The organism is Idiomarina sp. UBA3176 (assembly GCF_002364295.1).
GTDB lineage: Bacteria > Pseudomonadota > Gammaproteobacteria > Enterobacterales > Alteromonadaceae > Idiomarina > Idiomarina loihiensis.
Genome location: NZ_DEXU01000020.1, coordinates 57,672 through 111,813, shown reverse-complemented (window position 1 = coordinate 111,813; position 54,142 = coordinate 57,672). Strand labels below are relative to the sequence as shown.

The following is a 54,142-nucleotide window of genomic DNA, read 5'->3' as shown; positions in this document are numbered from 1 at the left end:
CGCCCACCGGCTCGGCAGCAATTTGCTGGCCGTCGTCATTAATTTCTACCAGACCTTGCTGTTTTAAACTGGCAATGAGCGTCGACATGACTTTCTTATCGTAAAATTCCGGCGCATCGATGCCGTGAATGGAACTTAAACGTTCGGCCAGGGTAATAGACTGCTTTTCGAGATCCGCGCGCATGATGGGCTGCGCCTGTTGCAGCAACTCAAGTACAATACAATAACGCTGCAAGGTTTCACTGGCACTGTTGGCCAATAACCGCAACCGATACCACTGCGCACTTTCCCGTTGCGCAATGGTGCAAATGCCATCTTCCAATGTAATTAACTGCTGGCGTGCCAACTCTTCGGCAAGAGCCTCTGTCCAGAGCGGTAGGTCTTCAACATTATGACTCAAATAAAGTTCAGCTTTTAACGACGGATAAATTGCCTGTGTCCGCGCCGCAATTTCAGCCACGCTCACTTTTTTCTTCGCCATGATAATTGACGCAACAATGCCGGGAACCACCATCAAGTGAAGAATATTATTCCGATAGTAAGTCATGGCTATGGCTGTCATGTGCTCCAGCGAGACGACTTCACCCATAGTATCGCTATTGACCGTAAATTTGTCAGTACGCAAAGCTTGCTGCCAAAGCTCTTCCGGTGTCTCGTCCGGCACGCTCATCATATTGCTGTAAGGTACTTCGCGCAGCACACCCAAATAAACGTCCAGCTGAGCAAGCAGTTCTTCTTTCATCAACGCATGGTGCTCTGAACTTAGCAAAGCTAATGCGGTAAGGTTAACGCTGTTAGCCGCCGCTGAATCGTTAATGCCCTGCATAACTTGCTCGGCTAAGCCACTCACCACCGGGTTCAACCAGCCTGGACGTTCCGGTTCCTGTGCCCCACGGGTGACCGACTCATGCCAGTTCGGCGCCACTTTGTCCAAATGGTGTTTTAAATTAATAGGCTGACCGAAAGTCACAAAACCCTGACCAAAGTTGCGCAGCTTGGCAACGGTTTTCAGAATTTGAAAAACCGACTCTTTTTCTTTGTCCTTACCTTTAAGCTCTTTCAGGTAAGTCGCTACTTCCATAATATGCTCGTAACCAAGGTAAACAGGTACCAGTGACACTGGCCGTTGCTGGTCACGCAACATGCCCTGCACGGTCATTGCCAGCATACCGGTTTTAGGCGGCAATAAGCGGCCGGTTCTGGAGCGGCCGCCTTCACTGAAGTATTCCACCGGGTAGCCTTTTTGGAACAACCAGCACAAATATTCACGAAAAACCGCTGAATACAGTTTATTGCCACGAAAACTGCGGCGAATAAAGAACGCACCACCACGGCGGAAAATACCGCCAACCGGGAAAAAGTTAAGATTCACGCCAGCCGCGATATGCGGCGGTACAAGGCCTTCTTTATAAATAACGTAGCTGAGCAGCAAGTAGTCCATATGGCTGCGGTGACAAGGCACATAGATAACTTCGTGCCCTTGTTGCGCCAGTCGTCTAATTGTATCCCCGCCTTTTACATGAATGCCGTTATAAATCCGGTTCCACATCCAGGTCATAAAACGATCTAACACCCGGATAAGTGTTGAATTATAGTTAGCGGCTATTTCATCGATATAAGATAAAGCGCGCTTGCGGGCGGCTTCTTCACTAATCTTTTTGCCTCTGACTTCATCCGATACGGCCTTTTTTAACGCCGGCGTATTAATGAGTGCTGACATCAGCTCTTTGCGCTGACTCAGTTTAGGGCCGGCAACGGCATGGCGCATACGTACGAAATGAACACGCGCTACCCGCGCTAATTTGTGCGCAATACGCATATCAGTGCCGTGGTCACGCGCCATAGTGCCCAGACTCACCGAACGAGAGAAACGCAGCAACACTTGTCGACCAGAAAAAATTACCAGCCAGAATTTACGCCAATGGCCCGGGTTATCTAAGTCACCGGTCATGGTGTTACCGGCATGCGCCTCTTCTCCGGCCTGGCGGCCCCAGAATACGCCCGCAGGTATCAGTTGCACATCCAGCTCCGGCTGGTCTTTATGCAGGGTTAATAACTGGTGAAATTCGGATACCGTTTGATCCGAGACCTCATTCGCCAATTCTTCCAGATACATGATTCGGTTATAGGTTTTACCATTAACCACAAGAGGGTCGACAGGGTCTGGCAAGCCACGCTTGTGCGCCGCCCGTTGTAAAATGGATAGATCCGCTTTAGAGGTTGAACGCATTACATAAACAATTGGCTTACCAACAGTTGCTGAATGCTCTTCTTCAGTGCCATCCCAAATTTCCTGAAAGCGCGTTAACCAGCGTAACGGGTATTTAAAAATTGGGAAAAAGCGGCTTATTCCTTTCATATAGAGACCTCTGTTTTAAACAGAAATACAGGATACCAACTTCGTGTAAAAATGTCGTTCAAGAAATTACTTGCGAAATCAATTTACCTGTATATACTCACAGTATCACTGTACAAATAAACAGGTACATTATGCGCCCGTTAACACCAAGACAATCTGAAATTCTTGAGCTTATTAAGGATAATCTGCACGCAACCGGTATGCCGCCGACCCGTGCCGAAATTGCCCATAAGCTGGGTTTTCGCTCTGCCAACTCTGCAGAGGAGCACCTGAAAGCTCTGGCTCGTAAAGGCGTGATCGAAATACTCCCCGGCATGTCGCGTGGTATTCGCCTCGTCGGCGATGACTACGATATCGCCGATGGCCTACCGTTAATCGGTCAGGTTGCAGCCGGTGAACCTTTATTGGCTGAACAACACGTTGAAGGCCATTACAAAATTGACGAGTCACTGTTTCATCCTGCCGCTAGTTTCTTACTAAAAGTAAACGGTATGAGCATGAGAGACATTGGCATTTTAGACGGTGACTTACTGGCTGTACATAAAACCGAACAAGCACGTAACGGACAAATAGTCGTTGCACGAGTTGAAGACGAAGTCACTGTAAAGCGTTTTGAACAGCGCGGAAAAACTATTTTGCTTCATCCTGAAAATGAAGATTTCTCTACCATTACTGTCAACCTTGCCGAGCAAGTTTTTGCCATTGAAGGGCTTGCGGTGGGTGTGATCAGAAACGGAGCGACCTTATGAAAACTCAATATCAGCAAAAACTACATCATCCGGGTCTGTGGACTGCTGAAACGTCAGTATCACCCTTCCCTATGGATGCGAAAAGTAATCCGGATTCATTTGATGTTGATACCCTTTCTCCAGTTATACAGCGGGCTTTACAGCAAAAACCCAGCCAGTGGATAACGGTTATTGGCGGCGACAAAAACGTCATTCAACAGCTTATCGCTTGTGGCGTTGCTGAGTCTCAAATTCGCTGGTTACGCAGCCACTCAGTTGAGCGCTGTGAATGGGCGCTGGAGCAAGCTCTACTCGCTGGTACCAGCAGTATGGTTATCGGTTATCTTGATTCTGTTTCCAGTCGCACCTGGCAGCGTGCGAAAATGGCCAGTAAATTAAGCGAAACACAGTATTTTCTGTTTGATAAAAACACACTGACATCCCACCTGCACTAACCCCACCTTTGTTAGTGTGTTTTCTTCCCCAAGGCTGCTTTTGCAGCCTTTTTTTAACAGATCCGCTTATTTTTTGTTCGTTCGTGTGATTTGATCTGGATCTTTCGTTGTAAATTCGTTAATAAATGCAGTACCCGAATATAAAAATAATATAACAACGATAACTACAACAAAGAGTCAGTAGAGAAAGCGATTTCTGGGGAGAAGCTGTACCTTTTTCTGCTTACCTCTTTGTTCTTCTAATTCAGGCTAGCAAAACTTGCTTTGCTGTCTCATTGAAGAATAAGAGGAGAAGCCACGTGAAAATGAAGCCTTTGTGGGCACTATTGGCGCTAACGAGTCTACCGGCTGCTGCTCAGTCGCGTCTCAATATGACCCAAGGTGTCACTGAAGTGAGTAACCGGGTTTACGATCTCCACATGACGATCTTCTACATCTGCTGTGTGATTGGCGTGATTGTATTTGGTCTCATGTTTATTTCGATGATCCGACACCGGAAGTCGAAGAACCCAACCCCCTCCAATTTCCATGAAAACGTCAAAGTAGAAATAGCCTGGACTATAGTGCCGCTGCTGATACTTGCAGGTATGGCAGTGCCGGCGACCACGACACTAATTGCCATGGAAGACACTTCAGATGCAGATGTAACGGTGCAAGTCACCGGATCGCAATGGAAATGGCACTACAAATACTTTGAAAATGAGGTCGAATACTTCAGCCGTTTAGCCACTCAGCAAGAACAAATTGATAATCAGTTTGAGAAAGGCGAAAACTACCTGCTGGAAGTGGACCGTCCGTTAGTTATTCCAACCAATAAGAAAGTGCGTTTTCTGGTTACCTCAGATGATGTTATTCACAGCTGGTGGGTTCCTGACTTCGCCATTAAAAAAGACGCGAACCCCGGTTTTATTAATGAAACCTGGACTAGGGTAGATGAGCCCGGAATTTATCGTGGTCAATGTGCCGAGTTGTGTGGCAAAGACCATGGCTTCATGCCCATCGTTGTTATAGCGAAGGAGCCCGCCGAGTACGAAAAATGGATTACCGAGAAAGAAGAAGAGCAACGTAAAGCACGCGAACGTGAACAAGAGTTGCTTGCTATGGAAATGTCAGAAGACGAACTCATGGACCTCGGTGAGAAAGTATACAACAGTACTTGTGCAGCTTGTCACCAGGCTAACGGTCAAGGCGTAAACGGCGTGTTCCCGGCACTTGCTGGTTCAGGCGTTGCGGTAGATCCTGAAGCCATAGACAAACACATCGACACCGTTGTTAACGGCGTTACCGGCACGGCTATGCAAGCCTTTGGAAGTCAGCTTTCCATGCGCGAGTTAGCCGCAGTTATCACCTACGAGCGTAATGCCTGGGGTAACGATACCGGAGACCTGATTCAGGCCGCCGATATTAACGAAGTCATGAATCAATAAGGAGACGGTGATGAGCACTGTAGTGGAAGAGACACATCACGATACACACCACGATCATAAGCCGTCTGGTATTGGTCGCTGGCTATTTACAACGAACCATAAAGATATTGGTTCGATGTATTTATGGTTTAGCTTCACCATGTTCCTAGTGGGCGGCGCTATGGCAATGATCATTCGCGCGGAACTGTTCCAACCCGGATTGCAACTTGTTGAACCCCAGTTTTTTAACCAAATGACCACAGTGCATGGTCTGGTTATGATTTTTGGTGCCGTTATGCCTGCTTTTACGGGCTTGGCTAACTGGATGATCCCCATGATGATTGGCGCACCAGATATGGCGCTGCCCCGGATGAATAACTGGAGCTTCTGGATTTTACCTTTTGCTTTCATGATTTTGCTGGGTTCTTTGTTTATGGAAGGTGGCGGCCCGGCATTTGGCTGGACAGCTTACGCACCGCTTTCCACAACTTACAGCTCGGATTCAACGGCATTGTTCGTATTTTCAGTACACATTATGGGTATTTCATCCATTATGGGCGCTATCAATGTGATAGTGACCATTATGAACATGCGCGCACCGGGCATGAATTACATGAAGATGCCATTGTTCGTCTGGACCTGGTTTATTACGGCTTTTCTACTTATTGCCGTAATGCCGGTATTGGCGGGTGCGGTAACCATGTTGCTTACCGACAAATACTTCGGCACGAGTTTCTTTGACGCCGCTGGCGGTGGTGACCCAGTCATGTACCAGCATATATTCTGGTTCTTTGGGCATCCGGAAGTTTACATCATGATTTTACCGTCCTTCGGTATCATTTCAGCAATTATCCCGGCCTTTGCCCGCAAACGATTGTTCGGCTACTCCTCCATGGTATATGCCACGGCGGCCATTGCCTTACTGTCCTTCCTGGTCTGGGCTCACCATATGTTCACCACCGGTATGCCAGTGTTTGCTGAGCTGTTCTTTATGTACTGCACCATGCTCATTGCGGTTCCCACCGGGGTGAAGATCTTTAACTGGGTAGCCACTATGTGGCGCGGCTCCATGACCTTTGAAACACCCATGCTGTTTGCGCTGGCGTTTGTGATCCTGTTTACCATAGGTGGTTTCTCCGGCTTAATGCTGGCTATAACTCCCGCTGACTTCCAGTATCACGACACGTACTTCGTCGTCGCCCACTTCCACTATGTTTTGGTCACAGGTGCCATTTTCTCTATTATGGCAGCGGCTTATTACTGGCTACCTAAGTGGACCGGGCATATGTACGACAGTACGCTGGCGAAAACTCACTTCTGGACATCGCTTATTTCCGTAAACGTGCTGTTCTTCCCTATGCACTTTGCAGGACTTGCCGGTATGCCAAGACGTATTCCGGATTACGCCACGCAGTTTGCTGATATTAACCAGATAGCAAGTATCGGCGGTTTTGCCTTTGGGTTATCACAACTTATCTTCCTTTGGGTGGCTATCAAGTGCGTTAAAGGTGGGGAAAAAGCCGCAGCTAAACCATGGGAAGGCGCAGAAGGACTCGAGTGGACAGTCCCGTCACCAGCGCCTTATCACACCTTTGAAAAACCGCCCAAAGTGGAGTGATAAATCATGTCTGAACAGCGTCCCGACAACAGCATTCTGGTTAAGCGACTGTTACTGACAGTCGCTGGAATGTTCGCATTCGGCTTCGCGCTGGTACCACTTTACGACGTATTTTGTGAAGTGACCGGCTTTAACGGTCGTACCAGTAACGAGGCAGCGGTTTATCAACAGGTTGAAGTGGATGAATCACGCACGGTCACGGTGCAATTCCTGACACGCAATGCCAAAGGTATTCCGTGGAAGTTTGAGCCATCGATCAAGCAAGTCAAGATTCATCCGGGTGAAGTTAAAGTAGTTAATTTTTTAGCAGGAAACCCGACTTCCTCAAACATGATCGCTCAGGCTATTCCATCTGTAGCGCCTGCGGAAGCCTCTCTTTACCTGAACAAAGTAGAATGCTTTTGCTTTAACCAGCAACCGCTGGCCGCTGGCGCTGAAACAGAAATGCCAATGCAGTTTTATCTGGACCCGGACATTCCCGATCATATTACGACCTTTACCCTGTCATACACGCTGTACGATATGACAGCCAATACGTCGGCTGAAGCAATTGCTCAGCTGTTAAAAACAGAATAAGGAAACGACGTTATGGCAGAACAACAAAGTTATTATGTTCCTGCTTCCAGTCCCTGGCCAATTGTTGGTGCAGTTGGGCTAGGCTTAATTGCCTGGGGCGCTGGACACACTGTTATTGATATGAGCAAAGAGCAGGATGGTTATGGCAGTACTGTATTGACCATTGGCTTAGTCGTTATAGCCGTCATGCTCTTTGGTTGGTTTCGTGACCAAATCAACGAATCCATGAGCGGTAAATACAGTAACCAACTCGGCGACTCCTACAAACAAGGTATGAGCTGGTTTATTTTCTCCGAAGTCATGTTCTTTGCTGCTTTTTTTGGTGCCCTTTTCTACGCTCGCGTTATTGCCGTTCAGTGGCTGGGAGGAGACAGTAACAATGCTATGACCAATGAGGTTCTGTGGCCAGAGTTTGTTGCGCAATGGCCGTTGGTAAAAACACCAGGCGGCACTGAAACCCAGGCTATGGGTTGGTATGGTCTGCCGGCTATCAACACGCTTATTTTGTTGGCCAGTTCAGTGACCTGTCACTTTGCTCACACAGGCCTGGAACAAAATAAACGTAAACAGCTAACCGCAATGCTGGGCGTTACCATTATTCTGGGTTGCATTTTCCTCTATCTGCAAGGCGCTGAGTATGTGCATGCCTACCAAGATTTAAATCTAACGCTTGATTCCGGTGTTTATGGCAACACCTTTTATATGCTCACCGGGTTCCACGGTATGCACGTAACCTTAGGAACCGTGATGCTTATCATCATGTTCCTGAGGGTTTTGAAGGGGCATTTTACACCAGATAACCACTTCGCTTTTCAGGCGACCAGCTGGTACTGGCACTTTGTTGATGTCGTTTGGTTATGCCTGTTCGTCGTGGTTTACATACTCTAAAAAAACGCCCCGTCTAATAGGGGCGCGGGTTTAAAGGTAAAAAGCCACTAACCGTCGCCGCTATCAGTATCACAAGGATAACGGCGGCCACTCCCACCCGTTTCCCCAGATAATGGGACATGGGTGGTTTATTCGGGTCGTTGCGCAGCATACTGAATAATGCGCGGAACAGATTCACCACCATATAACCAAGCAGCAGTACAATAATGATTTTAAAAAAGACCAACATACGTTTTCCTCTTATCGCTACGTTAGTTACTCTGCTGGCAATTGCGGTGTTGGTCAAGCTAGGTTTTTGGCAACTAGAGCGCGCAGAAGAAAAACGTAAGCTATTTTCCGATTACGAACAGCAACAATCGAAAGGGGATGCAACGGCACTGTCTCAGCTAGGAACAATATCTTCTGAGTCTGATCGCTTTCTTTTTGCCAAAATGGAAGGCGAATTTGTTAAACAACCGGTCTTTTTTCTCGATAATAAAATGACCGATGGCATTGTCGGCTATCAGGTTATTGCCTTGTTTCGCCCTGACGCCAAACCCAATAATTACATTCCTGTTAATATGGGCTGGGTACCTGCTCCTGCATCCCGGCAAGAACTGCCCGAAATAAATGTTCCCGAGAGTAGACAGAATCTTACGGGCTACCTGTACTTTCCCTCGAACAACAAATTTGTCAGTAATACTTATGAAACCGAGTTAGCTGATGACCGAATACGAGTACAAGAGTTTCAGCCTAACGCCATTAGTAAAGAACTCGACATTCCATTAACCGACTACACCTTTTTATTGAAATCACCAGACACCCTGGGTTGGCAACGTAACTGGAAACCCCAGGTAATGTCGCCGCAAAAACATCAGGGTTACGCTGTTCAGTGGTTTTCGCTGGCCATTGCGTGCTTGGTGATTTTTGTATTTGCTGTTATAAAACTGAATAAACAACCAAAAAAAGAGGAGACCCGATGAGCTCCCTGAATCGCTCTCGCCGTTCCATGATTATTGTTTTCCTTGCTTTTATAGTCCCCGTTTTGGCCGCGTGGCTTTTTTTGTCTCAAAACTGGTATGAGGCGGGAACCAATAAAGGCATTTTATTGCAACCCACCATTACCTTAGAACAACAAGCCGAACAGCTACCAGAAGGTTGGCAAGTGGGATATATCGCCCCGCAGAACTGTGCAATCACCTGCGAAAATGCTTTATACGTTATGAACCAAATCGATGTCGCTATTGGCAAAGACACCGATAGGCTAACCCCTGTAGTGTTGCACCAAAGCGAAAGCCTTCAGGCTGGCTTTAATCATAGTGCCCCGCATATTACCCAGCTGGTAACGCCTGAACTGATCGAACAACTTTCAGCTCTGCCCGAAAACACCTTGTTTATTATCGACCCGATGCATAACGTCATGCTGTATTACCCCACCCATGAGGACAAAGAGCAAATGATAACGGAAGGTAAAAACGTGTTGGCGGATCTTCGTAAACTGCTTAAATTGTCCAGAATTGGGTAGGGAAATGACATGCGTTTACTGGTAAAAATTAGTGTTTTTTTTGCTTTTATCGTTATTGTTCTTGGCGCCTTTACCCGGCTCACTGAAGCAGGCCTGGGTTGTCCTGACTGGCCCGGCTGCTACGGTTTTTTGAAGGTACCGTCGCAGGAGGAGCACATTCAGCAGGCGGAACTTAGGTTCCCGGATGCACCTGTGGAGCACGCCAAAGCCTGGAACGAAATGGTGCACCGCTACTTTGCTGGCACCCTGGGGTTATTAATATTGACCATTGCCATTATTTCCTGGGTTAAAAGCCGTCGCTACAGTCATTACCCGACTCCGGTTAAATTGCCCACTTTGCTTCTCGGGCTAGTAATATTTCAGGCGGCTCTGGGTATGTGGACAGTTACCATGAACCTGCAACCGCTCATAGTCATGGGGCATTTGCTGGGCGGCTTTTCGGTTATATCGCTGCTATATCTGCTCTCGCTGCGGCTGTCGTCATTTCGGCTGGCCGGTGGTGACCCGGAACTCAGGCGCTATCGAGGGCTGGCATTTTTTACGCTACTGGTGGTTATTGGTCAAATAGCCTTAGGTGGTTGGGTTGCTGCAAACTATGCCGCCGTAGCCTGCACTGAGCTACCTTTTTGCGAAGGTAACTGGACGGCGCAGCTGGACTTTGCCGGAGCCTTCAGCATACCCGAGGCTGACACCTATCAATACGGTGCTCATGACTACAACGACCGTATGACTATGCACGTAATGCACAGAGTGGGCGCTATTATTACTTTTTTAGTGATTTGTACTCTACTCTTTAAATGCTGGCGAAAAGCGAAGTCGCACTTTTTCCGGCGCTCATTAATTGTTATTGGCTTGTTATTATCTTTGCAAATTCTGCTGGGTATTAGTAACGTAGTCTTTCAATTACCGCTTTGGAATGCAGTGGCACATAATGCCGTAGGGGCTTTATTGTTGCTGTCGCTGGTCGCGTTGAACTACAACTTGTCCAGAAAAGCGTAGAGGAGTTGAAACTATGCAATCCGTTGCCACAAATAATATAACAAAAACGCGCAACGCTCATTGGCGGGACTACCTTGAACTGACCAAGCCCCGTGTCGTCGCCTTGCTGTTACTCACCGCCGTGGTTGGTATGTGTCTGGCCACTGAAGAACTGGTGTCGCTGAAAGTGCTAGTGCCGGCGCTGACTGGTATTGGGCTCATGTCTGCCGCTGCGGCCGCCATTAATCACCTGGTTGACCGCCATATTGACGCAAAAATGGCGCGCACACTTCGGCGTCCGCTGCCTCAGGGAAATTTGTCACCTGCAAAAGTCACCACGTTCGCTGCATCTATAGGTGTCATTGGTTTTGTGACCCTGTATGCCTGGGTTAATCCATTAACTGCCTGGTTAACCTTTGCCAGTATGGTGGGTTACGCTGTGGTTTATACCATGTTCTTAAAACGCGCAACGCCGCAGAACATTGTTATTGGTGGTTTAGCCGGTGCGGCACCACCGTTACTGGGCTGGACCTCGGTGACCAACGAAATTAACGCGCCGGCGGTGCTGCTGGTTATGATCATATTCACCTGGACTCCGCCCCACTTCTGGGCACTTGCGGTACACCGCGCTAAAGATTATGCCCGTGCCAAGGTGCCAATGCTGCCGGTAACCCACGGTATTGAATTCACCAAAACCTGTATTTTTCTGTATACCGTTTTGTTGACCGTGGTTTGCCTTATGCCGTTTTTAATAGGCATGACAGGCATGATTTATCTGGTCGGCGTCAGTGTACTTAACGCTATTTTTCTGGCTTATGCCTGGAAGTTGAAATACGCGCCCAGCAAGAAAACAGCCTTTAACATGTTTGCCTTCTCTATCTGGCACCTCATGCTGCTGTTTGTGATTTTACTGGTCGATCACTACGTATAACTGGAGTAAGAAATGAGTCGTATCGTTACGCTGCTGGCGGCGCTTATCGCCCTTGCAGCCGGGTTCGCAGTTTACAACTTTTGGCCCGAAGAAAAGCCGGAAGCTTTAATATACGAGCCCCCTCGTGCCTTAAAATCGTTTAAGTTAAACAGCACAGCCGACGGCGCTATTGAAAACGATGCACTGAAAGGGCAGTGGACCTTGCTCTTTACCGGTTATACCTTCTGTCCTGATATCTGTCCAACCACCATGTCAGACTTAAAAGGAGTGCTACCTTCATTACAGGAAGAAGTGTCTAAACCGGTGAAAGTCTGGATGATTTCAGTTGACCCTCAGCGTGATGACACTGAACGTTTAACTCAATACGTTAACTATTTTGGTGACGACTTTGTTGGTGTGCGAGCCGAGCACAAAGAGCTGTTCCCTTTCGTACGTGATTTAGGCTTAATGTATTCCATTCCCGATGAAGGCGAGGAAAATTACTTGGTTAACCACAGCGCCGCTATTATTCTGGTTAACCCCAACGGTCACCGTAAAGCCATTTTTAATGCCGACCACCAGCGCGGAGAAGTACCGGTAGTCGACATGGAACAACTGGCAAAAGATTTTGCCATTATCGCCGATTAGTCAGGCCAACTGCCTGACTCGTCCGGACGAATAAGGGCTACTGAGTACCAATAATAGCGCGACTCTGAGGCACTGGGCGCAGTACAGTTAATACGTGAACGCCCAATGTTAACGTCCTTTTCAAGCGTCACACTAAACTGAGTATCGCTTTCCCACTCAGGTTTTAAAACCGAACTACCGGCAAAGCATTGCAGTGCATCGGTACGCATATCATCTAGTGTATCGCCCGCTTCCAATGTCACACTAATAGTTGGGCGCTTATTTTCATGTGCGACTAAAGGCTCTTCCGGTTGATAACCACTTACCGGCATGGCTTTAGAATTCAACTTGGCTTTCAGCGTATTTAAGTTCGCATAGATACCCGAGGCCGGAAAGCGAGTAATAACCGTATCTTCGCTCCATTTGGACCATGGGCCTGAATGCTGAGCAAAAGCCAGAAAGCCCCATTCATCCAGTAAAGCCCGCAATTCGTTGTTATACTCACCGTAAGGGTAGGCAAAGTACTTCTGCTGTGCGCCTAAGTTCTCATCAATGGCTTCTTGTGCCGTAATAACGTCGTAACGCATACGCTCCTGCCACTCTTCATCGCTTTCGCCTTCCTGCTTGCGAATAAGGTGTGCGTGAGTCTGTCCATGATTAGCAATGGTAGCGCCGTTCTGCTGAATTTCTTTAAGCTCTTCCCAGCCCATGTAATGGCCGCTGTGCTTACGCATGAGTTCAGGGTTAACGAACACCGTATAAGGCATCTCAAACTCTTCCAGAACCTCTACAGCGTTCTCATAGACGTTTTGGTAGCCGTCGTCGAAGGTAATAACAACGGCTTTTTCAGGAAGTTCTTCGCCTTTTTCAATGGCATCGCGCGCGACGGTAATATCAATAACATTAAAGTTGTTATCCTGCAGGTATTGGAGATGCTCGCGAAACGTCTCCGGGTCAATTGACGTTACGGCTGGAGTTGAGTCACTGACGTGGTGGTACTGCAGCACCACCACGCTATCGGCGCTGCCGGCCTGAGCCAATGGTGAGCACCCCAGCAATAAGCCCGATGCGGCACTCAACGTCATTTTGTTCAACATCTTCATACTGACTCCTGATAAAGTATAAAAGCCGTTATTAACCGAGTTTACTTAAGGATAGTTATGCACAAGCTGTTTGGATTTTCATTGTCTGATCACAGCCGCGTTTTTGCGATTGCCCTGCCAATGATCATTTCCAATATTGCTGCGCCGCTTCTCGGTCTGGTCGATACTGCCATCATAGGTCATTTACCCGATGCTATCTACTTATCCGCCGTTGCCGTTGGTGCCATGGTGGTCAGTTTTATCTATCTGCTGGCGGTGTTCCTGCGCATGGCCACAACAGGTTACATAGCTCAATCGTACGGAGCCGATGACATACATGCTCAGCGCCAGCACTTTAATAACGGCATAATTATTGCGCTGGGTTTAGGTGTTTTAATAGCGGTTGCTAGTCCCTTAATTAACGATTTAGCCATGTGGGTTATCGCCCCTTCTGCCGAGCTCGAAGGCTACGCCCGCGATTACATTGAAATTCGCTTATGGTCGGCACCCGCTTCGTTGATTACGCTCGTCGCTCTGGGGGTATTATTAGGCCGACAAAATAGCCGCAAAGCCATGCTTCTGGTGATAATTACCAACGCCGTTAATGTGGTTATGGACGTCATACTGATACTGGGCTTTGGACTGAATGTAAAAGGCGCCGCCTGGGCGTCGCTTAGTGCTGAGTGGGTGACCGCTATTGTCGGCTTCTACTGGACCGCCCGCGCGCTGGGCTGGCACTTACGCCACTGGCAGCTGAAGTTTCAGCAGCTGCGTCAGTTTTTAGGCGTTAACGGTAATATTTTTATACGCAGTCTGATACTGCAGCTCTGTATGGCAACCATGACCGGCTACGCCACTCGCTACGGCAGTACCATGGTGGCGGTTAACGCCGTACTAATGCAATTTCTTATGTTGATATCGCTGGGCTTAGACGGCATTGCTTATTCTGTGGAAGCTTTAGCTGGCGAAGCTAAAGGTCAGAAGCGCTACGATAAAATCCGTTACTGGTGCAAAATTACTTTGCTCTGGTCATCACTCTTTGCTGTGGTTTATACGTTGGTTTTTGCCCTGGTCGGCAGTGCAATTATTCGCCTTATTACCGATATTCCTGAAATCATCCGGGTTGCCGAAAACTACCTGCCATGGATAGTGGTGTTGCCACTCATTGCTCACTGGAGCTATTGGTTTGACGGTGTTTTCATTGGTTTATCGTTCAGCCGTGGTATGCGTAATACGATGATATTAAGCGCTTTAATTGGCTTTCTGCCTTTATGGTGGGCGGGATTGCCGCTGGAGAACCACGGGTTGTGGTTAGCTCTCAGCGGCTTTTTATTCATGCGTGGTATTACCCAGGCAATTTGGCTTAAATACTTTAGTTCGCCAGGTCATCCATCAGGATAAGCTGCGGAGGTAAGCCGCCACTGGTTGCATCAACGGCAACTGCCGTGTAGATACCACCGCCTTCTAATGTCAGTAAAGGCGTCTGAATAGCAATGTCCTGCGTACCTGTTGCGGTTACAGTAACCACGTAGTCACCTGGTGTTAAAGCAACATTACCTGTGCTCACCAGACCTTCTGCGTCAAACGGAACATCGGTAAAGGCAGCGTCTGCGCCACTAATGTCGTCTGTTGCCGTTACGTAGATATCAACATTACCGGCACTGGGTGCAGCATGAACCAACTGTATTTTAGCTTCAGTCGCCACGCTGCGACGTTCTTCAGTCAACACTTGCAGACCAATAGTACTCAGTTCACCGACAGCATAAACTGAATAACTCATTGCGTTTTCTACTTCCAGAGGCAGGTCCTCAAGCACTACGGGAGAACCTCCGGCGGCAGCAACATCAACACTGTATTCAGCGGCTTCCAGGTTTAAGTAATCTGTCGCACTTAAAAATGCCAGATCTGCAATTTGAGGATCGGCGGCATCGTTTAATGTCACATCAACATTCGGTGCATCAGCTACGGCGTGCACGACGCGAACATCCGCACCAGCGTCTGCATCATTGATTAAGGTGGTTGTTTCACCGTCGCTCACTTGCAGAGTAACGGGTGAATTCGCAGAATTAGCAGCAACATTATTGGTTGCGGCAATAATATAATCACCACCGTCAGCCAGGCTCACGGTTCCTGAGTCGTAAATTACTGCATCGTCACCCGCACCGGTTAAACGAATGCGGTAGTCACCGGTTTCCACATCAACCTGACCACTGTCTTCGCCGTAAGCAAGCGTTAAAGTAGCTGAGGCACTGCTTAACTCAGCGTCCGGAGTTGTCAAATACACATCGACAGTCGGCGCACCATACGCAACATGTACCACCTGAATACGGCTTTCACCTGCCGCAACATCCGATACAGGGTTAGAAAGAACCAATGGCTCTAAAGACTCGTCACCCAGCTGACCGGCAGCAAAAACTTCGTAGCGAGTATCAGCAGCAAAAGTTAAGGACGCCGGACCAATAGCATCAACAGTACTTTCATCGGGTAAAATACCCTGAACCGTAATGTCATAGTCACCGGCATCAACTTCCAGAACGCCGGAAGATGTATGGTAAGGCACATTTTCTAATAATGCGGTTTCACCTGCTAAAACATTAACGTTGGGTGAATCGGCAGAGGTGTGGTGTACCCGTACAAAGCTTGATTCAGCTTCAGGAGGTGGTGTGTTAGTATCGTCATTGTCACTGTCGAACCAGTCACAACCTGTGATGAGAAAAAGCGATGTCGCTATGACACCCAGTTTTTTGATCCCTTGCATAATTTAAATCCTCGTATTGATTAGGCAAATATCGTTACGAGCATTATTTGTGCAAGGGATCACATTTTTATAACATTAAAAAATCGAAAGATACTAAGTTGTATAATCGAAAGGTCTAGTAGTAGGAGTGTTCTCCGGGCTCATGATCAGTGATATCACGCACGCCTTTCACTTCTTCCGGGAAACGCTCAAGCAACTCTTTTTCAATGCCGTTTTTCAGCGTTACGTCAATCATACTGCAACCATTACAGCCACCGCCGAATTGCAGAATAGCAACGCCGTCATCAGTAATTTCCGAAATCATTACCTGACCGCCATGGCTAGCCAATTGCGGGTTAATTTCAGCTTGTATAACGTACTCTACCCGCTCAATTAATGGGGCGTCATCGGCAACTTTACGCGCTTTGGCGTTAGGTGCTTTAAGGGTTAACTGAGAGCCCATTTCCTGCTCTTCAAAATCAATAGCGGCGTCTTCTAAAAAAGGCGCACTGCCTGAATCCACTACGGCATCAAAACCATTAAACGGCAGACGCTCGTCGTCCGGCTCGACAGAATCTGGCGGGCAATAAGAAACACCACACTCTGCGTTTGCCATACCGGGGTTAACCACAAATACACGAATACACGTGCCATCGGGCTGATCGGCTAATAGCTTCTGAAAGTGGGACTGCGCTGCTTCTGAAATACGAATCATAAATACTGACCTCACGGCTTATACCTGAGTAAATTACTAGGGTATAGTGTAACCGAAACGCCCTGCAGTTTCTAGTCGTGCTGGTTATAGACAACCGCCCACGCATCCACCGCTCTAGCGCCTTTTTTGTAGAGCGCATCGGCTGCTGCCATCATAGTGGCGCCGGTACTCAGCACGTCGTCCACAACCGCTACCGTACAGCCACTAAAATCCTGTAAAGCGAGTTGGCTGCCCCGACTGTTCTCCCAGCGTAATGCCTTTGATGCCATATGCTGCATGGGCACGGCCCGTATTTTACGTAACCCGCCCGCAATGTAAGGTAACTCAAGAGCCACTGACACATGCCGCGCCAGTAACGCAGTCTGGTGGAAGCCTCTTTTACGCCAGGCTTGTTGCGTCATAGGCACCGCAACAACGCAGTCTGGCAGTGGCTGTTCGCGATAGCAAAGGCGTAAATGAGCCGCTAACTGGTTTGCCAGTAAAGGCGCCAGCTCGGCTTTATAGCGAAATTTAAACTGTGTAATAAGCTGTTGTACCTGCGGCTCCCAGCGCAATGCACCGTACCAGTAGCGGCACGGCTTCTGCTCCGCCACTAAATGCTGTTCAATATCGGACAAATGCTGACAACAACGCGGATACCAACGCGGCAGTGCTTCTTCGCAATAAGGGCAAAGGCTTGCAGCGGCCACCTTAGAATAACCGCAACTCCAGCATGTGCCCAACTCAAAAGCATTGGCGAAACGCTGTAAAAACGCTAGCATACCACCCCTTAATTAATAACTCGGACAGGTAGTATAGTGAGCCTTTCGGTAACGTGCTGTGGTACAGGAACCCCTATTGTTGTACTCCATGGCTGGGGAATGAATTCGAACATCTGGCAACCCGTGGTACCGGCATTAAGCGAGCACTTTCAGTTGTATTGCGTCGACCTGCCCGGTTTTGGCGACTCTGTCTGGTCATCAGAGAATGAGGTGTCACTGGAAAGTTTTATTGAACAAATTATGCCAGCCCTGCCGCCACGCTTTCACTTGCTGGGGTGGTCTTTAGGCGGGTTAATTGCGACACAAATTGCGCTGACGCATTCTGACCGGGTTATGTCCCTAACCACCGTTGCATCGTCACCGCACTTTGTGGAAAGCAACGACTGGGCTGGAATCAAACCTGACATTCTTGAGCAGTTTCAACAGCAACTGGACAGCAACTTTAAAAAGACCATTGAGCGTTTTTTAGCGATTCAGGCCATGGGCAGCGAGGACGCACGCGAACAGGTTAAGCAGGTAAAACAGCTGATATTTACCAAGCCTATGCCAGACCAGGGTGTGCTGAAACAGTCCTTAACCATTTTGCAAACCGCAGATTTACGCCAGCAACTACCCGGCATTGAAGTTCCCTTTCACCGTTTTTACGGACGCCTGGACAGCCTGGTTCCGGAGCGCGCTATCAACGATATTTCCGCACTGGCGCCGGAGTCAAAAGCTGTGGTATTCACCAAAAGCGCACACGCCCCATTTATTTCGGAACCGGAGCGCTTTGTCAGTGAATTGCTGAAGGTTGTTGAGAACTAAGAGTTAAAAACCAAACTAGCGCTGGCACTGGGTGCAGTACACGGTGCTGCGCTGACCCAGACGAATTTCTTTCAACCGGTTACTGCACACCATGCAAAGCTTACCGCCACGCCCGTAAACCTGAAGTTTTTGAGCGAAATAGCCCGGGTTACCGTCCACTTGAGTGAAATCTTTTAAGGTAGTGCCGCCCAGCTCTATAGCGCTTGCCAGGGTTTCTTTTATTATCGGCACCAGTTTCTGGTAGCGCACTTTACTGATTTTCCCGGCCGCTCGCTTTGGGTTTATACCCGCCTTAAACAAAGCTTCGTTCGCGTAAATATTACCGACACCCACCACAACTTTGTTATCCATAATAAAGGTTTTCACCGACTGCGAACGCCCGCGTGAGCGCTCAAATAAATAGTCGATATTAAACGCGTCGGTTAACGGTTCCGGACCAAGCTGGCTTAGCAGTTCATGCCCGCTTGCATCACTCTCACTATATAGCAAAGCACCAAAACGCCGCGGATCGTTCAAACGCAGGGTTTGCCCGTTATCGAACTCAATATCAATATGGTCATGTTTGTAGTGAGTTGTTTCAGCCGGAACCACACGCAGCTTACCCGACATACCCAAATGCAATATCAGGCAGCCATTATCTGTCTGTAAGAGCAAATATTTTGAGCGGCGGCTGACCGAACGCAAAACATGTCCTTCGACCTGATGCACAGTTTCAGGGACCGGCCAGCGCAGGCGCTTATCGTGAACCTTAACCGACTTAATTGTGCGGCCTTCAATGTGTGGAGAAATGCCTAAACGGCTGACTTCAACTTCGGGTAACTCTGGCATAAATCGATAACTTCCTTAATGACCCAGTAACTGACTGGCAGTAAATTCTATTACGCGATAATTCTGCTGCTGATTCGGCAAGCGGATCATCAACTCGGGGTCTGCGTATAACTCAACACGTGCTTCTTCGCCCCCGACAAAACCAAAATAAACTTCCGTTATCAAATTTTCAGCTGACTGTTCGGTTGGCGTCATGGTTAATGCCAACCAATTTTCAGCGACGCTGGCGGACGCTTTTTCCGATAAACGACATGGAGACTGACATTGCCATTGTCCATCATTTAACGCTAACTTCAGTTGGTCAATTTGTATTGCTCTCAAGTTTCCATCATTCGGTATTAAGCCAATGACTTCGCCCGATTCAGCCTCTTGCCCGATGCTGTCAGCCGCCTCTTCTTTAACCGGCGGAGCGACATACCAGAACACCACCATGATAATTAATATCACGTAAACCAGAACGTTGTTCCATGCTCTTCGGGTCATGGTCAGTCCAAATATTTTTCGCTTCTCATTCACTTTCATCGGCTTGCGCTCTTTGTGCTAAGGTTCGAATAATTCTCTTGTTGCCGTACTCCTTGTTACTAGAGACAGAATACCCTATATTCTCGCGCGACAACAAAATACGGAGCTTTATTGCGTTATGGTGCTATCTGATATTATCGACAAAGTTGCCGACCACGGCTACTGCATTATCGATAATTTCCTGCAGCCGCAGCGTTCGCAGGCTCTGTATCAATACGCTCAGCAATTACCAGCGCAATACTGGAACCTGGCCGGTATTGGCCGCCAGCAAAACCAGACCATTAATACCATGGTTCGTAACGACCGTATTTACTGGTTAACTCCGGAAGAGCCGCGTCATAAAGACTACCTAAGCATTATGGATGAGTTACGCCACGAATTTAACCGCGAGCTCTTTCTTGGCCTGTTCGATTACGAATGCCACCTGGCGCATTACCCTAAAGGCGCGTTTTATAAAAAACATCTGGATGCGTTTAAAGGCAGAAGCAACCGAGTGCTCACAACGGTGTTTTACCTGAACCCTGAATGGCAGGAGACCGACGGTGGGCAATTGGTTATTTATGGCGACAAGGGACAGGTGCTGGAAACCGTATTGCCTAAACAAGGGCGTTTAGTGGTGTTTTTAAGTGACCGCTTCGTGCATGAAGTACAACGTTCCGAGCGTGACCGCTTCAGTATTACCGGCTGGTTCCGTATTAATGCCAGCATCTCGGGCATTATTGACCCGCCACGATAAATAGAAACTTTGAGTTTCTAGTGATTCCTGAGGTTCCAGACTTAAACGAAATTAGTCATGAGGCAAGACCTCGGACAGCCGAAGAACATAAATTAACCAATTTACTACAGTTAACAAATAATCTGCCGATAATCATAGAGCACAGTTACAAGAAAAGGAAATGATATGAAAGTCAGCGGCCATGAAGCGGGTGTCCTGCCTCAAGTAGTATCGAATTCAACTGTAAAAGTCAGTCCATCGGACAACGGCAAAGAGCCATTGCAAAGTGCGACTCGTCAGCTAGCTCAGGATGTTTATAGTAAAGAAGAACAGCCAGATGAAAACCCAGTTTATAGTCGCCCTCTGGTGTTAGGTGTATCACAAGAATACGCCGACAAAATGAGGGACTCTCTTATCATGACAGGCGAAGCAATTGGTCAGCTATACTTGGGTGGTGATATGTATCATTCGGCTGACAAAATGGCATCTGAATATGACCTGTTCATGTCGACACTCAAAGAAGAAGCACCTCATCTAGCAGAAAAGGATTGGGGATTCTCCGTGGATGCAGACGGAGAACTTAAAGTTTCGGGTGAGTTAAGCCAGAACGAGATTATTAGCCTAGAGGACCGGCTAAATAAAAACGAAGAACTCGTTTCACTAGCGCAAAGCGTTAAAGAGCAGTTTTTGAAGTATACCGAGCTTGAGCGTAATGATAATGGTGGAGCCAGTAAACTCTGGGGTAAGTACGATGTTAATACTCAAAATTTCAGTGAAATTATAGATATCAGAGCCCTAATGGAAGGGAAAAGAGAATCGGAAGAAACAACGGAACGGTTTGATAGAAGATTAGATCTATCTGGCTTTGTGAGCAACATAGAAAACCAGCTCAACTCTAACGCCGAGATAGCGTATTCATTTTAAGAGTAAAAACACCAAACACCACCCAATAAAAAACCCAGCCGAAGCTGTAATGCCAGTCAGTTAAGCTGACTGGCATTTTTTTTATAAGGATATTTTTGCGGCTTTTTTCGGACCGCACGAGGATAACGCCTATCGGGCACCTTATCAGGTAAAGCATACAACCTGAGTGTCTCAAGAAGTTTTTGGTAGAACTGAGGGAGCTTGCTGCCACTATGGAGGGGCGTGAACATAAAAAATGCAACAACTTCCCGCATGCACAAGCTAAAACTTAATCGAGTTGGTGATAGTTTGTCTTCATCATTGGTCGCCTCTATCATCGCGATACGCACCAAGTTGTAAGCGAGTAATAACCCCCATAATTCCTGGCACACCATATCCGGCTTTTTACTGCGTAATGTCGTTTTTGATTGATGCAGTCCCTGCTTCATTTCCCGGAAGCCTAACTCGATTTCCCAACGCTGAGCATACACTTCGGTCAGCTCATCATAAGGATAACGCATCACATCCGTTAACGAGCTTAATACCCGGTACTGTTTCCCATTGACCCTGTAGCTCGTCAGGCGGGCCGTTATCTTTGGCGGTAATTCATTAAACTTTTTTCGGGCCTGAGGGCTGGTCGCGAGTGAAACTATGGCGTCTTTATCACCCAGTTTTTGAAGGGTATCAAACTGCAAATCTTTTTTCGCCGGCATCATCCAGTGCGTGTTTTTACCGGACTGTTGCCAGCTATGTAACAAGCCCAGTGAATAATACCCACGGTCAAACAAGGTTAAGGAGTTATCGGGAACAGAGTTTATAAGGCGCTGAGCAAGCGTCATCTCACCAACTGCCCGGCCTTCAAAAGCGCTGTCCAGCAATAAATGGCTGGACACTTCCATTAAGCAACACATACGAACTTGTGGATAGCTGCTTGCACCCTGAGCATTGCGCTCATTACCAAAGGCTTCCCGGTTCGCTGCATTATCATCAGTACGGTGTACAACACCATCAACAGCCAGCAGATTTAATTCACACCAAGTCTCAAGCGGTTGTGCGGAAAAAGCCCGTTGCGCTAATAATTTAAAGGTTTGCTGAACTGCTTCATAGCCCAGGCGCTGCCTGGCCTGAACCAATGCGCTGGGCGCTACGAGTCTATTTTTACCCGGTAAGGTGATATCCAGTCGACTAGCGATTTCCCATACGGTTTCATCACGAAATAAGCTCATCCCAATCACCGACCACATAACGGCATCTAAAGGCAGACGACGCCGTCTGACAGTGGCCACGCCTGCATGCTCAAAGGCCTGCGTTAAAATATCAGGGTCAATAATACGCTTTAATTTATCCAGCGAGTTGGCATTGTCTAAAAGTTCTGTTGTGCTGTTGAATGCTTGGATGAGGCTCATAAAAAATCCGATACTAGTTTCCTAGTATCGGATTCTGAACCCATTTAAGGATCGGTCAACCGATCGCTAAATTTTTTCTTAACTGATCGGCATTACAGCCGAAGCTGGGTTTTTTGTAAGCTTTGAAACCAATTACTTGATTTTAGCTTCTTTGAAGATCACATGCTTACGAACCACTGGATCGAATTTTTTGATCTCCATTTTTTCTGGCATGGTGCGTTTGTTTTTGTCTGTGGTATAGAAGTAACCTGTACCAGCAGATGACACTAAACGAATCTTATCGCGCATAATTTAGTTCCTTAAACCTTAACACCACGGCCGCGGAGATCCGCTAATACCGTATCGATACCGTTTTTATCAATGATACGCATACCTTTAGTAGAAATGCGTAACTTAACCCAACGCTTCTCGCTTTCTACCCAAAAGCGGTGCGATTGAAGGTTCGGCAGGAAGCGACGTCTAGTCGCATTGCGTGCGTGCGAGCGGTTGTTACCGACTACCGGACGCTTACCTGTAACTTGGCATACTTGTGACATGTCTTTACTCCAAAATTGCTGCAAGCTCGCCTGTCGCCCAACGTGACCTTGCCTATAAATCCGAGGGCGCATTTTATACAGCAAACTGCCCTTCTAATCAAGCTTATACGACGGAAATTTGATCGTCATCGATCGTTCGGTGCGGATTTTACGTGATTTTTAACCAAACCGCCAGTACAAAACTACAACAATCCGCGCTCTGCAAAAGAAATTGGATCGCCGGCACCCACCACGAAATGATCCAACAGCGCCACGTCAATTAAAGTCAGGGCTTTTTTGACCCGCTCCGTGACTCTCTGGTCAGCCTGGCTGGGTTCTGCAACGCCCGATGGATGATTATGTGCCAGAATAACCGCCGCCGCATTATACTGCATAACCAGCTTTATTACCTCACGTGGATACACTGGCGCGGCATTAATGGTGCCCTGAAACAGCTCTTCGTAACGTAACAGCCGGTGCTGGCTGTCCAGCAGTAAAATAGCAAAGACTTCGCGGCCCTGATGACGCAACTGTGAGGTTAAATAGTCTTTGACCATGGTAGGTTCGGTAAAGCCGTCTGAACGCTCCAGCTGCCATTTCAGGTAGCGTCGTGACAATTCCAGCACAACCCGCAACTGATTCACACGGGCCGGGCCTATGCCGTTGCAAGCCAATAGCTGCTCAGGAGTGGCTGTTAACAAAGCGCCTACACCGCCGAAGTCACTTAGTAAACGACGCGCAAAACTGACAACGTCCTGCCCGCCACTGCCGCTACCAAGTAAAATAGCTAATAATTCTGCGTCACTCAGGTATTCTGCCCCCTGGGTCTGCAGTTTTTCTCTCGGTCGTTCCGAAACGGGCCATTCCTTGACGCTCATTCTTTTCTCCTTAATTCTTACCTTAATTCTTAAGAGAGAAGTATAACGACCATCTACCCAGTTACGGGGTCTCATGTTATCTTTACACGACTTAACACTAAGGGGTTCGCATGGCACAGCTGCAGAACAAACACATACTTTTAGGTATTACCGGTGGCATTGCCGCCTATAAGGCACCTGACCTGGTGCGCCGTTTGCGTGAGCAGGGCGCAGAAGTTCGTGTGGTGCTGACTGCCGGTGCCAAAGCCTTCGTAACCCCACTTAGCTTACAAGCTGTGTCCGGCTTTACGGTCAGCGACGACCTGCTGGATCCCACAGCAGAAGCCGCTATGGGCCATATTGAACTGGCTCGCTGGGCTGACCAAATTGTTATTGCTCCGGCAACGGCTAACACCATTGCCCGCATTGCTCACGGCTTTGCCGATGACCTGTTGAGTACCCTGGTTTTAGCCAGTAAAGCGCCGCTCGCCATTGCTCCGGCAATGAATCAACAAATGTGGGCGGCTACTGCGGTGCAGGGAAACATTGAAACGCTACTTAGCCGTGGTGTGCAAATGATAGGCCCGGAAAGTGGCGAACAGGCCTGTGGCGATGTCGGTTACGGCCGCATGAGTGACCCTACAGAGATTGTGCAGGCGTTAATAAAAAAAGCCCCTGAAGCCAAGCAAGACTGGCAGGGTAAAACCTTTGTGATTACCGCAGGCCCGACCCGTGAAGCCATCGACCCAGTGCGCTACATCAGTAATCACAGTTCCGGAAAAATGGGGTATGCCCTGGCTGAAGCTGCTGCACATGCAGGGGCTGAAGTCATTTTAGTATCCGGGCCAACGCAACTGCCCACGCCCGCCGGCGTTCAACGCGTTGACGTAGAAACCACAGAACAAATGCTAAACGCGGTACAGCAGCAACTGCCAAACTGCGATGTGTTTATTGGTTGTGCCGCTGTGTCAGACTATCGGGTTGCTGAGGTTGCCTCGCAGAAAATAAAAAAAGAACAGAACAACCAGCCGCCACAACTAAAGCTGGTGCAAAACCCGGACATTCTGCAGCAGGTCGCCAGCTCTGAAAAACCACCTTTTACCGTTGGGTTTGCGGCCGAAACTGAAAACCTAAAAGCCAACGCGCTGCGCAAGCTGGAGCGAAAGCAGCTACAGATGATTGTCGCTAACGACGTCAGTCAGGTTGGACTGGGTTTTAACAGCGACAGCAATAACGCCATTATTTTGAGTAAGGATAGTGAGCAGTCACTTCCAACAATGAGCAAGCATGATATGGCTATTGCAATTATCGACGCGATAGCCAAACGCTATTTTGATACCACTGCCAATTAATAAGAAAGTGAGAACTCCATGACGCAAGTCGAAGTAAAGATTTTAGATGACCGCATTGGCCAGTCTATTCCGCTTCCTGAATACGCCACACAGGGCTCCGCCGGAATGGATCTGCGCGCCTGCCTGGACCAGCCATTAACCATTGAGCCAGGACAAACTCAGTTAATAGGCACCGGTATTGCCATGTACATTGGCGACCCGAATTATGCGGCCACTATTTTACCGCGTTCAGGGCTGGGCCATAAGCACGGTCTGGTGCTGGGTAACCTGGTCGGCCTTATCGACTCGGACTACCAGGGCGAGCTTAAAGTGTCCTGCTGGAACCGCAGTAGCCAGGCTTACACCATTGAACCCGGCGACCGTATTGCGCAACTAGTGATTTTGCCGGTTGTGCAAGCGCAAATGTCGATTGTTAAAGAGTTCCACGAGACGGATCGTGGTGAAGGTGGTTTTGGTCATTCTGGTCGTTCGTAGTTACAGCAACTAATCATTCTGGCCTCTCAAATAAGGAAAGTTACTGTCATGGCAGAACAAAAACGTAACCGTCGTGAAGAAATTTTACAGGCTTTAGCGGCAATGCTGGAAACCAGTCCGGGTCAGCGCATTACTACAGCAAAACTGGCGGCTAATTTAGGCGTTTCAGAGGCGGCTTTATATCGTCACTTTCCGTCGAAAGCGCGGATGTTTGAAGGGCTTATCGAGTTTGTTGAAGACACCCTGCTAACCCGTATTAACATGATTATGGACGAGGAGAAAAACACCCTCTCCCGCTGTCACGCAATATTGCAGCTATTGCTGACGTTTGCCGAGCGCAACCCCGGTATTACCCGTGTTATGACAGGTGATGCATTAATGGGTGAACATGACCGTTTGCGTGGTCGTATGGAAGATTTGTTCAACCGTATAGAGAGTTCAATTAAGCAAATACTGCGCGAGAAAGCGATGCGCGAACAGCAGCGCTTTATTGTGGACGAAGCGGTATTAGCGAACTTATTACTGAGCTATGCCGATGGCAAAATCAGTCAGTTTGTACGGTCTAACTTTAAGCGTTTACCGACCGAGCATTTCTCGGCTCAGTGGCAGGTAATGGAGCAACAGCTAATCAGTGCGTGAATAAAGGCGTAAAACAGATCACTCCGTTTTACGCTCACGGCTTAATAAATCGATAGCGGCCTGTTGCGGTTCTTTGCCTTCGTAAAGGACCGCATATATCTGCTCACAGATGGGCATTTCCACTTCGTTGCGCGCTGCTAAAGCAACCACTTCACGGGTATTACGGTAGCCTTCAACCGACTGCCCGATACTCTTCAGCGCTTCATCAACTCCTTTACCCTGACCTAAAGCCATGCCAAAACGGCGATTACGCGACTGATTGTCGGTACAGGTAAGAATTAAATCGCCCAAACCTGCCATACCAGTAAAGGTTTCGCTTTTTGCGCCTAACTTCAGACCTAACCGGGTAAGTTCAGCCAAACCGCGGGTAATAAGCGCCGTGCGGGCGTTAGCACCAAAGCCAATACCGTCGGCCATACCAGCACCAATAGCTATGACATTTTTAACCACGCCACCTAGCTGCACACCAATAAAGTCGTTATTGGTGTAAACCCGGAAAGAACGGTCACAATGCAGAAGCCCGGAAAGCTCTTCGACAAAGGCCTGATCGGTTGACGACATAGAAATGGCAGTAGGTAAGCCTTTAGCCATTTCAATAGCGAAAGTAGGACCGGATAACACAGCTAGCGGATGCTCGTCGCCCAGAGTTTCTTCTGCGACTTCGTACAAAAGACGCCCACTGTCCGGCTCTAATCCTTTAGTTGCCCAGGCAACGCGGGCATGTTCCGCTAACAAAGGTTTTGCCTGCTTCAGCATAGACGAAAACGAATGACTGGGAACCACAACCACTACGTTTTTCACGTCTTTAAGGGCTTCGCCTAAGTCGGCAGTAACCTTTAATGATTCGGGAAACGGGCACGCCGGCAGGTACTCTTCGTTTTCATGAGCCGTTTGCATAACGGCAACTTTATCGGCATCCCGCCCCCATAAGGTAGTAGGAATACCTTTACGGGCAAAACAAATAGCAAGGGCGGTCCCGTAAGAGCCCGCCCCTAATACTGTCACCTGAGGTGTCTGCATTATTGTATCTGCTTACGCGTCTGCAGTTTGCTGACCCTGAGCCTGTTCAGCTTGCTGCTGCATGTGACGCTGGAAAATCGCATCAAAGTTAACAGGAGCCAGGTTCAACTGTGGGAAAGTCGCACGGTTAACAAGGTTTGAAACGCACTCACGAGCGTAAGGGAACAAAATGTTCGGGCAGAAAGAACCCAGCATGTGTGCCAGCTGGCCGTCCTGAACTTCTTCACCAATAGTGAAAATACCCGCCTGATGTACTTCACAAAGGAAAGCAACGTCGTCTTCAACTTTGTTAGTTGCCGTCAGAGTCAGTACTACTTCGTAAACACCGTCTTCAATTTTTTCGTGTTTAACGTTCAGGTCTAATTTAAGGTCAGGCTTCCATTCTTTACGGAAAATAGCCGGAGAGCTTGGAGTTTCAAAAGAGATGTCTTTAGCGTAGATACGCTGAATAGCGAATTGTACTTGCTGCTGTTGGTTTTCAGCTGCTGCGCCGTTTGCTTGCTGTTCTTCAGCCATGATTTTACTTCCTATTCTTTTTTAAGTATTAGACGAATTTTATTATTTTTTCTGCGAAACCGGCAATTTGGCGCTGCGCCATGTGTTCATACCACCTTGCAGCACAGCAACTTGAGTAAAGCCTTCAGCCGTTAGCTGGCTAACTGCCGATTTTGCCGTCATTCCTGTTGCACAGACTATCACAATGGGGGCTTCTTTGAACTTTTCAATAGAGGAAAGTTCTTTTTGTTTAATTTTTTCCATCGGTAATGACACCGATCCGTGAATGTGTCCTTTCTTAAATTCATCCGGACTACGAATATCAACAAAAACGCCATCACCGCGGTTTACCCATACCGTGGCCTCTTGCGGTTCTAAATTTTTTGTCGGTGACATAGCCGAGCGAATCGTGGTCACAATCAGTGCGACTAGCAGCACAACCCAGATACCACTCATCATCGGGTTGCTTTTGACAAATTCCATAATTTCTTGCATAAGACCTACCAGTATTCGTCGGTAACAGAAAAGAGTTGCGGGTCAAGAGTATACCTGTACAAATCGCAGTTTCCAGAAAAATCTTGGGTGGATGCGTAAGCTCTGGAAATCGAGTAGAATGTTGGCTAATTTCATCTGTGAAAACACCGAGCAATGAGGCCCATTATGACTCCTACGATAAAACCTTTGGTATTGTTGATTCTGGACGGCTGGGGTTACCGTGAAGATGCACCTGATAATGCGATAGCCAAAGCGAATACTCCGGTTATGGATCGTTTATGGGAAAAATACCCGCATTGCCTGGTCGATGGCTCCGGTGGCGCAGTTGGTTTACCTGACGGCCAAATGGGTAATTCCGAAGTGGGTCACGTTAATTTAGGCGCTGGCCGCATTGTTTATCAGGACTTTACCCGCATTAGCAAAGCCATTTCTGACCGCAGTTTTTTCAGTAACACGATACTTTGCGACGCCCTGAAAAAAGCCAAAGCTGCTAAGGGTGCAGTCCATATTATGGGGTTACTCTCCGCCGGCGGTGTTCACAGCCACGAAGACCACCTGGTCGCAATGATAGAAATGGCGGTTGAGCAAGGCGCAGAAGACGTTTACCTGCATGCTTTCTTAGATGGTCGTGATACACCACCGAAATCGGCACTGCCTTCCATTGAACGTTTTGAAGCCTTATTCGCACGTTTAGGCAAAGGTCGTTTCGCCACCTTAAGTGGCCGCTTCTTCGCCATGGACAGAGACAAGCGCTGGGAGCGCATTGAACAGTCTTACAAAGCGGTTTATCACGGTCTTTCAGGGGTAACATCTGCCAACGCAACAGACGCAGTAGAAAACGCTTACGAGCGCGGCGAAACCGATGAATTTGTCACGCCAGTTATTATTGGGCAACCAGCACCAATTGCCGACGGTGATTCTGTATTTTTTATGAACTTCCGTGCTGACCGTGCCCGTGAAATGACTCAAGCCTTTGTCGACAAAGACTTCGACGGTTTTGACCGTGGCTCGCGCGCTGACATTAGCGAATTCGTTATGCTGACCCAATATGCCGATACCTTAGAAGCGCCCAGCGCCTTCCCACCCGAGCCTTTGAATAATGTACTGGGTGAATGGCTTGCTAAGCATGATAAAACTCAGCTGCGCATTTCCGAGACAGAAAAATACGCACACGTTACTTTCTTTTTCAGTGGCGGACGCGAGCAGGAATTTGAAGGCGAAAAGCGTGTTCTTATTCCTTCACCTAAAGTTAAAACCTACGACTTACAGCCAGAAATGAGCTCAGAACAACTTACCGACGAGTTGGTTGCAGCCATTGAGTCTCAAGCCTTTGACGTTGTGATTTGCAACTACCCGAACGGTGACATGGTTGGACATACTGGTAATTTTGATGCCGCCGTTAAAGCTTGTGAAGCCGTTGATCATAGTGTCGGACGAGTGGTTTCGGCATTAGAAGCTGTTGGTGGTGAATGTCTGATAACGGCAGACCATGGCAACGCAGAGCAAATGAGTGACGCCACTACCGGGCAGGCACATACCGCTCATACGAACGAACTTGTGCCTTTTATTTATGTGGGCCGACCGGCTAAAGCCCGAAATGGACGCCTGTCAGACGTTGCACCAACCATACTGCATTTAATTGGCATGGAGCAGCCGGACGAAATGACCGGTACGTCGCTAATGACGTTAGAACAGGATTAACTTATGCCAATAAGGCTGTTTTGGGCAGTGGCGCTGGGGCTGGTTGTTATCAGCCCCGGTTTAGCGCAGGACTATAGCGAGGATGATAAAGCCTCGACTCAAGCCGAAATTGCAGCGGTTAAAGAGGAACTGGCTAAGCGTTTACAGGCTATAGAAGAGCGAAGCAGTGCACTAAACTCAACTGAACGACAACTGCGTGATCTGGAAATAAAAACCTCAGAAATAGCCGGCTCTTTGCGCCAGACCGAAACCGAACTTAAAGAAATTACTGCAGAAATAGCTGACTCAGAACAACGCCGCGAAGAGCTTAAGCAAAAACAAAAGCAGCAGATGACACAACTGGAAGATCAGCTGGTTTCCGCTTATATGAACGGTAAACACGACTTTCTGAAAATGCTGTTAAACCAGCAAGACCCTGGCCAGTTTGAAAGAATGTTGAGCTATTACCAATACATGAATGCCGCCAGAGTTGAAGAGATTGAAGTTATTCGGCGCACTCAGGAAGAAATTGCCACGCTGACAGAACAACTTAAGCAGCAACAAAACCAGTTAGCGAGCTTACAGGCCGAACAACAAGAACAACGCGCGCAACTGGAGCAGCAGCAACACCGGCAGGAAGAGAAGTTAGCAGAGCTGCAACAGCAGCAACGTAAAGACCGGTCCCGGGTGACTCAGCTGGAGCAAAGCCGGGAGCAATTAGAGCAGGTATTAAGTGCCATTGAAACCGCGCTGGCTCAGCAAAAAGACGTTCGTCTGGTTGGCCTGCAGGCAGTCAAGAATCAACTTCGCTGGCCAAGTGACGGAGACGTGAAACGCTTGTTTGGACAACGCCGCGAAGGTCCGCTTGAATGGAAAGGTGTGCTCATTGAAGGACAAAACGGCCAACCGGTTCGCTCTATTGCTAACGGCCGTGTGGTATATGCAGACTGGCTGCGAGGCTTTGGTTTAGTCATCGTTATTGACCACGGTGAGAGTTATATGAGCTTATATGGCCACAACCAGACATTAACAAAAGCGGTTGGTGATAAAGTGCGTAAAGACGAAGAAATTGCACTGATGGGTCAGTCTGGTTCACGTAATAGTGCGGCACTTTACTTTGAAATTCGCCATCAGGGGCGTCCACAAAACCCAAGTAACTGGATACGCTAATGTTAAGGTTTGTGCTAGCTTTGGGGTTATTGCTGTGTCTGTCGGTTCCAGTCTACGCCTCTAAAATCGCCATTGTTATCGACGATATAGGCAATAATAAAAACGATTTAAAAGCAGCTCTGTTACCCGGTAATATCAGTTTCGCAGTGCTGCCCTATACCCCTTATGCCCGCGCTTTTGCTTTACGTGCCCATCATCAGAAAAAACAAATACTACTGCATATGCCAATGGAAGCCGTTGAAAATAACCGACCGGGTCCCGGCGTGGTTACGGCGGATATGAACAATGCGCAGATCAAACTGCAACTGGTTGATGCGCTGGACTCAATACCTTACGTTACTGGCGTGAATAATCATATGGGCAGCAAGTTAACTCAACTGCACATGCCAATGCAGGCAGTGATGGAAACACTGGCGGCGCGCAAACTCTTTTTTATTGATAGCCGGACATCTGAGTTCAGCGTTGCAGAAAAAATGGCGGGAGAATTTGGTGTACGAACATCACATAGGCATGTGTTTCTTGATAACCAAGTTGATGAACCCTATTTACGGCAGCAATTTGAACAACTGCTGAGTATAGCCAAACATCAGGGACAGGCCATAGCTATTGGACATCCTTACCCAGAAACACTCAGCTTTTTGCAAAAGCAACTACCATTATTAAAAGAGCAGGGTATTGAATTGGTATTCGTATCTGAGTTAACCACAGTAGTTAACCGCAATGAGTATCTTCTTCCAGTGACGTCAGCAAAATAAGCGCCTGCTCGCGAGTTTCGCCGCAGACATAGTCATCGGCAGAAAACTCACCACACACTTTCGGCCGTTCTGGCTTCCCAAATAAACGACACAAATTATCGTCATCGAGTTGAACACAACGCACACCCGCCGGTTTGCCGTTAGGCATACCGGGGATGGGAGAACTAATTGAGGGGGCTATGCAGCAAGCGCCGCAACCAATGCGGCACTTCATTTAGCTCATTGCGAGACGAAGTTTCTTCATCGCGTTTTGTTCAAGTTGGCGAACACGCTCTGCCGAGACTTCGTATTTTGCTGCCAGGTCATGCAGCGTCGTTTTGTCTTCCGATAACCAGCGAGACTGGACGATATCCTGACTACGCTCATCTAAGTGACTCATTGCACCCAGCAGTTTCTGCTGTGTATGGCTTTCGTAGTCTTCCGCTTCAATTTCTGCGGCTAAGTCGGAACGCTTGTCTTCCAGATACATAGCCGGAGAATAGGCACTGCCCTCTTTCGAGTCATCGTCGTCTGAACTCAGTTCAAACGCCTGATCGTGAGCGCTCATGCGAGTTTCCATTTCCAGCACTTCTTTAGTACTGACACCCAGCTCATTAGCTACAGTTTCAACTTCTTTCTGGCTAAACCAACCTAAACGCTTTTTCATTTTACGCAGGTTAAAGAACAACTTACGCTGTGCTTTAGTGGTTGCCACTTTAACAACGCGCCAGTTACGCAGCACGTATTCATGAATTTCTGCTTTTATCCAGTGAACAGCAAAAGACACCAGACGCACACCAACTGATGGGTCAAAGCGTTTCACGGCCTTCATTAGGCCAATATTGCCTTCCTGAATTAAATCGGCTTGCGGCAGACCATAACCCGAATAACTACGAGCTACGTGTACCACAAAACGGAGATGCGACATGATGAGTTCTTTCGCTGCATCAAGGTCACTGTTCTCGTATAATCTTGTTGCCAACGCCTTTTCTTTTTCGGCGGTGAGCATAGGAATACGGTTGACTGACTGAATATAGCCGTCGAGTCCTGCCCCTTGGGGAACCGATAATGCCATAGTGTTTAATTCAGTGCTCATTTAACAACCTCTACTTAAAATACCGACTTAATTACTGCTTTTTCAGTCAGCTTTTAAGACCCTTTTTGAGTCTAAAAGTTCCATTATGATCATTGCAGATCAGGTAATTCAGTATAACTAAGCCTATGGCTTTCGCAACCCCATTTTATTCAGGTTCTATGCTTTGTATATGACGTCTTACAGCTAAGTAAGAACCTGCTAAACCTAATCCTACAGCGACCAACCATATAATCAACAGCTCGCCTAACGTCAGACCATTTAATTGGAAAGGCGTTTCGTAAAGTTCAGTTAAATCTACTACGGCGCTCTCGACCCACCAGATCAGTAACGCGGTAGCTAACCAGGCAACCAGTCCGCCAATAATTCCGTACCAGACTCCGGTGTATAAAAAAGGACGCTGAATAAACGCGTTAGTCGCGCCGACCAGTTTCATCACCATAATTTCATCACGCTTGGACAGTATATTTAACCGAATCGTATTCCCTACAATAAGCACCACCGACAAACACAGCACCACAGCCAGCGCTCCAAGAATATCTTCAATTAAATTGAGAATTCCCTGTAGTCGGTTAAGCCATTCCAGGTCCATTTTCGCGTAAGCGACTTCGCGCTGTTTTTCCAGCCGGTTGAGCAATTCCTCGGCTCGCTGCGGTGAGCGATGCGACTCAGCCGGAATAACCACCAACACGTCCGGCAGCGGGTTTGATGACAGGTAATCCAGTGTTTCACCAAAGCCCGACTCTTTCTTAAACTCTTCCAACCCCTGCTCTTTTGGAATAAGGCGCACTGACTCAACACCTTCGGAGAGTTCCGTTTGCGTTTTTAATGTATCGACTTCAGATTGCTGCAGATCCTTCCTTAAAAACAAGGTAACTTCAGAGGCTTCCTGCCAATTATCAGCAATACTGGTAGTATTTTTGACTAACACGTAAAGTGACGACGGCAGCGTCAGACTCAGCCCCAGTACCGCCATTGTCATAAGAGAAGCAAAAGGATTACGCCACAACTCGCCTAAACTCGCAATGGCCTGCTGGGCATGATGCACAGGAACCATAACGAGTCTGCGCCACCAGGGCAATCGGCCGCGATTACTGGCACCTTTTTCAATGCTGCGGTTGCGGAACAATAAACTCATAGTTCACTGTCCTCCAGACCATCGTTAATCATACGTCCGTCTTTTAAAGTTAGCGTGCGGTAGCGTAAGCGTGCAATGAGGCCTAAATCGTGGGTGGCAATGAGGACAGCAACACCGACTTTATTAAATTCTTCAAACAACCGGATAATTTCCATCGACAACTTAGGATCGAGGTTACCGGTGGGCTCATCGGCCAGTAGCAAAGGTGGCTTAGTCACAATAGCGCGGGCAATACCCACTCGTTGCTGCTCACCACCGGATAACATTTTCGGATAGTGTTTTACTTTGTCGGCTATACCCACTTTCTCCAGCGCAGCCACGACACGCTTGCGCGCCTCCTGAACACTGTAGCCTTCGATAATCAGCGGCAACGCAACGTTATCAAATACCGTTTTATCCATGAGCAGGCGGTGATCCTGAAAAATCATGCCAATATCACGACGCACATAAGGCACTTGCGAGGGCTTAATCTTTCGCAAATCGTGCCCGTTAATCAGCACCCGGCCTGCGGTTGGTCTTTCCATTAAGCTGATGAGTTTAAGCAAGGTACTTTTACCCGCACCGGAATGACCCGTTAAAAAGGCCATTTCACCGGGCTCTACGTGGAAGTCGACATGGCTTAGCGCCTGATGGCCTCCACGATAGGTTTTACTGACTTGCTCAAAGCGGATCATGATTAACTCGCTGTTGTCTGTTCTGATTCGTCTACGTTACGGTCAAATAGCGCCGCGATAAAGTCTTTTGCCACAAAAGGCCGTAAATCTTCTAAGCTTTCGCCCACACCAATATAGCGAATAGGAATAGCGAATTGGTCTGCGACCGCGAAAATCACCCCGCCTTTTGCGGTGCCGTCGAGCTTAGTCATCACAATACCCGAAACGCCCACAGCCTCGGTAAAGAGTTTCGCCTGGCTAATAGCATTCTGACCGGTACCAGCGTCAAGCGTCAGCATAACTTCGTGCGGCGCTTCCGGGTCCAGCTTTTTCATTACCCGAACCAGTTTTTTCAGCTCTTCCATTAAGTTGGCTTTATTTTGCAGGCGTCCGGCGGTGTCCGCAATAAGCACATCAACGTCGCGTGCTTTAGCAGCCTGCAGCGCGTCATACAGAACAGAAGCGCTGTCGGCTCCGGTATGCTGAGCAATAACCGGAATGTCGTTACGCTCGCCCCACACCTGAAGCTGTTCTACCGCCGCCGCACGGAAAGTATCACCGGCGGCCAGCATTACCGACTTACCTTCAGCTTTAAATTGCTTAGCCAGCTTGCCAATAGTGGTGGTTTTGCCCACACCGTTTACGCCGGTCATTAGAATCACATAAGGCGAGTCAGATTCCGGTATCTCCAGACGCTTATCGACTGGTTTTAAAATCTCGGCTAACTGCTCTTGTAACAGCTCATACAAAGCTTCCGCGTCTTTTAACTGCTTGCGGTCAGCTTGTTTTGTCAGATTATCAATAATTTTGGTGGTGGTCGCGACACCCAAATCTGCCATTAATAGCTGAGTTTCGAGTTCTTCAAACAGGTCGTCATCAATTTTCTTACCACGGAATACGCCAATAAGACCTGAACCGATAGAACCGGAAGTTCTGCGTAAACCTTGGGTCAGACGTGCCCAGAAACCTTTCTTCTCACCCTTCTCTTTTGGTGCGACTTCGGTTGGTTCTGGTTTATGTTCTGGCTTATGTTCAGGTTTAGCTTCGGATTTAGTTTCTGATTCTGGCTCTGGTTCAACAACTGACTCAGGCTCGTTAACCACTTCAGGTTGAGCTGCTTCTTTCGCTTCCGGAGCAGTTTTTGCCGCATGCGATTCAGCAGTCACTTGCGCACAGTCGTCAGCTGCACTGGGCAATTCTTCGCGTGTCTCGATTCTTTCTGGTTTCGGCTCGTCCTGACGCTTAGGTTCAGGCTCAGCTTCTGAGTCAGGCTCTGGCTGCTCTTGTTCTTCTACTACTGCATCTTCTTTTTTCTCTTCGGCCTCGGGTGCCTTTTCATTACGCTTTTTCTTAAACAGCGAAAACATCGACATATTGGTTTCCTTGGAACTGACACGCAGGAATCGTTAAACTATAGGCTTTAGTTTACCATGCTGTTAACAAACTGACGACGGTCTGAATAAAGGAAGCCACAGAGTGAGACAAAAACGCCAGACAAGCGCCAGCGGCGACTATCGGATTATTGGCGGACAATGGCGCGGTCGTCGCTTACCCGTAGCCGACAGCCCGGGTTTACGCCCCACCACGGACCGCGTGCGCGAAACTCTGTTTAACTGGCTGCAGTGGGACATTACCGACGCCCGGGTGCTGGACTTATTTGCCGGCAGTGGCAGCTTAGGTTTCGAGGCTGCGTCGCGTGGAGCGGCGCAGGTTACTCTGATAGAAGCGGTAAAATCCGTCAGCCAGCAGTTACAGAATAATGTCAGCTTGTTAAGCAGCGAAAACATTGATGTTATTACTCATAACGCACTCGACTGGCTGCAAACTCAATCCGCTGAAGCCTACGACATTGTTTTTATTGACCCGCCGTTTCGCGAAGGGCTGGCTGATAAAACGTTAAAACTACTGGATGAAAGCAACTGGCTGGCAGCCGACAATCAGGTGTATCTGGAAACAGAAAAAGAGTGGCCATTGAAATTACCGGCAAACTGGCGTGTGACCAAAGAGAAAACTCACGGACAAGTTTGCTTTCGCTTACTGACGAAGGACATAGCATGAAAGTTATTATTATTGCGGGCAAAGTGGTTTTTGCCGTTATCTGGCTGGGTCTTTTTGCTCTGCTTGCAGGAGCAAACGGCGAGCTCAGCACTCAGTCCATTGGTTTGCTGAGCTTATTATTAGCCATTATGGTTATTACTCACTTGCTGCTGCTTGGTATTTTTGTTGCCACTATGAAAGAAGCCTTTCCCTGGCGCAAAGGCGACAGCTGGCAAATTCTGGCCTTTGGCATTTTCGCCTGGCTGTCTATTCTTCAGCGTCCAAAGCCAGACCAAGGTTCGACACCCCCTCGTCGTTAAGCATCATTTTTAACTGGCTTACCAAAGCTCTGTTTACCGCAGGCTGTTGTTCAAGAAAGTTGATCATGGCCTGCTGAATCGCAACTTCGTATTCCATTAGCTCATGTGTCTGAACGTGTTCTTTTAACTGCTCGGTACCCACTTCTTCGGCGTCATTGAGTTCAATAAATTTCGCCACACTGGCTTGTGATATTTTTGCCACATCCAGAAAGTTAGATCCGTTATCGTCCAGCAGCCCCTGCAACAACGTACTCAACGCCGTGCAGGCATCCATTGCCGGGTAGACACCCAGCATATCGTGCCCGTATTCACTGGGCGTTTGCTCGTCGACTTTTTCCTGCCAGCGGGTAAAGTTAACCTTCGTTTTCTTCGGGTTCGCGACCCAGTCCCAGCAGGCATTTAGCGTGCCGTGCAAAGGTTTACTGTCGCCAAAGCCCGTTAGCTGATGAAAAAAGTCATAGTTTGGAACCATACGTTCACAGAGGTATAACGCCATAACAATTTGCTGTTCACGCGGCAGTTCGCGTATGCGCTGAAAGGTATCGAGTTGACTCACGTTCCGGCTCCAGACAGTGTATGCTTATCACTGTGTCGTTTTATTCGTTAAGGGCTCGTATTATGCCGAAGTTATCGCTCCCCTGCCATGCCGATGTCGTACAAGCGCAGCAAAGAATTAATAGCTATACCGTCAAGACCCCTGTGCTGACAAACCCTGCGTTAAATCAGCAATTGGGCTGCGAATTATTTTTCAAATGCGAGAATTTGCAACGTACCGGGGCCTTTAAGTTCCGTGGTGCCACTAACGCGCTACTTAAGCTTAGCCCGGAGCAGCGCCAGCAAGGGGTTATCACCGTGTCTTCCGGCAATCATGGTGCGGCATTAGCCCATGCAGGTAAAGCTTTGGGTGTAAAAGTAAAAGTGGGTGTACCCATTAATGCTCCCGCAATAAAACGGCAAAATATTGAAGCCGGTGGTGCGGAAACTACCGACATAGAACCCGGTATGGCAGCGCGTGAAGCCATTGTGGCCAAGTGGCAAAAGGAAGGTAAAAGTCACTTTATACCGCCTTATGATCATGCCGACATTATTGCTGGTCAGGGCACAGCAACACTTGAGTTACTGGAGCAAACTGACGCACTGGATGCGGTAATCACGCCACTGGGTGGTGGTGGCTTGCTTTCAGGTGCCTGTCTTGCCTGCGACGGTACCGAAATACAAGTGTTCGGCGCGGAGCCGGAATTAGCGAATGATGCTTTCTTGTCGTTAAAAGCCGGAGAGCGGCAACCGGCGTTACCCGCGAAAAGCCTGTGCGATGGCTTACTGACTCAAGTTGGTGAATTGCCTTTTGCTATTATTCAGCAACGTATCAGCGATATCTTAGTCTTGAAGGATGAAGACACCCTAAGCGCCATGAAGCTGATTTGGCATCATCTGAAAATTATTGTGGAACCGTCGTCTGCTATCGCTTTAGCTGCGGTTATACAAAATAAGTCGCTATTTGAAGGTAAACGAGTGGGGTTGGTGCTGAGCGGTGGTAATGTTGCAGCGCAGCCGCAAGATATAAAGCTGCGCCAGTAGTCGAGCCTATATCAAAACTTAGGTTGCGAAGATTTGACTGTCGTCGTTGAAGGTTTTGAATTCTAGCGCGTTACCGCAGTAATCGTAGAAGAACATAGTGCCCTGCTCGCCCGGCTTACCTTTGAAGCGAATGTAGGGTTCTATGACAAACTCAATATCCGCAGCTTTCACACGTTCTGCCAACGCTTCCCAGTCGTCACGTAATAAGACAACGCCAAAATGTGGAACAGGAACCGAATGACCATCAACGCCGCTGTGATTTTTTAAACCGGCAACATTGGGTGCTACATGAGTCACAAACTGGTGACCAAAGAAGTTCCAGTCTATCCATTCGTCACTGCTGCGTCCCTGTGACAGCCCAAGCACATCGCCATAAAACGCACGGGCATTATCGAGTGAGCTGACAGGAATGGCTAAATGAAAGGGTCGTACATTAGTTGTGTCTGACATACTGCTAAATTGCCTTGCTCTTTAGCCACTTAATGGCTGAGCTTTGCCGTTATGTTTTGTGGTGTACTGGTTTGCGGCGAACGACGCCACATTCTGACACCAATAGCGAACACAAGAAGCGCCCAGTTTACCGGTGGAATGAAACCGGCGGTTAATACCGCTAACAAATTCCATAGTGGTTTTTTCTGATGCTGGCCCACTAAAGTATAAAACAATAGAGCGGCTACGAGTCCTTGGAGTACCATGAGGCTCAATAGCATAAGTCTTTCCTTTTCGTTATTTAAAAAACGTCTTTGCGTTTCTGTTTTTTGTTCTAAATCAGCTTTTACTCGCAAGTAATTACTGATAGATAAAGACTACTCAATTATGACTAAACTGTAAAACTTTGTATAAGCCTATGAAATTAAAAGTAAAAAACCGACCAAAAGGCCGGTTTTACATATTAAATATTGAATTTTTAATCGTTAATAGCGATTAAAATGCATTAAGCGCGTTGTCTAAGTCGGCTTTAAGATCATCCAGATCTTCAATACCAACAGACACCCGCACGAAGTTATCCAGAATGCCTAACTTCTCACGATTCTCTTTTGGAACCGATGCGTGAGTCATAATAGCCGGGTGCTCAATCAGCGATTCAACGCCGCCCAGGCTTTCCGCCAGAGCAAACACTTCTACCGACTCCAGGAATTTGCGCGCCGCTTCTAAATCACCTTTCAGTAAAATAGAAATCATGCCGCCAAAGCCCTGCATCTGCTTTTTAGCCAACTCGTGCTGAGGATGGCTTTCAAGTCCCGGGTAAATGACTTTTTCCACTTTCGGGTGTTGCTCAAGCCACTTAGCTAATTCCATTGCCGCTTCATTGTGATGACGCATACGCAATGCCAACGTCTTCACGCCGCGCAGTGCCAGGTATGAGTCAAACGGACCGGCAATAGCACCTGCTGAGTTCTGTAAGAACAGCATACGCTCAACCAGGTCGTCATTGTCGCCCACAACAGCAATACCGCCGACCATATCAGAGTGACCATTGAGGTATTTGGTTGCCGAATGCATAACCATGTCTGCGCCCATCTCCAGCGGACGCTGGTTAAACGGCGTAGCGAAGGTGTTGTCCACCACCACAATAATGTCCGGGTTCTTTTTCTTCGCCAGTTTAACGATGGCTTCAATGTCGACCAGTTTCAGCATCGGGTTGCTTGGCGTCTCGACCCAAATCATGCGGGTGTTGTCCTGAATGCTGGCTTCCACTGCGCTTAAGTCAGCTAAGTCGACATAAGAGAATTTCAGGCCAGCAGAGCGTCCGCGCACTTTATCGAATAAGCGGAAGCTACCGCCGTATAAATCGTCCATAGCAACGATGTGGTCGCCGCTGTCCAGCAGTTCCAGAATGGTCGAGGTTGCTGCCATACCAGACGCAAAAGCCAGCCCTTGCTTGCCACCTTCCAGCGATGCAACCGAACGTTCCCAGGCAAAACGCGTGGGGTTGTGTGAGCGTGAATACTCAAAACCTTTGTGCTGGCCCGGGCTTTCCTGAGCATAGGTAGAGCTGGTAAAAATAGGAGGCATTACCGCACCGGTAACAGGCTCCGGAGACTGCCCACCATGAATGGCGCGCGTCGCGAATTTCATTGTCTTTTCATTTGCCATGATTCAGGTTCCTTAATTTACAACAAGTATTACAGCAGGTTTTGCTCACGCATCCAGTCGTCGTTGAACAGTTTGGACAAGTAACGGTTACCCGTATCACAAGCTAGCGTCACAACGCGTTTTGGCTCGGTTTGTTGTTGGCAATAACGCAGCGCCGCTGCAATTAAAGTTCCGCTTGATGAACCCACCATAACGCCTTCTTTTTCCAGTACTTTACGCGCGGTTTGCATGCCTTCTTTATCAGAAATAGCAAATGCAGTATTGGCTAATTTAATATCACAAATGGTCGGGATAAAATCTTCACCAATGCCTTCGGCCAACCAGCTGCCAGCTTCCACTTCTTCGTTACGGTTAACCAGTGGTTCTAAAATAGAACCTGCCGGATCAGCCAACACTAAGTCGATATCGCTTTTTTGTTCGCGTAAATAACGGCCAACACCGGTTAAGGTTCCGCCAGAGCCAACACCACAAACGAACGCATCCAGTTTACCTTCCATTTGTTCCCAAATTTCCGGGCCAGTGGTTTTGTAGTGAGCATCGATGTTTGCCGGATTCTCAAACTGGTTAACATAGTAATAACCGTTCTCTTCCGCCATGCGCGCCGCCATGTCCTGATAATATTCAGGGTGGCCTTTTTGCACATCGGAACGCGTCTGTACCACTTCCGCACCCATAGCACGCAGGTTGTTTACTTTTTCCTGGCTCATTTTGTCCGGCATAACAATTTTCAGCGGATAGCCTTTACTCGCCGCCACTAACGCCAGACCCAGTCCGGTATTACCGGCCGTCGCTTCAATAATGGTATCGCCCGGCTTTAATTTGCCTTGCTTTTCAGCCTGTTCAACCATTTCCACCGCAATACGGTCTTTAATAGAGCCGCCCGGGTTCTGCAGCTCGAGTTTTAAATACAGCTCGCACGGGCCGGTGTCCATATTGGTAACGCGCACCATTGGCGTGTTGCCGACCATTTCCATTACATTATTAAAAACTTTCATATTGGCTCGCTTTGTTGTCGAGTGTCTGGTTCAATATTAGGCCATTATCCCTTGACTGAGCTCGCTAAACAACCTTGCGCTTAGAACCGGATGATAGTTGTTATAACTAACCCCAAAATGAGGCTGTTATGCTGGATTTACGCAGTGATACCGTAACCCTTCCCAGCGCTGCTATGCGCACCACCATTGCCGAAGCGACCGTCGGTGATGATGTTTATGGTGAAGACCCGTCAATTAACGCGCTGGAAAAGCGGGTGGCTGAATTGCTGGGTAAAGAAGATGCTTTGCTGTGCAGCTCGGGTACCCAAAGTAACTTACTGGGGTTAATGAGCCACTGCCGTAATGGCGAAGAATACATTGTGGGCCAGGAATATCACACTTACCGGTACGAAGCCGGCGGCGCTGCAGTTTTAGGCAGCATAGTGCCACAGACCATTGAGGTAGAAGCCGACGGAACCTTGTCACTCGACACCATTAAACAACGGATAAAACCTAACGATCCGCACTTTCCTATTACCCGGTTGCTGGCTTTTGAAAATACCCACGGCGGGCAACTGATTGACCAGGCTTATTTTGATAAAGCCCGAATTCTGGCGGACCAGAATGGTTTGTCGATGCATTTAGACGGCGCACGTTTACCTAATGCCGCCATTGCCAGCGGCCGCAGCATGGCGGAACTTGCCGCGCCTTTCGACAGCGTGTCTCTATGTTGTTCAAAAGGTCTTGGTGCGCCTATTGGTTCACTGCTGGCAGGCTCAAAAGAATTAATTGCCCGCGCTCGACGTTGGCGCAAAATGGTCGGCGGCGGTATGCGTCAGGCCGGGTTTGTTGCCGTAGCCATTGATTACGCGTTAACGCATCAGTTTGAGCGTATACAGCAGGACCACGACAACGCGAAATGGTTGTTTGAACAACTTTCTGAGTTGCTGGCAGGTACCGAAGCCAAAGTCGGCTATTCCGGTACCAACATGACCTTTGTCGAGCTACCGGACAGTTTACCGGCGGACAGCTTGCGGGAACTGATGGCAGAACACGACATTAAGCTGCCCGGCGGCCAAAAGCTGCGACTGGTGTGCCATCTGGATGTCAGCCGCGAACAGCTGGAGCGTTTTGTCGAATTGTTCAAACAGTGGCTTAGTAGCGAGCACTGAGGTTGCTGGCTTCGTAGCCTGACGTTCACGTCAGGTGGGGTGTCAAGCTAACCATCAATGGTAATTCTTACCTCTTGGTATAAACAGGCAAATCGCATCTGACGCAATAGCGTCAGGCTACCCTTCTTCGGCTTCTTTATCTTCTGGGCCCTTGATTTCCATGACCTGAGCTCTTTGCTTCAGGACTTTCTTTTCCGATGCCACAAATCGCTTCAGGAGTTGCCTAATTAACGGTTGGTATCCCAAGTTATAATGCTCTGCGATGGTCTTCAAATCGTCGATGAGCTCTTCTTCCATACGAATAGATATAGGCCGCAGTCGCACAGACTGATTGATTGCATCTTCAATTGCCTGGTCAAATCCCACACGTTCTACATAAGCTTCTTCTTGACCTAATTCACCACTATCCCATTTTTCATCTTGCTCAACCGCTTCTCTGATATCTTCTTTTTTCATACGACTCTCCAATTCATGCCGGGATATTTTTAGCTTCCATACTTTTCATAGATTCTTTGCTCTAACGAATTAGCTTCATAAGCAGTCTTTATATAGATAGCTCCGTTAGAATGAATGAAGCAAACTTTTAGCTTTACCCCGTTATCTGTCTCGGATACAAACCATTGAGTAGGTGGAATGGTGCCATGCTTCTCTCTTTGATCTTTCAAGAAGCCACCTTGTCTATTTGCAAAAGCCTCTCTGATCATGCTTTCTGAGACGTTATGCTTGTTTCTTAGTTTTTCCCTAACTTTATCGCTAATTTCCAGCACAACTCCTCCATTGAATTGTAGCGTAACACGTTTGTATATACAAAATAATCACAAGCTTTGCACCTGATCAATGAGTCGATCTAGGGATCGGTAATTGAGAGCTTCGGCTAAATGCTGCTGCTCAATGGCGTCACTCTCAGCCAAATCAGCAATGGTTCGGGCCAAGCGTAATGTACGATGATAAGCCCGATGCGAAAGCTTCATTTTCTCTGAGGCTTTTGCTAAAAACGCTTCTGTTTTATCTGACAGCTCGCATACTTGCTTCAGCGCTTTGGGCTTTATTTCACTGTTCAGACAACCCTGTCGCTGTATTTGGCGCTGCCTGGTTTTCTCTACTAAGCTTTTTGCTTCTGCAGAAGTCATTTGGCTATTGCGTTTAGCTCCACCATTCAGACTCATTGATTCCGTTTCTCGTGGTACCATGACCTGGATATCAATACGGTCTAACAAGGGGCCCGACAGCTTGCTTAAATATTTTAGAATTTGATCCGGGGTGGACCGGCAGTTAGCTAAAGAGCCATCGAATTGACCGCAGGGCGAAGGGTTCAGCGCGCAAACCAGCTGAAAATTAGCCGGGAATTTGACGTTGTATCCTGCACGACTAATGGTAATTTCACCACTTCCGAGTGGTTCACGTAAGCAGTCCAATACATGTCGACTGAACTCGGGCATCTCATCTAAAAATAATAACCCATTGTTTGCTAAGGATATTTCTCCCGGACGAACAGAATTACCCGCGCCCCCTCCGACCAACGCCGCAGCAGTACAAGTATGATGAGGAGATCTCAGTTCTCGCCGGGTCAGAGCGTCCGCATGATGGTAATCAAAAGACACCGACTTAACCGCCGCAATTTCCATGGCTTCCTGCTCGGTCAGTGGAGGTAATATGCCATTAAGCCGTTGCGCCAGCATGGTTTTTCCCGTACCTGGTGGCCCGACGAACAACAAGTGGTGCTTACCGGCCGCCGACAACAACAAAGCTCGTTTTGCCTGCTCCTGCCCAACCACGTCGGCTAAGTCGCCATCATGGTTCGATGATTCCTTTGCCCAATTTATCGGCTTTGATTCCCTCAGTGGCTGGTGATCGTGCAAATGTTCATAAACACTGACCAAATCGGCCGACAACCAGCTCTTTTGTTCACGTACTAACCCGGCTTCCTGCTCGTTAGCAATAGGCACAAACGCCTGCCGCTTTTTATTACGACACGCCAATAAGGCTGGGATTAAACCATTCACAGCCCGCAACTCGCCGGTTAACGCCAGCTCACCATAGAATTCTGCTTGCTCTAAAATACTGTCCGGTATTTGTCCCGAAGCCGCCAATATCCCCACCGCTATGGCCAAATCATAACGCGCCCCGGTTTTGGGGATATCCGCTGGCGCCAAATTCACTGTAACACGCGTGGCTGGCGGGTATTCAAATCCCGCGTTCATCAAGGCGGTTTTGACCCGATCACGAGCCTCCTTAACCGTGGTTGCCGGCATGCCGACCATAGTAAAGCCTGGCATTCCCCTTGCCAGATCCACTTCAACCCGAATTTCCGGCGCATGAATACCTATCAATGCCCGGGTATAAACTCGCGCTAACGCCATCTGTCTCTCCGTGACTAAACAACGGCGTAACTATAAGCCTTGGGAAAATTCCTGTCTGTAAGCTAAACACTTCAAGCAACGACCGATATCATTCCTTCTCTCACTTGCTTTTATACCCACTTCTGTCATCATCTTGCCTTAATTAAGAGTAAACCGAATAACCAAGGGTCACCAAAAGCCATGTTCCACCAACTGAATCAACAGTGTCGAAAAGGTCGGTATATAGCACCATTGCTATTCCTGGTTTTTATGCTGTGTTGGGGACAAAACTTTGGTTGGCTGGAAGGCTGTCCTAAGCATCAGGCTGCACCCGCGGCTGAACAGCTTGTAGGAAGCCATGCGGACCTGGAAGCAAAACACGAAGGCGCCGAAGCCGACTGCGACAAGACAACGCACTTATTGCAACAATTCAAGTCAGACATAACCTACGCGGCACTGTCTTTCTTTGTTCTTCTGACTTTGGCGCTGAAAGCCACTGTGAACAAGCAATTAGCGCCTCCCCTCTTTTTCTTTTCCTGTAAAAGGCGACCCCACGCCGTATTTTGTTGCTTTCTGGAGTAAGGCTTCCAACAGGTTTTTACCTTTGGAATACTAACTTCAGGAGTAATGTATGAATAAAATTTTACCGTTATGGCTCGTATCGCTTATTGCTGCGCTGCTGATTTACAGCGCGCAAAGCCTAGCAGAAACGCCGTCTACCGGTTGGCTGAGTCATGAAGATCATCCACCGGTGTCGGTGAAGCTAGAACTGACCGGCCACTATGAAGCTGAGCGCAACCTACTACCCGCCCTGCTGCATGTTGAGCTGGATGAAGGCTGGAAAACCTACTGGCGTTCACCCGGCGAAGGCGGCATACCGCCAACCTTTGACTGGGCTAAATCAGCCAATATTAACGATATTGAGTGGCACTGGCCGGTGCCCTCGCGCTACAGCATTCAGGGTATTGATACCGTTGGGTATCAGGGATCGTTGACCTTTCCGTTAATGGTACAACTAAGCCCCGATGCCCGGCAGGCAAACATTAGCGGTACACTGACTATGTCGTCCTGTACCACCGTTTGTGTGTTAACGGACTACCCAATTGACTTGCACGTTGATCTGGACACCCTGACCGTCGACAGTGATCGCGCGTTTGCCTTTAATCAGGCCACGGGCAAGGTGCCTCGCGAATACGACAGCAATAACGTGAAGCAGGCTATTTGGTCCGACGCCAACCAGCGCGTTCAATTGACCATAGAGCGTGACAGTGGCTGGCAAAACCCACAGCTGTTTATACACAGCAACGACGAGACTTTGGCCGACGCAGAGTTTTCATCACCAGATATTCAGGTGGAAAGCAATTCGCTCACGGCCAATGTTGACGTTAGTCACTGGCTGGATCTGCCGGACCTAAACGGCGCTGAACTTATAGCGACAGTCAGTGATGAAAAGTTTGCCGCTGAATATAAGATTCAGCTAACCGCAGGCACTATTGCTAATAACGCACCGCCGCTGTGGGCCATTTTACTTATGGCATTAGCTGGTGGGCTTATTTTGAACATTATGCCTTGCGTGTTGCCGGTACTGGGTTTGAAAGTTCAGAGCCTGATGCTGTCAGGAGTACAAGAACCGAAGGTCGTGCGTAAGCAGTTTTTCGCGTCGTCATTAGGTATTATCAGCTCGTTTCTGGTCATTGCCCTGGGGCTTATGGCGCTTCGCTGGTCAGGCGGTTCTGTCGGCTGGGGTATTCAATTTCAGAACCCTTACTTTATTGCCGCACTAGTGGCTATTACCTGGCTGTTCGCACTGAACTTAATGGGCGCCTTTGAGTTTAAATTGCCGTCTTCTTTGAGTACCAGTGCAGCAACCGCCGGCGATGACAGCTACAAAGGGCACTTCCTGCAAGGCATGCTGGCCACCTTTTTGGCAACACCTTGTACAGCGCCTTTTTTAGGCACCGCAGTGGCCTTTGCATTAGCTGCTGAGTCATCGGTTATTCTGCTGATTTTTGCCGCGCTTGGGGTTGGTATGGCGCTACCCTGGTTACTTATAGCCGTGTTCCCGAGAACCGCAAAATTACTGCCCAAACCCGGTCGCTGGATGCAATGGGTGAAACCCGTTTTTGCCATTATGATGCTGGCAACCACGGTCTGGCTGACAACTTTGCTGAAAAACTTTATCAGCAACGAAGTATTCCTGGCGATAACCGTCGGTTTATCCGCCCTCACTTTAGTCATTATTGGTAAAGTGCATGGCCGCAAGGCGCTATTTTTATCCATTGGTGGTTTTTTGGTATTAGCTGCCGTTGTCGGTACGACATTAGTTCTTACCGCGGACCGTTGGGTCAACAAACTACCGCAGGACCACCAATGGCAGCCACTAACCCAGCAGCGCATTGATGAAGCCGTTGCCAGTGGCCAAACCGTGTTTGTGGATGTGACCGCAGACTGGTGTGTGACCTGCCAAGCCAATAAAATCGGCGTATTACTGCAAGACCCGGTATTTACTGCCTTAGGTGAGGAGCGCGTTACCCGCCTGCGCGGCGACTGGACCAAAGCCAACGAGCGCATCACGCAATACTTAAAGGCCAACAATACCTTTGGTGTGCCCTTTAACAAAGTCTACGGACCCGGCGCTCCGGACGGTATAACGCTGCCCGTAGTGCTCAGTAAAGACAAAGTCATGGACGCGCTGGAGGATGCTCGTGAGCAATAACAAAGCCAAAACGTCGTGGACAAAGCGGCTACGAACCGCAGCGCTTTATATTGTCCTGTTCTCGGTCGTCGCTTTCGTAGTCGATTCCTTTCGTAATAGTGACGTGCCGGAGTCTGTGCCGGCTGAGCTGTCGTCACTAACGGACATAAACGGCGAGCAATACAACTTACGCGAGATGAGCAAGGACAGCCCGGTTGTGCTGTATTTCTGGGCAACCTGGTGCCCTGTTTGCCCGGCGGTCTCGCCTACAGTTGATTACGTTGGCAACCACTACCCGACCATTAGCGTGGCACTGCGCTCTGGCAACAATGACAAATTGAAGCATTACGCGCAGGCGAAAGGGTATGAGTTTCCTATTGTTAACGACAACCTCAACCGCGTATCAAACGGCTGGCAGGTATCTGCCACGCCAACCATCATCATTATTGAAAACGGTGACATTGTTTCGGCGACAGCCGGAGTCACAACACCTCCCGGTTTGTTTATTCGTCTTTGGTTTCACCAGTTTTTTTGAAGTAACTCATTTTTAAGTAGGAAAGTTGTATGAATTTTATCTATAAAACGTTTTTCATCGTTGCTTTTATCTTTAGCAGCAACGTATTTGCGCAAGATTTAAACCCACAACAAGAAGAAGGTTTGGAGAAAGTCGAACAGCTATTGCGTGAAAACCCGCAGCTAATCTCAAACATTCACAGAGGCTTGCAGCGCTTTTTAGAACAGCAAAGTGAGCAGAAAAATGCCTTTGCTAACCACCAGGAATGGCTGTATCAGTCGGCGGCACATCCAATTTTAGGTGACCAAGATGCGCCGCATAAAATCATTGTGTTTACCGACTACAACTGTCCGTTTTGCAAGAAGTTAGAGCCTGGCCTTCATAAACTGATTGAGGAATACCCGTCTATTCAGGTTGTGAACATTTTTGTGCCATTGCGCCAACAGCAGGTTGATGGGCTCAAAACCAACTCAGCTCTTTATGGGCTAAACCTTTGGCGCAATGACCCTAAGGCATTCTTTGAAGCTCACAACTTAATGATGAAAAAGTCGGGCATGCACACCGCTGATTCACTGCAAAGTGTTGCGCAAGTCACGAGTACCGAGGCCTTTTTGTCACCGTCCGGCGAGAGCGAGGCGGTTATCCGCAAAAATATGTCGGCGTTTCGCGATTTAGGCTTTCGCGGCACACCGACTATTATCATTGGTCAGCAGGTAATGCCTGGTTACATCCCTTATGACAAGCTGGAAGAAATAGCGACAACACAGTTCAATCTGAATTAATCAGTGTTCATCACCAGCCTGATATGAAGCCTCAAGGATAAAGGGTTAACCATCTGAAGTTAACTCTGCTATAATCCATGCGCATAGTTGATGCGCATGGATTACGAATTTTTAATAACAGGTGATAAAATGGCTGCTTACACAACTGCTTCTCCTGCAAAGAAGCCGACAAATGTCAGTATTAACGCTGAACTTCTGGCAAAAGCAAAATCGCTTGATATCAATTTATCGGCGACACTTGAGTCTGCATTGAAGGAACAAATTCGTTTAAAAGAACAAGCGCATTGGCTGAAGGAAAACTCTGACGCAATGGAAGCGTATAATCAATTTGTAGAGCGCAACGGAACATTCAGCGACAGCGTGCGAAAATTCTAATGAGTCAATTCGCCGTCTACGCCAATAACAATACAGCGACACGCACAACCTACCCCTATCTTATTGATGTGCAGAGTGACCTGCTGTCAGCCTTAGCGACAACCTTAGTGATACCTTTGATACCCGCTCCGCTGGCTGAATCCTTCCAACTCACCAAGCTGAACCCGGATGTTACCGTTGAGGGAAAGACATTCGCATTGATGACACAAGATATGGCCAGTATTTCAAGAACTCAGCTTACTCACGTGGTCGACGACTTATCCCACGACAGAGATAGAATCACCGCAGCTATCGACCTGCTATTTTTTGGAATATAACGATAGTGACAAGTTTCCAGGTTTGACGAATAAATTGAGAGCTATAATTTGATAATACTTCCAAAGCACACTAGCATTTATGCCTGCACTTTTATAAGAGAACCATCATGGGAACAAAAATTCAGTTTCGTATTGATGAACAAACAAAGCGCTTAGCGCCGCAGAAGGCAGTAGAGCGTCGAAAACAGCTATCGCAGGAAAACTGGCTTACAGAACAAGTCAATCAGGCATTCCAGAAATTAGAGTCTGGCCAGTTCGCATTCACTGATAACGAGCAGGCAAAAAGCCGATTGGAGAAATTTAAAGCCCAATTTCGTAGGAGCTAGCCTTAAGGCGTTGCTAAATCAGGCTATAGAGATAATGAAGAAAGTGAACTAGTGGCGATTAAGTTTGCCGCCCCAAACACCTTGAAAACGTTTCAAATATAACCATTACCAGTAGTTTTCAGACGTAACATTACCAGGCTTACGCCGAGTGTTTTTAGCAAGCCCCAATTCAGCTAGCGCGGCGCGTGACTCTTTTATCATGTCGGGGTTACCACAAAGCATCACCTGCGCGCTGGTATTCAGCGGTGTGTCGAGTGCATCACTTAATTGACCAGAGCTGATCAGTTCAGGAATACGTGCAGAGAAAGCACCCGGAATGTTTTCACGAGTAATCACCGGCTGGTAGCCCAGTTGCCCGGGGTATTCTTGTTGCCACTGCTCTATTTGCCCCTGATAAACCAGGTCTTCTGCCACACGAACACCGTGCACCAGATTAATCCGTTTAAATCGTTCCCACGGCTTTTCGGTTCTTAGCATAGAAATGAACGGACCAATGCCGGTTCCGGTAGAAAGCATCCACAAGCTGTCGCCGTCCGGCACTTCGTCCAGCGTGAAAAAACCACCAGCGGGCTGGGTAATATCCACGTTATCGCCGGGCTGCAGCTTGGCTAACTTAGTACTGAGCTCGCCGTCTTCCACTTCGGCTATGACAAAATCCAGTATGGCTTCGCCCGGTGCGCTGGCCAGCGAGTAGGCGCGCAACAGTTGCTCGCCCCCCACATTCAGACCTAGACGGACGAACTGCCCGGCCTTAAAATCAAACGGCTCAGCCACAACTCTTAAACTGAAAACGCCAGAACTCCAACGGTAATTCTCGACAACTTTCCCACTAATCCATTGGATCATACGTCTGACTTAGTCCTTGTTCTGGTTCTTGGTCGCTTCCAGCTCTTTTTCTAACAGTTCAACACGCTCACGTAAGCGCAGTAACATTTGCTGCTGTACGTCCAGCTCTTCGCGGGTGACTAAGTCCAGCTTAGATAGCTGTGACTGCAGGGTTTGTTTAACGCGCTGTTCCATATTGCCGGCCAGTTCTTTGACGCCGGCAGGCATGCTGTCGTTAATTTGGCGAGCAATATTCTCTATTGTTTTGTTGTCCATAAGTCTCTCTTTGTGTAAATCGTTGCTTATGCGTTTAGCTTAGCAGGAGATTCAGGTAAAATCCGAGCTTCTTATCAGCTTTTTCACGAATCAGGAACTCCGCGGCGCCCATGCTGAACGATCGCCAGAACCAGGCTGTACATTACATCCAGGGCCCTTTATTGGTGCTTGCCGGCGCCGGTAGTGGCAAAACCCGGGTAATAACGGAGAAAATTGCGTACCTGATCCGCCAGCAAATTTACACTGCCCGGCAAATTGGTGCAGTAACTTTTACCAATAAAGCCGCTAAAGAAATGAAAGAGCGTATAGCGCAAACTCTGCCGAAAGCGCAGCTGCGCGGTTTAACCGTGTGCACCTTTCATACTCTGGGGCTGAATATTATTCGTCGGGAACTCAGCACCCTGGGGTTTAAGCCCGGCTTTTCATTATTTGACGACCAGGACACCTACGCCCTGCTTAACGCCCTGACTGAAGATGTATTTGAGGGCGACAAAGCGCTGATTCAAGCCTGTCAGCACCAGATAGGCCACTGGAAAAACGCCATGCTGTCGCCGGAGTTGGCTCTACAAAAAGCCGGGAACGATCAGGAAAAGGCCTTTGCTCAGGTTTATCAGCAATACCAGAATAACCTGAGCGCCTGTAATGCCGTGGACTTTGATGACTTGATCCGCCTGCCGACCCAGTTACTGGCAACCAACGAGAACGCCCGCGCACGCTGGCAGAAAAAGTTTCAGTATTTATTGGTGGACGAATATCAGGACACCAACACCAGCCAGTACCAACTGGTCAAGTTACTGGTGGGCGAACGCGCTCGCTTTACCGTGGTGGGCGACGACGATCAGTCCATTTATTCATGGCGTGGTGCGCAGCCTAAAAACCTGGCCTTGTTGAAGCAGGACTTCCCACAGCTGGACGTGGTGAAGCTGGAGCAGAATTACAGGTCGCACGGGCGTATTCTGAAAGCCGCCAATATTCTCATTGAGAACAACCCGCACGTATTTGAGAAAAAGCTGTTCTCAGAAATGCAGTACGGCGAGCCGATAAGCGTTATTTTTGGTCGTAACGAAGAGCATGAAGCAGAGCGTGTGGTTGCCGAAATTGTAAAACAACGGTTCCTTCGCAAAACGCCGTATCACCACTTTGCGATTTTGTACCGGGGTAACCACCAGTCGCGCCTGTTTGAAAAAGCGCTGATGAACAACCGCATCCCTTATAAAATTACCGGTGGCCAGTCGTTCTTTGCCCGCGCGGAAGTCAAAGACATTATGGCGTACCTGCGGCTGCTGGTGAACCCTACCGACGACACCGCTTTTCTGCGCATTATTAATACCCCGCGGCGCGGCATTGGTCCCCAAACCGTGGAGCGTATTGGCCGTTTGTCGCAGGAGTTAGGCTGTAGCTTATTTGAAGCCTGCCAGTCGCCCCATTTAAAAACGCAGCTTAGCACCGGTGTGTTTCAGCATGTAGACGTGTTCCGCAACATGATAGATACCCTGGCTCGCCGCGCCGATCATCAGGAAGACGCCAGTGACGCGGTAAAACAACTGCTGAGCGAAATTGGCTACGAAGACTGGTTGTTTGAGCAAAGCCCCAGCGCGAAAGCCGCCGAAATGCGAATTAAAAACGTGTACGAACTGCACCGCTGGGTATCGGACATGCTAAAAGGCGACGCCGAACATGAACCCATGGAATTGAATCAGGTGGTCAGCCGCTTGTCACTGCGCGATATGATGTCCCGTAACGAAGACGACGAGCAGTTTGAACAGGTGCAGCTAATGACCTTGCATGCTTCCAAAGGTCTGGAGTTTCCACAAGTGTTTTTAGTGGGCATGGAAGAGGGTCTATTGCCACACCAAAGCAGTATTGATGAAAATAACATTGAAGAGGAACGCCGTCTGGCTTACGTCGGCATTACCCGCGCCCAGCATAAGTTAGTCTTTACTATGGCTAAGGAGCGCCGTCAGTTTGGAGAAAAAACGGAACCACAACCCAGCCGCTTTTTGCTGGAGTTACCGCAGGACGATTTAGAATGGGAACACCGCAAGCAAAAATCCGACGAGGAACGTGAAGAGCAGAGAAGTCAGGGTTTGGAGATGCTGAAAAACGCACTGAAAAAGTAGTGCCAAACTAAGCTGATACGAAAGAGGTGTCGTCGTCTTTGGCTACAGTGCCTTCATAGTTTTCGTCAATGAAGCTGCCCTGCCCCATCATAACACCTTGCTTTTCCACATCATTTTTTTGCGTTTCAGTTTCCAGTCCATCGGCATAAACAGCAATATCGAGCTCATGACACAAGGTCACGATATGCTTTAACATGGCCTGCGCCCGGTTATTGCTGCTCAAACGAGCAATATAATGGTGATCCAGCTTAAGTATGGTAAACGGAAAGTTATACAAGAACTGAAGCGGCCCGGAGCCACTGCCAAAATTGTCTATAACCAGCTTAAAGCCAAATTCGGAAAGCCGTCTTAAACTGGCCAGTACCCGGCGGCCGTCTCTGACCAGGTCGGTTTCATCAAATTCCAGTGCGATGTTCTCTGGTTTAACACCGCTTTCAGTCACAATATTCACCAGCTCATTCAGGTGACTGGTTTTCAATAAATGCCGCACAGATAAATTCAGGTGCAGCATAGTTTCAGCACTGACACTATTTTCAACAAGCCACTGGCTGGCTGCCC

At 48.2% G+C, this 54,142-nt stretch carries 64 protein-coding genes (2 of these 64 only partly in view); 33 read left to right on the top strand and 31 right to left on the bottom strand.

Annotated features, from left to right (window positions below):
• Nucleotides 1-2,359, bottom strand: the 5' portion of a protein-coding gene (gene plsB, locus B2U97_RS08550) for a glycerol-3-phosphate 1-O-acyltransferase PlsB (RefSeq protein WP_286824104.1). 164 nt of this gene lie to the left of the window's left edge; 2,359 of the gene's 2,523 nt are visible here — the first part of the coding sequence; the start codon lies at nt 2,357-2,359; the stop codon falls past the left edge of the window.
• A 131-nt stretch (nt 2,360-2,490) separates the two neighbouring features.
• Here plsB and lexA point away from each other — a divergent pair, with 131 nt between their 5' ends.
• From lexA to B2U97_RS08520, 6 genes are all read left to right on the top strand, one after another.
• Nucleotides 2,491-3,108, top strand: a complete 618-nt coding sequence (gene lexA / locus B2U97_RS08545) for a transcriptional repressor LexA (RefSeq protein WP_011233524.1) — start codon at nt 2,491-2,493, stop codon at nt 3,106-3,108.
• On the top strand, nt 3,105-3,542 hold the full coding sequence (locus B2U97_RS08540; protein ID WP_110013041.1) for an SOS-response cell division inhibitor: 438 nt from the start codon (nt 3,105-3,107) through the stop codon (nt 3,540-3,542). The genes lexA and B2U97_RS08540 overlap by 4 nt, the downstream gene beginning before the upstream one ends.
• Nucleotides 3,543-3,847: 305 nt before the next feature.
• Complete coding sequence (coxB, locus tag B2U97_RS08535) at nt 3,848-4,969, top strand: cytochrome c oxidase subunit II (RefSeq protein WP_110013073.1); 1,122 nt, start codon at nt 3,848-3,850, stop codon at nt 4,967-4,969.
• A gap of 10 nt (nt 4,970-4,979) precedes the next feature.
• Complete coding sequence (gene ctaD / locus B2U97_RS08530) at nt 4,980-6,566, top strand: cytochrome c oxidase subunit I (RefSeq protein WP_110013040.1); 1,587 nt, start codon at nt 4,980-4,982, stop codon at nt 6,564-6,566.
• A gap of 6 nt (nt 6,567-6,572) precedes the next feature.
• On the top strand, nt 6,573-7,142 hold the full coding sequence (locus tag B2U97_RS08525) for a cytochrome c oxidase assembly protein (protein WP_011233520.1): 570 nt from the start codon (nt 6,573-6,575) through the stop codon (nt 7,140-7,142).
• 12 nt (nt 7,143-7,154) lie between these two features.
• Entirely contained in the window at nt 7,155-8,030 is an 876-nt protein-coding gene (locus tag B2U97_RS08520) for a cytochrome c oxidase subunit 3 (RefSeq protein WP_011233519.1), read from the top strand.
• A 13-nt stretch (nt 8,031-8,043) separates the two neighbouring features.
• Here the strand turns inward: B2U97_RS08520 and B2U97_RS08515 are convergent, their stop codons facing one another.
• Entirely contained in the window at nt 8,044-8,259 is a 216-nt protein-coding gene (locus B2U97_RS08515; protein ID WP_016341259.1) for a DUF2909 domain-containing protein, read from the bottom strand.
• On the opposite strand from B2U97_RS08515, the gene B2U97_RS08510 reads away from it, so the two are divergent.
• Genes B2U97_RS08510 through B2U97_RS08490 form a run of 5 tightly spaced genes read left to right on the top strand, consistent with a single transcriptional unit; the run spans nt 8,237 to nt 12,070 of the window.
• On the top strand, nt 8,237-8,992 hold the full coding sequence (locus tag B2U97_RS08510; protein ID WP_110013039.1) for an SURF1 family protein: 756 nt from the start codon (nt 8,237-8,239) through the stop codon (nt 8,990-8,992). The two genes, B2U97_RS08515 and B2U97_RS08510, sit on opposite strands and share 23 nt — an antisense overlap.
• Entirely contained in the window at nt 8,989-9,534 is a 546-nt protein-coding gene (locus B2U97_RS08505) for a hypothetical protein (protein ID WP_011233517.1), read from the top strand. Before B2U97_RS08510 ends, B2U97_RS08505 begins: the two co-directional genes overlap by 4 nt.
• A gap of 9 nt (nt 9,535-9,543) precedes the next feature.
• Nucleotides 9,544-10,533, top strand: coding sequence for a COX15/CtaA family protein (locus B2U97_RS08500; protein WP_034818911.1), 990 nt, complete (start codon nt 9,544-9,546; stop codon nt 10,531-10,533).
• A 13-nt stretch (nt 10,534-10,546) separates the two neighbouring features.
• A complete protein-coding gene (cyoE, locus tag B2U97_RS08495) occupies nt 10,547-11,443 on the top strand; it encodes a heme o synthase (RefSeq protein ID WP_114982112.1) in 897 nt (298 codons plus the stop codon).
• Nucleotides 11,444-11,455: 12 nt separating this feature from the next.
• The gene (locus tag B2U97_RS08490) at nt 11,456-12,070 is read left to right on the top strand and encodes an SCO family protein (RefSeq protein WP_272988076.1); all 615 of its coding nucleotides are present in this window, start codon (nt 11,456-11,458) and stop codon (nt 12,068-12,070) included.
• Here B2U97_RS08490 and B2U97_RS08485 read toward each other — a convergent pair.
• Nucleotides 12,067-13,152 (bottom strand): polysaccharide deacetylase family protein, encoded by a 1,086-nt coding sequence (locus B2U97_RS08485; protein WP_110013035.1) that lies wholly within the window; start codon nt 13,150-13,152, stop codon nt 12,067-12,069. The genes B2U97_RS08490 and B2U97_RS08485 overlap by 4 nt on opposite strands.
• Nucleotides 13,153-13,209: 57 nt before the next feature.
• Between B2U97_RS08485 and B2U97_RS08480 the strand changes: the two genes are divergently transcribed.
• On the top strand, nt 13,210-14,532 hold the full coding sequence (locus B2U97_RS08480; RefSeq protein ID WP_110013034.1) for an MATE family efflux transporter: 1,323 nt from the start codon (nt 13,210-13,212) through the stop codon (nt 14,530-14,532).
• Here B2U97_RS08480 and B2U97_RS08475 read toward each other — a convergent pair.
• From B2U97_RS08475 to B2U97_RS08465, 3 genes are all read right to left on the bottom strand, one after another.
• Nucleotides 14,504-15,889: a DUF4397 domain-containing protein gene (locus tag B2U97_RS08475; protein WP_110013033.1), complete on the bottom strand. Its 1,386-nt coding sequence runs from the start codon at nt 15,887-15,889 to the stop codon at nt 14,504-14,506. The genes B2U97_RS08480 and B2U97_RS08475 overlap by 29 nt on opposite strands.
• 115 nt (nt 15,890-16,004) lie before the next feature.
• Entirely contained in the window at nt 16,005-16,583 is a 579-nt protein-coding gene (nfuA, locus tag B2U97_RS08470) for a Fe-S biogenesis protein NfuA (protein ID WP_286824108.1), read from the bottom strand.
• Nucleotides 16,584-16,654: 71 nt separating this feature from the next.
• The gene (locus tag B2U97_RS08465) at nt 16,655-17,344 is read right to left on the bottom strand and encodes a ComF family protein (RefSeq protein ID WP_110013032.1); all 690 of its coding nucleotides are present in this window, start codon (nt 17,342-17,344) and stop codon (nt 16,655-16,657) included.
• Between the two features lie 36 nt (nt 17,345-17,380).
• Here B2U97_RS08465 and bioH point away from each other — a divergent pair, with 36 nt between their 5' ends.
• On the top strand, nt 17,381-18,148 hold the full coding sequence (gene bioH / locus B2U97_RS08460; protein ID WP_110013031.1) for a pimeloyl-ACP methyl ester esterase BioH: 768 nt from the start codon (nt 17,381-17,383) through the stop codon (nt 18,146-18,148).
• A gap of 15 nt (nt 18,149-18,163) precedes the next feature.
• Here bioH and mutM read toward each other — a convergent pair whose 3' ends face one another.
• Together mutM and B2U97_RS08450 are read right to left on the bottom strand one after the other, a co-directional pair.
• The gene (gene mutM, locus B2U97_RS08455; RefSeq protein ID WP_286824109.1) at nt 18,164-18,976 is read right to left on the bottom strand and encodes a bifunctional DNA-formamidopyrimidine glycosylase/DNA-(apurinic or apyrimidinic site) lyase; all 813 of its coding nucleotides are present in this window, start codon (nt 18,974-18,976) and stop codon (nt 18,164-18,166) included.
• Between the two features lie 15 nt (nt 18,977-18,991).
• Nucleotides 18,992-19,459 (bottom strand): hypothetical protein, encoded by a 468-nt coding sequence (locus tag B2U97_RS08450; RefSeq protein WP_286824110.1) that lies wholly within the window; start codon nt 19,457-19,459, stop codon nt 18,992-18,994.
• 157 nt (nt 19,460-19,616) lie between these two features.
• Between B2U97_RS08450 and B2U97_RS08445 the strand changes: the two genes are divergently transcribed.
• Together B2U97_RS08445 and B2U97_RS08440 are read left to right on the top strand one after the other, a co-directional pair.
• Nucleotides 19,617-20,234, top strand: a complete 618-nt coding sequence (locus B2U97_RS08445; protein ID WP_034818930.1) for a 2OG-Fe(II) oxygenase — start codon at nt 19,617-19,619, stop codon at nt 20,232-20,234.
• 165 nt (nt 20,235-20,399) lie between these two features.
• Entirely contained in the window at nt 20,400-21,137 is a 738-nt protein-coding gene (locus tag B2U97_RS08440; RefSeq protein ID WP_272988087.1) for a hypothetical protein, read from the top strand.
• A 56-nt stretch (nt 21,138-21,193) separates the two neighbouring features.
• Here the strand turns inward: B2U97_RS08440 and B2U97_RS08435 are convergent, their stop codons facing one another.
• The 4 genes from B2U97_RS08435 to radC all read right to left on the bottom strand — a co-directional run bounded on the left by B2U97_RS08435 (nt 21,194) and on the right by radC (nt 23,915).
• Nucleotides 21,194-22,522 (bottom strand): IS4 family transposase, encoded by a 1,329-nt coding sequence (locus tag B2U97_RS08435; protein ID WP_272988089.1) that lies wholly within the window; start codon nt 22,520-22,522, stop codon nt 21,194-21,196.
• Between the two features lie 132 nt (nt 22,523-22,654).
• A complete protein-coding gene (gene rpmG / locus B2U97_RS08430; protein ID WP_006953863.1) occupies nt 22,655-22,810 on the bottom strand; it encodes a 50S ribosomal protein L33 in 156 nt (51 codons plus the stop codon).
• An 11-nt stretch (nt 22,811-22,821) separates the two neighbouring features.
• Complete coding sequence (gene rpmB / locus B2U97_RS08425) at nt 22,822-23,058, bottom strand: 50S ribosomal protein L28 (RefSeq protein ID WP_011233504.1); 237 nt, start codon at nt 23,056-23,058, stop codon at nt 22,822-22,824.
• Between the two features lie 182 nt (nt 23,059-23,240).
• The gene (radC, locus tag B2U97_RS08420) at nt 23,241-23,915 is read right to left on the bottom strand and encodes a RadC family protein (RefSeq protein ID WP_011233503.1); all 675 of its coding nucleotides are present in this window, start codon (nt 23,913-23,915) and stop codon (nt 23,241-23,243) included.
• Between the two features lie 110 nt (nt 23,916-24,025).
• Between radC and coaBC the strand changes: the two genes are divergently transcribed.
• The 3 genes from coaBC to slmA are packed head-to-tail and all read left to right on the top strand — an operon-like array spanning nt 24,026 to nt 26,359.
• The gene (gene coaBC, locus B2U97_RS08415) at nt 24,026-25,246 is read left to right on the top strand and encodes a bifunctional phosphopantothenoylcysteine decarboxylase/phosphopantothenate--cysteine ligase CoaBC (RefSeq protein ID WP_286824111.1); all 1,221 of its coding nucleotides are present in this window, start codon (nt 24,026-24,028) and stop codon (nt 25,244-25,246) included.
• A gap of 18 nt (nt 25,247-25,264) precedes the next feature.
• Nucleotides 25,265-25,720, top strand: coding sequence for a dUTP diphosphatase (dut, locus tag B2U97_RS08410; protein ID WP_286824112.1), 456 nt, complete (start codon nt 25,265-25,267; stop codon nt 25,718-25,720).
• Between the two features lie 48 nt (nt 25,721-25,768).
• Nucleotides 25,769-26,359, top strand: coding sequence for a nucleoid occlusion factor SlmA (gene slmA / locus B2U97_RS08405; RefSeq protein WP_011233500.1), 591 nt, complete (start codon nt 25,769-25,771; stop codon nt 26,357-26,359).
• Nucleotides 26,360-26,377: 18 nt separating this feature from the next.
• Here slmA and gpsA read toward each other — a convergent pair whose 3' ends face one another.
• The 3 genes from gpsA to B2U97_RS08390 are packed head-to-tail and all read right to left on the bottom strand — an operon-like array spanning nt 26,378 to nt 28,369.
• On the bottom strand, nt 26,378-27,379 hold the full coding sequence (gene gpsA, locus B2U97_RS08400) for an NAD(P)H-dependent glycerol-3-phosphate dehydrogenase (RefSeq protein ID WP_034818938.1): 1,002 nt from the start codon (nt 27,377-27,379) through the stop codon (nt 26,378-26,380).
• Nucleotides 27,380-27,391: 12 nt separating this feature from the next.
• Nucleotides 27,392-27,895 (bottom strand): protein-export chaperone SecB, encoded by a 504-nt coding sequence (secB, locus tag B2U97_RS08395; protein ID WP_011233498.1) that lies wholly within the window; start codon nt 27,893-27,895, stop codon nt 27,392-27,394.
• A gap of 42 nt (nt 27,896-27,937) precedes the next feature.
• Nucleotides 27,938-28,369, bottom strand: coding sequence for a rhodanese-like domain-containing protein (locus tag B2U97_RS08390; protein ID WP_011233497.1), 432 nt, complete (start codon nt 28,367-28,369; stop codon nt 27,938-27,940).
• A gap of 165 nt (nt 28,370-28,534) precedes the next feature.
• On the opposite strand from B2U97_RS08390, the gene gpmI reads away from it, so the two are divergent.
• Genes gpmI through B2U97_RS08375 form a run of 3 tightly spaced genes read left to right on the top strand, consistent with a single transcriptional unit; the run spans nt 28,535 to nt 31,974 of the window.
• Nucleotides 28,535-30,070: a 2,3-bisphosphoglycerate-independent phosphoglycerate mutase gene (gpmI, locus tag B2U97_RS08385; RefSeq protein ID WP_286830418.1), complete on the top strand. Its 1,536-nt coding sequence runs from the start codon at nt 28,535-28,537 to the stop codon at nt 30,068-30,070.
• Between the two features lie 3 nt (nt 30,071-30,073).
• Complete coding sequence (locus B2U97_RS08380) at nt 30,074-31,219, top strand: murein hydrolase activator EnvC family protein (RefSeq protein ID WP_286824115.1); 1,146 nt, start codon at nt 30,074-30,076, stop codon at nt 31,217-31,219.
• Complete coding sequence (locus tag B2U97_RS08375) at nt 31,219-31,974, top strand: divergent polysaccharide deacetylase family protein (protein ID WP_286824117.1); 756 nt, start codon at nt 31,219-31,221, stop codon at nt 31,972-31,974. Before B2U97_RS08380 ends, B2U97_RS08375 begins: the two co-directional genes overlap by 1 nt.
• On the opposite strand, the gene B2U97_RS08370 is transcribed toward B2U97_RS08375, so the two are convergent.
• The 5 genes from B2U97_RS08370 to ftsY all read right to left on the bottom strand — a co-directional run bounded on the left by B2U97_RS08370 (nt 31,931) and on the right by ftsY (nt 36,210).
• The gene (locus tag B2U97_RS08370; RefSeq protein ID WP_082815434.1) at nt 31,931-32,188 is read right to left on the bottom strand and encodes a YkgJ family cysteine cluster protein; all 258 of its coding nucleotides are present in this window, start codon (nt 32,186-32,188) and stop codon (nt 31,931-31,933) included. The two genes, B2U97_RS08375 and B2U97_RS08370, sit on opposite strands and share 44 nt — an antisense overlap.
• Nucleotides 32,189-33,049 (bottom strand): RNA polymerase sigma factor RpoH, encoded by an 861-nt coding sequence (rpoH, locus tag B2U97_RS08365; RefSeq protein WP_034818946.1) that lies wholly within the window; start codon nt 33,047-33,049, stop codon nt 32,189-32,191.
• A gap of 145 nt (nt 33,050-33,194) precedes the next feature.
• Nucleotides 33,195-34,184, bottom strand: a complete 990-nt coding sequence (gene ftsX / locus B2U97_RS08360; protein WP_011233491.1) for a permease-like cell division protein FtsX — start codon at nt 34,182-34,184, stop codon at nt 33,195-33,197.
• Entirely contained in the window at nt 34,181-34,858 is a 678-nt protein-coding gene (ftsE, locus tag B2U97_RS08355; RefSeq protein WP_011233490.1) for a cell division ATP-binding protein FtsE, read from the bottom strand. Before ftsE ends, ftsX begins: the two co-directional genes overlap by 4 nt.
• Before the next feature lie 2 nt (nt 34,859-34,860).
• On the bottom strand, nt 34,861-36,210 hold the full coding sequence (gene ftsY / locus B2U97_RS08350) for a signal recognition particle-docking protein FtsY (protein ID WP_272989455.1): 1,350 nt from the start codon (nt 36,208-36,210) through the stop codon (nt 34,861-34,863).
• Between the two features lie 103 nt (nt 36,211-36,313).
• Here ftsY and rsmD point away from each other — a divergent pair, with 103 nt between their 5' ends.
• Nucleotides 36,314-36,895 (top strand): 16S rRNA (guanine(966)-N(2))-methyltransferase RsmD, encoded by a 582-nt coding sequence (gene rsmD / locus B2U97_RS08345; RefSeq protein ID WP_272989458.1) that lies wholly within the window; start codon nt 36,314-36,316, stop codon nt 36,893-36,895.
• Nucleotides 36,892-37,194 (top strand): membrane protein, encoded by a 303-nt coding sequence (locus B2U97_RS08340; protein WP_011233487.1) that lies wholly within the window; start codon nt 36,892-36,894, stop codon nt 37,192-37,194. The genes rsmD and B2U97_RS08340 overlap by 4 nt, the downstream gene beginning before the upstream one ends.
• On the opposite strand, the gene B2U97_RS08335 is transcribed toward B2U97_RS08340, so the two are convergent.
• Nucleotides 37,142-37,750, bottom strand: coding sequence for a YjaG family protein (locus tag B2U97_RS08335; protein ID WP_272989462.1), 609 nt, complete (start codon nt 37,748-37,750; stop codon nt 37,142-37,144). The two genes, B2U97_RS08340 and B2U97_RS08335, sit on opposite strands and share 53 nt — an antisense overlap.
• 62 nt (nt 37,751-37,812) lie before the next feature.
• Between B2U97_RS08335 and B2U97_RS08330 the strand changes: the two genes are divergently transcribed.
• A complete protein-coding gene (locus tag B2U97_RS08330) occupies nt 37,813-38,772 on the top strand; it encodes a threonine ammonia-lyase (protein WP_272989464.1) in 960 nt (319 codons plus the stop codon).
• Nucleotides 38,773-38,790: 18 nt separating this feature from the next.
• On the opposite strand, the gene B2U97_RS08325 is transcribed toward B2U97_RS08330, so the two are convergent.
• From B2U97_RS08325 to B2U97_RS08310, 4 genes are all read right to left on the bottom strand, one after another.
• On the bottom strand, nt 38,791-39,222 hold the full coding sequence (locus tag B2U97_RS08325; RefSeq protein ID WP_011233484.1) for a VOC family protein: 432 nt from the start codon (nt 39,220-39,222) through the stop codon (nt 38,791-38,793).
• A gap of 29 nt (nt 39,223-39,251) precedes the next feature.
• Nucleotides 39,252-39,482, bottom strand: a complete 231-nt coding sequence (locus B2U97_RS08320) for a hypothetical protein (protein WP_050731324.1) — start codon at nt 39,480-39,482, stop codon at nt 39,252-39,254.
• Between the two features lie 214 nt (nt 39,483-39,696).
• Nucleotides 39,697-40,869: a cystathionine gamma-synthase gene (locus B2U97_RS08315; protein ID WP_011233482.1), complete on the bottom strand. Its 1,173-nt coding sequence runs from the start codon at nt 40,867-40,869 to the stop codon at nt 39,697-39,699.
• A gap of 29 nt (nt 40,870-40,898) precedes the next feature.
• Nucleotides 40,899-41,864: a PLP-dependent cysteine synthase family protein gene (locus B2U97_RS08310; protein WP_286824124.1), complete on the bottom strand. Its 966-nt coding sequence runs from the start codon at nt 41,862-41,864 to the stop codon at nt 40,899-40,901.
• A gap of 128 nt (nt 41,865-41,992) precedes the next feature.
• On the opposite strand from B2U97_RS08310, the gene ltaE reads away from it, so the two are divergent.
• Entirely contained in the window at nt 41,993-43,015 is a 1,023-nt protein-coding gene (gene ltaE, locus B2U97_RS08305; protein WP_286824125.1) for a low-specificity L-threonine aldolase, read from the top strand.
• Nucleotides 43,016-43,132: 117 nt separating this feature from the next.
• Here the strand turns inward: ltaE and B2U97_RS08300 are convergent, their stop codons facing one another.
• From B2U97_RS08300 to B2U97_RS08290, 3 genes are read right to left on the bottom strand one after another with little or no spacing between them, the layout of a single operon-like run.
• The gene (locus B2U97_RS08300; protein WP_011233479.1) at nt 43,133-43,471 is read right to left on the bottom strand and encodes a hypothetical protein; all 339 of its coding nucleotides are present in this window, start codon (nt 43,469-43,471) and stop codon (nt 43,133-43,135) included.
• Between the two features lie 29 nt (nt 43,472-43,500).
• The gene (locus tag B2U97_RS08295; protein ID WP_286824126.1) at nt 43,501-43,782 is read right to left on the bottom strand and encodes an ADP-ribosyl-(dinitrogen reductase) hydrolase; all 282 of its coding nucleotides are present in this window, start codon (nt 43,780-43,782) and stop codon (nt 43,501-43,503) included.
• Nucleotides 43,783-43,830: 48 nt separating this feature from the next.
• On the bottom strand, nt 43,831-45,375 hold the full coding sequence (locus B2U97_RS08290; protein ID WP_286824127.1) for a YifB family Mg chelatase-like AAA ATPase: 1,545 nt from the start codon (nt 45,373-45,375) through the stop codon (nt 43,831-43,833).
• A 180-nt stretch (nt 45,376-45,555) separates the two neighbouring features.
• Here B2U97_RS08290 and B2U97_RS08285 point away from each other — a divergent pair, with 180 nt between their 5' ends.
• From B2U97_RS08285 to B2U97_RS08255, 7 genes are all read left to right on the top strand, one after another.
• Nucleotides 45,556-45,936: a hypothetical protein gene (locus tag B2U97_RS08285; RefSeq protein ID WP_011233477.1), complete on the top strand. Its 381-nt coding sequence runs from the start codon at nt 45,556-45,558 to the stop codon at nt 45,934-45,936.
• Between the two features lie 49 nt (nt 45,937-45,985).
• Nucleotides 45,986-48,070 carry a protein-disulfide reductase DsbD family protein gene (locus B2U97_RS08280; protein WP_286824128.1) on the top strand — a complete coding sequence of 695 codons (2,085 nt, stop codon included), beginning with the start codon at nt 45,986-45,988 and terminating at the stop codon, nt 48,068-48,070.
• Entirely contained in the window at nt 48,060-48,584 is a 525-nt protein-coding gene (locus B2U97_RS08275) for a protein disulfide oxidoreductase (protein ID WP_286830414.1), read from the top strand. Before B2U97_RS08280 ends, B2U97_RS08275 begins: the two co-directional genes overlap by 11 nt.
• 29 nt (nt 48,585-48,613) lie before the next feature.
• Nucleotides 48,614-49,345, top strand: coding sequence for a DsbA family protein (locus B2U97_RS08270; protein WP_110013013.1), 732 nt, complete (start codon nt 48,614-48,616; stop codon nt 49,343-49,345).
• 96 nt (nt 49,346-49,441) lie between these two features.
• Nucleotides 49,442-49,720, top strand: a complete 279-nt coding sequence (locus B2U97_RS08265) for a type II toxin-antitoxin system CcdA family antitoxin (protein WP_227016370.1) — start codon at nt 49,442-49,444, stop codon at nt 49,718-49,720.
• The gene (locus tag B2U97_RS08260) at nt 49,720-50,037 is read left to right on the top strand and encodes a CcdB family protein (RefSeq protein ID WP_034818972.1); all 318 of its coding nucleotides are present in this window, start codon (nt 49,720-49,722) and stop codon (nt 50,035-50,037) included. The genes B2U97_RS08265 and B2U97_RS08260 overlap by 1 nt, the downstream gene beginning before the upstream one ends.
• 107 nt (nt 50,038-50,144) lie before the next feature.
• Nucleotides 50,145-50,363 carry a hypothetical protein gene (locus B2U97_RS08255; RefSeq protein ID WP_034818974.1) on the top strand — a complete coding sequence of 73 codons (219 nt, stop codon included), beginning with the start codon at nt 50,145-50,147 and terminating at the stop codon, nt 50,361-50,363.
• 105 nt (nt 50,364-50,468) lie between these two features.
• Here B2U97_RS08255 and B2U97_RS08250 read toward each other — a convergent pair whose 3' ends face one another.
• Both B2U97_RS08250 and B2U97_RS08245 read right to left on the bottom strand, forming a co-directional pair.
• Nucleotides 50,469-51,209 (bottom strand): ferredoxin--NADP reductase, encoded by a 741-nt coding sequence (locus B2U97_RS08250; RefSeq protein WP_051018720.1) that lies wholly within the window; start codon nt 51,207-51,209, stop codon nt 50,469-50,471.
• Nucleotides 51,210-51,218: 9 nt separating this feature from the next.
• The gene (locus B2U97_RS08245; RefSeq protein WP_011233471.1) at nt 51,219-51,464 is read right to left on the bottom strand and encodes an accessory factor UbiK family protein; all 246 of its coding nucleotides are present in this window, start codon (nt 51,462-51,464) and stop codon (nt 51,219-51,221) included.
• A 110-nt stretch (nt 51,465-51,574) separates the two neighbouring features.
• On the opposite strand from B2U97_RS08245, the gene rep reads away from it, so the two are divergent.
• On the top strand, nt 51,575-53,584 hold the full coding sequence (gene rep / locus B2U97_RS08240) for a DNA helicase Rep (protein WP_034818978.1): 2,010 nt from the start codon (nt 51,575-51,577) through the stop codon (nt 53,582-53,584).
• Between the two features lie 7 nt (nt 53,585-53,591).
• Here rep and B2U97_RS08235 read toward each other — a convergent pair whose 3' ends face one another.
• On the bottom strand, nt 53,592-54,142 hold the 3' portion of the coding sequence (locus B2U97_RS08235; RefSeq protein WP_034818980.1) for a sensor domain-containing phosphodiesterase. 2,050 nt of this gene lie beyond the right edge of the window; 551 of the gene's 2,601 nt are visible here — the last part of the coding sequence; the start codon falls outside the window, past its right edge; its stop codon occupies nt 53,592-53,594.

Excerpts from the sequence above, each read along its gene's own strand:
- lexA (WP_011233524.1), top strand. The coding sequence starts at position 2,491 with ATGCGCCCGTTAACACCAAGACAATCTGAAATTCTTGAGCTTATTAAG.
- B2U97_RS08540 (WP_110013041.1), top strand. The coding sequence starts at position 3,105 with ATGAAAACTCAATATCAGCAAAAACTACATCATCCGGGTCTGTGGACT.
- coxB (WP_110013073.1), top strand. The coding sequence starts at position 3,848 with ATGAAGCCTTTGTGGGCACTATTGGCGCTAACGAGTCTACCGGCTGCT.
- ctaD (WP_110013040.1), top strand. The coding sequence starts at position 4,980 with ATGAGCACTGTAGTGGAAGAGACACATCACGATACACACCACGATCAT.
- B2U97_RS08525 (WP_011233520.1), top strand. The coding sequence starts at position 6,573 with ATGTCTGAACAGCGTCCCGACAACAGCATTCTGGTTAAGCGACTGTTA.
- B2U97_RS08520 (WP_011233519.1), top strand. The coding sequence starts at position 7,155 with ATGGCAGAACAACAAAGTTATTATGTTCCTGCTTCCAGTCCCTGGCCA.
- B2U97_RS08510 (WP_110013039.1), top strand. The coding sequence starts at position 8,237 with ATGATTTTAAAAAAGACCAACATACGTTTTCCTCTTATCGCTACGTTA.
- B2U97_RS08515 (WP_016341259.1), bottom strand. The coding sequence starts at position 8,259 with ATGTTGGTCTTTTTTAAAATCATTATTGTACTGCTGCTTGGTTATATG.
- B2U97_RS08505 (WP_011233517.1), top strand. The coding sequence starts at position 8,989 with ATGAGCTCCCTGAATCGCTCTCGCCGTTCCATGATTATTGTTTTCCTT.
- B2U97_RS08500 (WP_034818911.1), top strand. The coding sequence starts at position 9,544 with ATGCGTTTACTGGTAAAAATTAGTGTTTTTTTTGCTTTTATCGTTATT.
- cyoE (WP_114982112.1), top strand. The coding sequence starts at position 10,547 with ATGCAATCCGTTGCCACAAATAATATAACAAAAACGCGCAACGCTCAT.
- B2U97_RS08490 (WP_272988076.1), top strand. The coding sequence starts at position 11,456 with ATGAGTCGTATCGTTACGCTGCTGGCGGCGCTTATCGCCCTTGCAGCC.
- B2U97_RS08485 (WP_110013035.1), bottom strand. The coding sequence starts at position 13,152 with ATGAAGATGTTGAACAAAATGACGTTGAGTGCCGCATCGGGCTTATTG.
- B2U97_RS08480 (WP_110013034.1), top strand. The coding sequence starts at position 13,210 with ATGCACAAGCTGTTTGGATTTTCATTGTCTGATCACAGCCGCGTTTTT.
- B2U97_RS08475 (WP_110013033.1), bottom strand. The coding sequence starts at position 15,889 with ATGCAAGGGATCAAAAAACTGGGTGTCATAGCGACATCGCTTTTTCTC.
- nfuA (WP_286824108.1), bottom strand. The coding sequence starts at position 16,583 with ATGATTCGTATTTCAGAAGCAGCGCAGTCCCACTTTCAGAAGCTATTA.
- B2U97_RS08465 (WP_110013032.1), bottom strand. The coding sequence starts at position 17,344 with ATGCTAGCGTTTTTACAGCGTTTCGCCAATGCTTTTGAGTTGGGCACA.
- mutM (WP_286824109.1), bottom strand. The coding sequence starts at position 18,976 with ATGCCAGAGTTACCCGAAGTTGAAGTCAGCCGTTTAGGCATTTCTCCA.
- B2U97_RS08450 (WP_286824110.1), bottom strand. The coding sequence starts at position 19,459 with ATGACCCGAAGAGCATGGAACAACGTTCTGGTTTACGTGATATTAATT.
- B2U97_RS08445 (WP_034818930.1), top strand. The coding sequence starts at position 19,617 with ATGGTGCTATCTGATATTATCGACAAAGTTGCCGACCACGGCTACTGC.
- B2U97_RS08440 (WP_272988087.1), top strand. The coding sequence starts at position 20,400 with ATGAAAGTCAGCGGCCATGAAGCGGGTGTCCTGCCTCAAGTAGTATCG.
- B2U97_RS08435 (WP_272988089.1), bottom strand. The coding sequence starts at position 22,522 with ATGAGCCTCATCCAAGCATTCAACAGCACAACAGAACTTTTAGACAAT.
- rpmG (WP_006953863.1), bottom strand. The coding sequence starts at position 22,810 with ATGCGCGATAAGATTCGTTTAGTGTCATCTGCTGGTACAGGTTACTTC.
- rpmB (WP_011233504.1), bottom strand. The coding sequence starts at position 23,058 with ATGTCACAAGTATGCCAAGTTACAGGTAAGCGTCCGGTAGTCGGTAAC.
- radC (WP_011233503.1), bottom strand. The coding sequence starts at position 23,915 with ATGAGCGTCAAGGAATGGCCCGTTTCGGAACGACCGAGAGAAAAACTG.
- coaBC (WP_286824111.1), top strand. The coding sequence starts at position 24,026 with ATGGCACAGCTGCAGAACAAACACATACTTTTAGGTATTACCGGTGGC.
- dut (WP_286824112.1), top strand. The coding sequence starts at position 25,265 with ATGACGCAAGTCGAAGTAAAGATTTTAGATGACCGCATTGGCCAGTCT.
- slmA (WP_011233500.1), top strand. The coding sequence starts at position 25,769 with ATGGCAGAACAAAAACGTAACCGTCGTGAAGAAATTTTACAGGCTTTA.
- gpsA (WP_034818938.1), bottom strand. The coding sequence starts at position 27,379 with ATGCAGACACCTCAGGTGACAGTATTAGGGGCGGGCTCTTACGGGACC.
- secB (WP_011233498.1), bottom strand. The coding sequence starts at position 27,895 with ATGGCTGAAGAACAGCAAGCAAACGGCGCAGCAGCTGAAAACCAACAG.
- B2U97_RS08390 (WP_011233497.1), bottom strand. The coding sequence starts at position 28,369 with ATGCAAGAAATTATGGAATTTGTCAAAAGCAACCCGATGATGAGTGGT.
- gpmI (WP_286830418.1), top strand. The coding sequence starts at position 28,535 with ATGACTCCTACGATAAAACCTTTGGTATTGTTGATTCTGGACGGCTGG.
- B2U97_RS08380 (WP_286824115.1), top strand. The coding sequence starts at position 30,074 with ATGCCAATAAGGCTGTTTTGGGCAGTGGCGCTGGGGCTGGTTGTTATC.
- B2U97_RS08375 (WP_286824117.1), top strand. The coding sequence starts at position 31,219 with ATGTTAAGGTTTGTGCTAGCTTTGGGGTTATTGCTGTGTCTGTCGGTT.
- B2U97_RS08370 (WP_082815434.1), bottom strand. The coding sequence starts at position 32,188 with ATGAAGTGCCGCATTGGTTGCGGCGCTTGCTGCATAGCCCCCTCAATT.
- rpoH (WP_034818946.1), bottom strand. The coding sequence starts at position 33,049 with ATGAGCACTGAATTAAACACTATGGCATTATCGGTTCCCCAAGGGGCA.
- ftsX (WP_011233491.1), bottom strand. The coding sequence starts at position 34,184 with ATGAGTTTATTGTTCCGCAACCGCAGCATTGAAAAAGGTGCCAGTAAT.
- ftsE (WP_011233490.1), bottom strand. The coding sequence starts at position 34,858 with ATGATCCGCTTTGAGCAAGTCAGTAAAACCTATCGTGGAGGCCATCAG.
- ftsY (WP_272989455.1), bottom strand. The coding sequence starts at position 36,210 with ATGTCGATGTTTTCGCTGTTTAAGAAAAAGCGTAATGAAAAGGCACCC.
- B2U97_RS08340 (WP_011233487.1), top strand. The coding sequence starts at position 36,892 with ATGAAAGTTATTATTATTGCGGGCAAAGTGGTTTTTGCCGTTATCTGG.
- B2U97_RS08330 (WP_272989464.1), top strand. The coding sequence starts at position 37,813 with ATGCCGAAGTTATCGCTCCCCTGCCATGCCGATGTCGTACAAGCGCAG.
- B2U97_RS08325 (WP_011233484.1), bottom strand. The coding sequence starts at position 39,222 with ATGTCAGACACAACTAATGTACGACCCTTTCATTTAGCCATTCCTGTC.
- B2U97_RS08320 (WP_050731324.1), bottom strand. The coding sequence starts at position 39,482 with ATGCTATTGAGCCTCATGGTACTCCAAGGACTCGTAGCCGCTCTATTG.
- B2U97_RS08315 (WP_011233482.1), bottom strand. The coding sequence starts at position 40,869 with ATGGCAAATGAAAAGACAATGAAATTCGCGACGCGCGCCATTCATGGT.
- B2U97_RS08310 (WP_286824124.1), bottom strand. The coding sequence starts at position 41,864 with ATGAAAGTTTTTAATAATGTAATGGAAATGGTCGGCAACACGCCAATG.
- ltaE (WP_286824125.1), top strand. The coding sequence starts at position 41,993 with ATGCTGGATTTACGCAGTGATACCGTAACCCTTCCCAGCGCTGCTATG.
- B2U97_RS08300 (WP_011233479.1), bottom strand. The coding sequence starts at position 43,471 with ATGAAAAAAGAAGATATCAGAGAAGCGGTTGAGCAAGATGAAAAATGG.
- B2U97_RS08290 (WP_286824127.1), bottom strand. The coding sequence starts at position 45,375 with ATGGCGTTAGCGCGAGTTTATACCCGGGCATTGATAGGTATTCATGCG.
- B2U97_RS08285 (WP_011233477.1), top strand. The coding sequence starts at position 45,556 with ATGTTCCACCAACTGAATCAACAGTGTCGAAAAGGTCGGTATATAGCA.
- B2U97_RS08280 (WP_286824128.1), top strand. The coding sequence starts at position 45,986 with ATGAATAAAATTTTACCGTTATGGCTCGTATCGCTTATTGCTGCGCTG.
- B2U97_RS08270 (WP_110013013.1), top strand. The coding sequence starts at position 48,614 with ATGAATTTTATCTATAAAACGTTTTTCATCGTTGCTTTTATCTTTAGC.
- B2U97_RS08265 (WP_227016370.1), top strand. The coding sequence starts at position 49,442 with ATGGATTACGAATTTTTAATAACAGGTGATAAAATGGCTGCTTACACA.
- B2U97_RS08260 (WP_034818972.1), top strand. The coding sequence starts at position 49,720 with ATGAGTCAATTCGCCGTCTACGCCAATAACAATACAGCGACACGCACA.
- B2U97_RS08255 (WP_034818974.1), top strand. The coding sequence starts at position 50,145 with ATGGGAACAAAAATTCAGTTTCGTATTGATGAACAAACAAAGCGCTTA.
- B2U97_RS08250 (WP_051018720.1), bottom strand. The coding sequence starts at position 51,209 with ATGATCCAATGGATTAGTGGGAAAGTTGTCGAGAATTACCGTTGGAGT.
- B2U97_RS08245 (WP_011233471.1), bottom strand. The coding sequence starts at position 51,464 with ATGGACAACAAAACAATAGAGAATATTGCTCGCCAAATTAACGACAGC.
- rep (WP_034818978.1), top strand. The coding sequence starts at position 51,575 with ATGCTGAACGATCGCCAGAACCAGGCTGTACATTACATCCAGGGCCCT.